Below are 57,671 nucleotides of genomic sequence, written 5' to 3'. Positions count from 1 at the left end.
AATCTCCTAATAATAAAAAATTCTAATACAAGTAGTAATTTAAGAACATAAAAACTTAAAAGATAGTGGACATCGTTGGTTATATTTTAGTCATTTCATTAATTTTTGAGGAGCTAATAAAATTATAGTGTGGATACAGTATGAAGGAACACTTAAAATAAGAAAACAGTTTAATGATACACCTTTTTTAGTGGAAAATCTTGTGCATAGTTAAATTTATATTATTAAAATAATTCTTGAATTTTGTAAGAAATCTCTTTTTACTAAAAAAGCAATAAGTTGAAACGTTACAATGTAAAATATTTCCTTGGGAAAATTATAGTAATAAAAAATATCTGTACATAGATATCATAATATAAGACCGTAAGTTTTTGAATCTTTTATTTCAAGGATTTAGTTTAAATTTTAATAAGAATAATTTTTTGTTTAAGAAGTACTTAACTTTAATTTCAAAAATATTAAATTTATTTAATCAATTCAAATATGTACAATACAAATGTTGCTATAAAAAATTTGCAAATTGGAGGTGGCAGTAATGTTAGCAAAATTAGTTCCAAATCATCCAAGAAATAATAATACTGTTATTTTTGTTGAAAATTCGCTTTTCGTTGCGGGGATTCGTACAATATTAGAATTTAATCAAATAAATGCTATTAAAATTAATTTAGAAGATAGTTTTTCTTTTCAGGAAATAAGTAATTCAATTCTTATAACTCAAGTTTCGGGAGAAGAAATGGTAAAGTATGCAAGAAATATTATGTTACATGATGATTCTACGAAAATTATTACCATTAAAAACTCTTTAGACTTTTATGAAATAGATCGTTTATTGAATGTAGGAGTAAAAGGTATTTGTTTAACAGATGTTGACGAGGCATATTTAGTGAATACTGTTAAGCTAGTACAGGGTGGACAATTCATGGTAGATAATCGCTATACAAATGAATTGATAAAAGAATACAAGTTTCTCAAGGATAATTCAATCCATTTTATGCCGCCCAATGATTCATATATAAAAGAGCTCCTTACAAATAGAGAATACGAAATACTTCACCTTTTAGTAAAGGGATTTTCGAATATCCAAATTGGTAAGGAATTATTTATTTCGAATAAAACAGTCAAAAACCACGTCGCCAATATTTTGATGAAATTAGACGTTCCAGATCGCTTAAATGCAGTCATAAAAGTAATCAAAAATAACTGGATTTCAATAAAACAATAGTTTAGATAAAGTAAAAGAGCACTCTATTTAACACATCATATTACGTGTTAAATAGGGTGCTTTAATTTTAATTATTAATAGATGAAGATTCTTCTAATTTTTTTAAGAAATACATTTCTTCTCTGTACATATGATCTGCCATTAAAGCAGAAAAGTTACTTAACATTTGGCTTGAGATATCTAATTCTTCAATTTCTTTTAGAAATATTTGAAATAGCTGAATTTCTAATTTTACGTCTTGATTCATTCTTTTTAATGCAGGAAATGTGCTTAGTTTTGTACGTAAATATCCGGTCAATTCTACTGCTTTTAGATAAAAGTGTTCAAAATGCTTTGTGAATTCATGACTTTTCTTTCTTAGCATTTTTTCTGTACCATCCAGATTCGTATAAATGGCATCTGCATGACCTGCCGCATCTAGCACCCATAATAAATGATGATGAAGTTCATTGAAGACAGGTGGGATTTGATTTTGTTTTAAGTAGGATAGTACTAATAAATATTCTTCCAATTCATTAACCATATGGTTTAAAAATGTAGGTGTTAAGTAAATCGTAAAATTAGCATCAGTAATATGTTTCGTTAGCAATGAAAGTTTAAATTCGCGTAGTGCTAAAGCACTTTTTTCTGCTTGAATTGTAATCTCGCTCATATTTTCATTGTTATTTACCCTAGTAAATAAATTATTAAAAATGACGTAAAATGATTGTGCAATCTTAATTTCTTCCTCTTGCTTAGACGGTAAAGCATCCAATATAAATTGGGAATGATCCCTTAACACATGCAACCAAAACGAATGCTCAAAATTGGCTGTTTGTAAAACATCCGGCATATAATCCCCCCTATAAACTCTACAAGGTAATTATATTAATGGATGTCCTAAAATATTGCAGGAAGTGTTGGAAAAGGTAGTGGGTAGATTGGTAGGAATGTTATTTTTAGGAAAAACGACTAATCCATTAGACCTATCGCATAGTTATTTAAAAATATATTTAAGCCAATAGATGAAAAACAAAAAAAGTGAAAACTTTGTTCAATCAATGATTCACTTTTTTGTCTATTATTTATCAAGAGTTGTATCGGTTAATAGTTTTAATACTGATCGGGCCATTAGTTTTACACCAATTTTTATTGCGTCTTCATCGACCATAAATTTAGGGTGATGCCATCCATACGTTATATCTTTTTCTTTATTTCCAGAGCCTAACCAAATATAAGAACCAGGTACTTTTTGTTGATAGAATGAAAAGTCTTCTCCGCCCATTGTCGATTCTGCAGACACAACATGTTCTACTCCGACTGTTGAGATTGCTGCTTCTCGTACGACTGATGTTACTTTCGTATCGTTAAATACTGTGGGCAGTAATACTTGATAATCTATTTCGACTTCTCCTCCAAGTGAATGTACAAGATTTTGAACTAGTGTTTGAAAGTTTTCTTGAATTTGCTTTCGAATTGTTTCATTTGAAGTTCGAACTGTGCCTTTTAAAACTGCAAACTCAGGGATGACATTATTTGTATTTCCAGCCTGAAACGATCCAACAGTTATGACAGCTGAATCTTTTGGAGAAATTGTTCTGCTAACTAGAGTTTGTAAAAGGTTAACAACAGCACTACCAATTACAATCGGATCAATTGCTTTTTCAGGAAGTGCTGCGTGACCGCCTTTCCCTTTAATCTTAATTGCAAAATCATCTACACTTGCCATTAGGAAGCCTTCTTTAATTCCGATCGTACCAACTGGAAGATCCGGCATATTGTGAAGTCCGATAATAGCTTTTACATCGTTAAGTAAGCCTTCAGCGATCATTTGCTCAGCGCCACCTTCAGACTCTTCAGCAGGTTGAAAAATCAATCGAACTGTACCAGGAATCAGGTGTTTTAATTCCTGTAAAATAAATCCAACTCCGAGTGTAATAGTAGTATGAACATCATGTCCACACATATGGGCGATTCCATCAACAACTGAACGAAATGGTAAATCGGATTCTTCCTGAATTGGAAGTGCATCAATATCAGCTCGGAGTGCAACAATCGGCCCTGAATTACCACTAATCTCGGCAGCAGTTCCTGTTTGACTATTCAACTGAATTTTTTTGATAGTAGCCTTTTCTAATTCTTGATTGATAAAATTCGTTGTTTGAAATTCTTGATTACTTAATTCAGGATACATATGCAAATGTCTCCGGATCTCTATTAGTCTCGTAAAATATTGATCTGCTAATTCATCTATTTGTGTTTCTAAATTCTTCATCTTAGATTCTCCTTATTGTTCGATCGGAATTTTGTTTGATTATGTAAAGAATTGTATAATTATTCTGTTGTTCATTCAATGCTTTTTTACTAGTTACTGATTTGTACAAGATAATTATGCCTATTTATCAAAGTGATGAATGTGTTTTTAGCAAATATTTTATTTGGTTTTTTTATCAAGTGTTTTTTGTGGGATAGGATGAAATGAGTAATAATGCATTATGGGGCTCTAGATATGAAATTAGTCATGGGGGATGTGCAGCGAATAAATCAGTCTACAAAAATCTCTTTCAATTCAATGATTTCTTAAAAACATCAACATTTACTTTTTGAAAAATTCTAAATAAACTTTCACTCTTTTCTTTTACAAATTTGAAATTCTGTTTTAAGGTATTATTAATAAAAATATGAAGGAGTGAATGAATTGGGATATGCAGTTGGATTAATGTCGGGTACATCTTTAGATGGAATCGATGCAGCTTTAGTAGAAATTACTGGATGTGGGCCTGAAACAGTGGTAAGAATGATTGATTTTATGACAGTTCCCCTTGAGGAAGGTTTATTAAAAGAAATTCAAGATGCGATTACACTTGTTTCTTCAAACGCTCAGCATTTATGTAGTTTAAACTTTAAGCTTGGCTATGCTTTTGCAAATGCAGTAAAGGAAATTTGTAGTAAAAACGAATTTTCGTTAGATCAACTTGATTTTATTGGGTCGCATGGTCAAACGATTTATCACCAGCCTGAAGTTGTTGGGAATTTCATTCAATCTACATTGCAGTTAGGAGAGCCAGCGGTTATTGCATATGAAACAAAGACGAAAGTTGTTTCCAATTTTCGAGTGATGGATATGGCAGCTGGTGGGTATGGTGCGCCTTTAGTACCACATTCTGAGTTATTACTTTATAAAAGTAAAACGAAAACGCGTTTACTACAAAATATTGGTGGGATTGGTAATGTTACGATCATTCCAAGGAGTGCTACAATCGATGATTTGGTAGCCTTTGATACAGGTCCAGGTAATATGATTATTGATGAAATTTGTAAGCGCTATTTTAATGTTCCATATGATGCTTATGGTGATTTAGCTGCTAAAGGTAATGTAAATGAAAGATTACTAGAAAGATGCATGAGTATTCCATATATTTTTGCACCTATACCTAAAACAACAGGAAGAGAGTTATTTGGTACACAGTTTGTTGATGAAATATTGGAAGAGTTTAGTGATATTTCACCGATTGATTTAGTGACTACAATGACGATGTTTACTGCAAAATCGATCGCTGAAAATTATAAAAAGTTTATTTTACCAGATCATCCAATTGATGAAGTGATTGTAGGTGGCGGAGGTAGTCATAATAAAACCTTACTACGCATGCTTCAAGAATTATTAGGTGTGGATTCTAAAGTATTAGTTCAAGAAGACATTGGTTTTTCTTCGGATGCAAAAGAAGCAATTGCCTTTGCGATTTTAGCAAATGAAACTTTAAACGGTCTACCAAGTAATGTACCTGGAGCAACAAAGGCAAATCGGTTAGTTGTTTTAGGAACTATTACACCAATACCGTACTAGGAGGATTCGTCGTGAAAAAATTAGGAATTTCAATTTATCCAGAGCACTCAACTGTTGAAAAAGATAAGGCTTATATTAAATTAGCTCATCAATATGGTTTTAAACGAATCTTTACATGTTTATTATCAGTAAATGGTGACAAAGAACAGATAATAAAAGAGTTCAAAGAAATAGTTGATTATGCAAATAGTTTTGAGATGGAAGTCATTGTTGATATTGCCCCTCGAGTATTTGGTACATTGAATATTACGTATAATGATTTATCGTTTTTTGCTGATTTAGGAGCATATGGAATTAGACTTGATATGGGATTTACTGGGAATGAAGAGTCCATTATGACTTATAATCCATATGGGTTAAAAATTGAAATTAACATGAGTAATGCTACGAAATATCTAGAAAATATTTTAGCTTATAAGCCAAATCAATCTAATTTAATCGGATCTCATAATTTTTATCCTCATCGTTATGCAGGTTTGAGCTATTCACATTTTGTTACATGCAGTGAAGAGTTTAAAAAGCATGGTATTCGTACAGCAGCATTTATTAATTCACAAGCTGCAACATATGGACCTTGGCCTGTATCAGAAGGTCTTTGTACATTAGAGATGCACCGTAATTTATCAGTCGTAACTCAAGCGAAACATTTATTTTATTCAGACTTAATTGATGATGTGATTATCGCAAATGCTTATGCATCTGAAGAAGAGTTCAAACAACTTGCGGAGCTAAATCAAAACGGTAAAGACTTATTTACACTAAATATTGATTTACATGATTCAATTACAGATTTAGAGAAAAAGATTGTTTTAGATGAGTTTCATTTTTACCGCGGGGACGTATCCGATTACTTAATTCGTTCCACTCAGTCTCGCGTTAAATATAGAGATGAAGAGTTTAAACCTACTTATACGCCCCATATTCGTAGAGGCGATATTTTAATAGAAAATGAATTATATGGACAATATAAAGGTGAATTGCAAATAGCACTACAAGATATGGAGAATTCAGGGAAAACGAATGTAGTAGGACGCATTGCAGAGGAAGAAATTTTCTTACTAGACTTCTTACATCCTTGGAGTAAGTTTCAGTTTAAGGAAAACTAAATAATCATTATTTAAGAAGATGTGAAAAATTTTTTTACATCTTCTTAAAATTTTATTTCATTTTTTATTGAAAATAATTGAAATTTTATTTTATTGAGAATATAATAGCTTCATAGAAAACGTTTTCAGTTTTTTGAATCATTTATTTTTTTAAAAATTAAATCGGGAGGCTAAGAGTATGAAGGTATTATTTGTATGTGCTGGGGGAATGTCTAGTGCGATTGTTGTGAATGCATTAAGAAAAGAAGCAGAAAAAAACGGTATTCAAATGGAAGTACAAGCAGTGGGAACTCAAGAGTTTGGTGAAGAAGTAAAAAACGGTTGGGACGTTGCGATGGTAGCACCACAAGTTCGTCACCGATTTGATAGCTTTAAAGCCGAGGCAGATGCTGCAAATGTTCCATGTGAAGTAATACCGCCTATGGCTTACACACCACTTGGTGGACCAAAACTATTAACAATAGTACAAGAGATTACTAAAAAATAATTTTAGTAGTTATCAAAAATGAAAAAGGGGGAGCATTATGAACGGTTTTATTAATTTTATGGAAAATAAACTTTCTGGTCCAATGGCAAAGATTTCAGAACAAAAACATTTACGTTCAATTCGTGATGGAGTTATTTCTGCACTACCTTTTATTATTATTGGTTCTTTATTCTTAATAATTGCTTTTCCTCCATTACCAGAAAAGTGGGCAATCTCACTTTGGGCAAAAAAACATATTTTTGAGATTTTAATTCCATATCGTTTAACTATGTATATTATGTCGCTATATATAGCCTATGGTATTGGATATAATTTGTCTAAAAACTACAAGATGGATCCTTTATCAGGTGCTCAATTATCGGCTGCTGCATTCCTTTTAACTTTAACACCTCAACTAGTTGATAAAGTTGGAATGGTATTACCGATGGGCAATATGGGTGGCCACGGATTATTCGTAGCAATGTGTACATCTATTTTTTCAGTAGAATCTTTACGATTTTTTAAAGAGAAGAAAATTACAATTAAAATGCCAGATTCGGTTCCACCATCAGTGGCACGTTCGTTTGAATCATTAATTCCGGTTGCATTTGTTGTTATCGTATTAACTTTAGTAACTGTTGTATTTAAAATTGATTTACATAGTTTAGTTGATAAAGCGATCTCTCCTTTAGTTAGTGCTGGAGACAGTCTTGGAGGAGTATTAGTACCAGTATTCTTTATTACGTTTTTCTGGATTTTTGGTATTCATGGAGACTCAATTGTTGGTACTGTGGCAAGACCACTTTGGGAAGTATATTTAGCAAAAAATGCTGAAGCTGTTGCGGCTGGACAAACTATTCCTCACGTAGCACCTGAAACTTTCTTTCAATGGTTTATTTGGATTGGCGGCTCTGGAGCAACAATTGGACTAGTATTAGCAATGTTATTTTTCTCAAAATCACAATACACAAAAGCTGTTGGTAGATCAGCAATTATCCCTGGTATCTTTAATATTAATGAACCGGTAATTTTCGGTGCACCAATCGTTTTAAATCCAATTTTAATTATTCCATTTGTATTAACACCATTTATTACAGCAACATTATCATATTTTGCTACAGTTGCAGGGTTTGTAAGGCCAACGTATATCATGGTTCCTTGGACATTACCTGCACCAATTGGAGCATATTTATCTACTGGTGGAGACTGGAGAGCGATTGTGCTAGTATTCATTAACATCGCAATTTCATTCTTTATTTATCTACCATTCTTTAAAGTTTATGATAATAAGCTTGCACAAGAAGAGAATGTAACGACCGTAACAGAAAAAACTAGTCTTACATTATAAATGAGAGAAGGTTGGACTGTTAATAAAACAGTTCGACCTTTCTTTATTCCAAATTTGAGGGTGATCAGTTTGAAAGAATCTAGTTGGTTTATAAAGTTTAATTATAAAAGTGCAATTATATTTTTTTCCTTCGTAATAATCATCAATTTAATACTTTGTCCTCTATTTCAACAAATAGGATTTGCCTATCAGACATCATTATTTATTGCAAATAGTATTGCTTGTAGTATCGGTTTACCCTTTGTCGTTTTAAAGCTTGAGGGGAAATACAAGAATAGAAGACAAGCATTAAAGTTCATTTTAATTTCTACCGCTGTTTGCACAGTAATGAGTTATTTTCTGTTATTCCCACTATAAAAATGAATAATATATTCGGTTCTAAAAACTATTTTGAGGTGAGACAATCATGAGTAAAGAAGGAATTAAAATCGTAACAATAGGTGGAGGATCTAGTTATACTCCAGAATTAGTTGAAGGTTTTATTAAAAGATACAATGAACTTCCTGTAAGTGAGTTATGGTTAGTTGATATAGAAGCAGGGAAGGAAAAGTTAGAGATCGTTGGTAATTTAGCTAAACGAATGGTAAAAGAAGCTGGAGTTCCAATGGAAATTCACTTAACGTTAGACCGAAAATTAGCGCTAAAGGATGCTGATTTTGTAACAACTCAAATGCGGGTAGGCTTACTAGAGGCACGAATTAAAGATGAACGTATACCTTTACAATTCGGTATGATTGGTCAAGAAACGAACGGTGCAGGTGGTCTATTTAAAGGTCTAAGAACAATACCTGTATTACTTGAAATTGCTGAAGAAATGCAGCAACTATGCCCAGATGCATGGTTGATTAACTTTACAAATCCTGCTGGAATGGTTACAGAAGCATTACTTCGATATAGTAAACATAAAAAGGTGATTGGTGTTTGTAATGTACCAATTAATATGACAATGACGATCGCTAAATTGTTAGAAGTGGATCTAAGTCGTGTACATATTGATTTTGCTGGATTAAATCATATGGTTTATGGACTTCATGTTTATGTTGATGGAAAAGAAGTGACTGAACAAGTATTAGAGTTATTAGCGGATCCCGAAATACAAATGACAATGAAAAATATCGCACCATTACCATGGCAAAAAGAATTTCTTATGTCATTAGGTGTACTTCCTAATCCATATCATCGTTACTATTACAAAACGAAACATATATTAGATGAAGAATTAGAATCTTTTAAAACTGGGACTACTCGAGCAGAGGTCGTTAAGAAGTTGGAAGATGATTTATTTGAATTATATAAAGATGAGAATTTAGCTATTAAACCGCCTCAGCTGGAAAAACGAGGTGGAGCTTATTACAGTGATGCAGCTTGTAGCTTAATTACATCTATTTATAACGATAAAAAGGATATCCAAGTATTAAACGTTCAAAATAATGGTTCAATACAAGGGATTCCGAATGAATCAGCTGTAGAGGTAAATTGTATCGTTACAAAGCAAGGACCAATTCCGATATCAGTCGGTGAATTACCACCTCAAATAAATGGATTAGTTCAGCAGATTAAATCATTTGAACGAGTTGGAGCTGAAGCCGCTGTTACTGGATCTTATGAAAAAGCTTTATTGGCATTAACGATTAATCCTTTAGTTCCAAGTGATGAAGTTGCAAAGGAAGTACTAGATGCGCTTTTAGATGCTCATAAAGAATACTTACCATTATTTTATAAAGAAGAATTGGTAATTCAATAAGGATAAATAAAAAACAAAAATTAAGGAGTATGAATATGATGATGACTAACGAACAGGAAATTTTTGAAATTATATCACACGGTGGGAATGCAAGATCACTAGCTTACGAGGCATTAGAAGCTGCAGAAACAAATGATTTTGAAACAGCAGATCGCTTAATCGAAGAGTCTCACCAAGAAATTGGTCATGCACATAAAACACAAACGACTTTAATTCAAGCTGAATTAAATGGTCAGCCATGTGAAAAATCTCTATTAATGATTCATGCTCAAGATCATCTAATGACTGCTATGAGTGAACAAAAGCTTATAGAGCATATCATTCGTTTACATAAAAAATTAGCCGAGAAATAATCGATTCATATAGTAATAGAATAGACGGAAGATGGTAGGGGGCAATTTTAGTGAAATATGTTATAGGTCTTGATGGTGGAGGAACGAAGTCAGAGGCTATTGCTTATAATTTGGATGGAGAAATTATTAGTCAAGGTTATTCTGGTTTTAGTAATTTACTAATCAATGAAGTAGATGGAATTCATCACATTATAGAAGCAATTGAAAATTGCTTGAGCCCTTTATCAAAAGAGAATTGCTTGTTTTTATTTTTAGGAATTGCTGGAATTGGTGGAGTGAAAGATCGAGGTCCGTTAGAAAAGGCGCTAAATGATGCTTTTCGTATCCCATTTAAAATAGTTAATGATGCACAAATTGCACATGCAGCATTACTAAATGGGCAAAGTGGTGTATTAACAATCGCTGGTACAGGTTCAATTTGTATTGGAATGCATAAAGAACGGACTGTTACGGCAGGTGGATGGGGACATCTTCTAGGAGATGAAGGAAGCGGATATTGGATTTGTATGGAAATCTTTAAAAAGATTACACAGGAATTTGATGAAGGTATTCCTTTAAGTTATTTATCTTTGAAAATGCTGGAAAAATTGCAGTTAAAAGAAGCCGAAGAACTTAAAAAGTATATTTATCACAATCCAAAAGCCGAGATTGCTTCACATGTTCCATTTATCGTTGAAATGGCCAACATGGGAGATTTAATGGCCTTATTAGTTCTAGAAAGAGCTGGTCAACATCTTGGGAAAACGACTATCCAAGCCTTAAAAAAGTTAAATCTTCGAGAAGAGCCACGAGTTGCAATAAAAGGAAGTATTCTAAGTCGAATATCAGTCGTTCAGAAAACGTTTATTCAAACAATACATGAGCACGATCCAACAGTAACATTTTACACGGACGAAATCTCTTCGACCTTCGGAGGATATCTATTAGCTATGAAAGAAGTTAATTCACGTAAGGAATAATTAAGTGCGATAAAAACAGGGAGTAGGAATAAAAATCCTGCCTTATGATTGAGGTGTAATTGTGTTAGAAAAATTAACAACTGAAATTAGAAACAATCGTACGAGTAACTTAGATCAACTAAGCGTCGATGAGTTTTTAAATATAATGAATGAAGAGGACCAAAAGGTGGCTCTAGCAGTTAGGGAACAAATTCCGATGATTTCAAATGTAGTTCAGCTAGTTGTTGAAGCATTTCAAAACGGAGGACGTTTAATTTATACAGGTGCTGGTACAAGCGGACGAATTGGTCTACTAGATGCGGTTGAATGTCCACCTACATTTGGAACGAACCCTAGTGAAGTAATTGGATTAATTGCAGGCGGAGAGAGGGCCTTTATTAAAGCTGTTGAAGGTGCAGAAGATAGCGAAGAGCTAGGTAAGGAAGACTTATTACAAATATCCCTTACAAAAAATGATATCGTGATTGGTATTGCGGCATCAGGTCGAACGCCTTATGTAATAGGTGCTTTAAAGTATGCGAACGAGATTGGAGCAAAAACTGTAGCGGTAGCGTGTAATAAAGGTTCAAAAATTGGAGAGGTTGCCCTCCAAAAAATTGAAGTAGATAATGGGCCAGAAGTGTTAACAGGCTCTACCCGATTAAAAGCTGGTACATCCCAAAAGTTAATTTGTAATATGATTTCAACGGCTTCAATGATTGGAATTGGAAAAGTATATAAAAATCTAATGGTAGACCTGCAATTAACGAATAATAAACTAGTTGATCGAGCAAAAAGAATAATAGTTGAAGCTACTGGCTGTGATTATGAAACGGCAAGTAATTACTTACAAAAAGCAAATAATCAAACGAAGGTAGCAATCGTTATGATTTTAACCAATATGAATTACGATGAAGCAATTGTCAGTTTGAATAAAGCTAGTGGTTTTATTAGCAAAGTAGTAAAAAATTAATTAGAGGGCGACAACTAGTACTACTAGACTGTCGCCTTCTATTTCATATAAAATATAATTCAGATTTTCTTCCTAATATTTTATAATTTATTTATAGTCATATTTCGAATCCGATTAAAAGAGGGGAAAATGTCGGTTGGAAATTTCCAAATTCATCATTTATACAAATAAAGAGAGAGTTGAGTAGATTAAATGAATGCATTAAATGGCGGCTTAATCATGTTAAACGAAATGCTGTATAAACTTCCACCATCTGAAAGAAGAGCAGCTAAATATATAATTGAAAACCCAGAAAAATCGATTCAATATACAGTTTTTGAACTTGCGGAAAAAAGCCAAACAAGCAATTCTGCAATCATTCGATTATGTCGTTCACTTGGTCTAAAAGGTTTTCAAGAGCTTAAGCTACGAATTGCAGGTGATATCATTACGACAACAGAAGTAGGATCAAGAGATATCAATTTAGGGGAATCAACTAGTTCCATTATTAAAAAGATGATGAATAATAATATTCAGGCCATCAAAGATACTAGCGATATTATTAATGTGAGTGATTTAGAGGAAGCAGTTCAAGCTTTAACAAAAGCGAGAAATATTTATTTCTTCGGTGTAGGTGGGTCAATGGTAGTTGCCTTAGACGCACAACAAAAATTCTTACGTATAAAAAAATACACCTCTGCATTTACTGATTTGCATTTGTTAGCTGTTCAAATAGCGAACCACGAGGAGAATGATGTCTTAGTAGGAATTTCATTTTCTGGAGAAACGCTAGAGGTTCAAAAAGCTCTTCAAATTGCTAAGGAAAACGGCGTGAACACCATTAGTATCACCGGCTTTGGCTCCAATTCTGTATCAAACTTAGCGGACATTAAATTATTCAATTCTCCACATAGGGAAGCAACATTTCGAAGTGGAGCAACGTCATCAAGGATGGCTCAATTACATGTCATCGATATCTTATTTATGGCTGTCGCGACACAAGAATACGATCAAACAATTCAGTATATCGATCAAACAAGAACGGCTATATCTTCATTAAAAAAGTAATTAGTGCAGGATTAAGGATTTAGGTAATATAAGCACAAGGAAATCAACGTTCCTTGTGCTTTTTATTTTTAGGCTCTGTTAAAGTAAATCAACTATATGGCATTTTAGAGTAACAAGAAATGATATAATTAAATGGATAAATTTAGTAAACCAATTAAATGATTGAATAGAATTAAAAGGTAATACCTTTTGTTAACCAGATTATTGAGGAGGGTATTTCATGGCAATTAAGCTCTGTCCCATGTGTGGTAATGAGAATAAGTGCTCAAGTGGGAAGACTTGTTGGTGTAATGATGAGTATTTTCCAAGAGAAATATTTGATCAGATATCACCAGATGAAGTAAGAAAATCTTGTATATGTAAGTCGTGTTTAGATCAGTACAAAGAAGATAACAGAATAGAAGACTTAAAACCTTCTAATATCGGACCAATGGTTTTTGGTCGAAAGAATGCGCCTAAACAGGACGATGAAGTATGTTACTGTTATGAGGAGTTTAAAGATCAACTTAAACCAGGAACAGTAACTAAGTGTTTCAAAGAGAAATGTGCTAATTACCTAAGCTGTACAGAAGAACGTAATAATAATATGAGGTGCTAATAATGTAATTTGAACATTTACAACAAGGCTCAATGGAAGACACCTCATCTACTTGTACCATTAACAAACTACTTAAGGTTATACAATAAAATTACAAAAAAAATTAGTATAAAGTAATTACAAAAATTAAGAACATTTTTTAATTCTAACCTATCCATTATAAGGGATAGGCTTTTTCCTGTATCTACTATAAGGGGATAATATCAGTTAAATCAGTCTTTTTTTAGTACGCAAAATCAACATTATAGTTTAACAGATTCTATTTTTAAGAGAGTTGATTTGATGATTAGTTGGGTGTTCAAAAAAATGAAAGGGTATGTTGGTAGAATATGGTTAACATCAAAAATACAAAGGAGGATTAAAAAGCTGTTTGGGATGGCAGAAAAAACGCACATGCTATTGTGATTGGTGTAATCCATTCACTAGGGGAGGGGATATCAGAAATGAAGTGGTTAATTACAATCACAACATGTTTTGATACTACTAAGAGGGTGATTAGGTAATCAAATCAAACTTAAGCATTGTTTAGCGGGCATAAAGTTTTATTAGTATAAGGCAAAATTTTTATTGCGCTTGGGTAATTATTAAAGGATACTAATAAGATGTTCACTATAACGAACGAAATACAGAGGGGAAAGAATATTATGATGAAAAAGGGAATTTTATCTTTAGCAACTTTAGGTTTATTAGCTTCACCATTATCTTTCACAACTGCTCATGCAGAAGGAAACAATTATAATTTATTTAAGAAAAGCAGTGAGAGCCATGTTGAAAAGCTGCTTCCGAAAGGTGCAAAGGAGTTTCATACATTTAATGGTTTAAATTTAAAATCACATCTTACTAGCTTTACTAATAAACCATCTATAAATCTATCAAATTATACTACTCAAGCTGATGAGATTGAAGAACTGTACGAAGAAGAAGTAAATGATGATTTTGATGTAGCAAATGATTTACCAATTGGAGCAAATATGTACGGCCAATTGCTTCCTTTGTATGATGTAGACCTTTATAAAATCGTTGTACCTACTGATGGAAAAATTACTTTAGGTGGATCTGCTTTTGGTTCTGAAAATATTATATTAGCAATGGGCATTTATCAAAAAGATCTTGTTGAAGATAATAAACTAGTTTATTTAGGTTACGATTATGATGAAGATTCTGATCTTGAACATCAATACTATCAAGCTAAGGCTGGTACATATTATGTAGTTGCATGGGATGATGATAATGATGAATACGACGATAATACCGAAGATGATTATTATGGAGTCTATACATTATTCAATGTTGCACCAAGTAAACCTACTGTAAATAAAGTTGATAATAATGATCTAGTCGTTACTGGTAAGGCCGAAGCCGGTTCTACTGTAACAGTTAATAACGGTAGTACGGTATTAGGAACTCCTATAAAAGCAACATCTAATGGAACTTATTCAGTTAAGATTCCAGTTCAAAAAGCTGGAGTAACTTTAAGTGTTTATGCTAAAGACTTTGTTGGGAATACGAGTGTTGCTGGGACAACAAAAGTTGTTGATGTTATTGCACCAAGTAAACCTACTGTAAACAAAGTTGATAACAATGATGTAGTTGTAACTGGAAAGGCTGAAGCTAATTCTACTGTAACGGTTAAAAATGGTAGTACGGTATTAGGAACTCCTACAAAAGCAACATCTACTGGAACTTTTTCGGTCAAGATTCCTGTTCAAAAAGCTGGAGCTACTTTAAGTGTTTACGCTAAAGATGCTGCTGGTAATACAAGTGTAGCTGCTACAACAAAAGTTGTAGACGTAATTGCGCCTGGAAAACCAATTGTTAACAGAGTTGATAATAACGATGTAGCTGTAACAGGTAAAGCTGAAGCTGGTTCTACTGTTGCAATTAAGAGAGGGACAACAACACTAGCGACTGTAAAGGCTACATCTACTGGAACGTTTTCAGCGAAAATCGCAGTTCAAGTGGCTGGTACAAAATTAACGGTAACTGCTAAAGATGCTGCAGGAAATACAAGCGTAGCGACTACTGTAACTGTCGTTGATGTAATTCCTCCAGGGAAACCAACAATTAATAAAGTAGATGATAATGATTTAAAAGTAACTGGAAAAGCTGAAAAAGGGTCAACAGTAACTGTTAAAAGAGGTACTACGGTATTAGGTTCTGCAACTGCTGATTCGATAGGAAACTACTCAGTTAAGATTGCAGCTCAGAAAAAAGGAACAGTCATTTCTGTAACTGCAAAAGATAAAGCAGGAAATACTAGTGCTGCTGCAACATATACAGTTGTAAGACATTAATATTTACATGGGAGCCAAGGATTTATTCCTTGGCCCTTTAAATGTATAGTAGGAAAGTAAAAAAACACAAGGGAAATTAATTTCCTTGTGTTTTTTAAGAATTAATTTACTTTATATTCAGCAGCTTTTAATAGTAAATCAACTATGTGTACGACTTCCACCTGTTCTGATTGATTCTCACGATCTACACCTAGCTTCATTTGTAATAAGCATCCAGGGTTAGCAGTTACAATTGTAGTAGCTTGTGTTTTTGTTGCTTGTTTCATCTTGTAATCTAGTATTTGCATTGACATTTCGGATTCGACGATATTATAAATACCAGCTGAGCCGCAGCAACGATCTGCATCTTTCATTTCGTGATAGTGTACATTTTGAATTGACTTCAATAATGTTCTTGGAGCAGAAGCTGTTTTCATGACATTTCTTAAATGGCATGAATCCTGATACGTAATAATTTGTTCTGGTAAACTTAATTTTACTTTATTATGAAACTCAACTTCTACTAGAATTTCTGATATATCTTTTAGTTTATTTTTAAACGCTAGAGCTCGATCTTTCCAATTTGGATCGTCTTTAAGAAGATGATCATAGTCAATTAGGAAACCACCACAGCCTCCTGCATTGGTAATGATATAATCTACTCCGAGATTTTCGAAGGCTTCAATGTTTTTCTTTGCCATATCTTTCGCAATCGACTTTTCACCACTATGACCATGTAAGGCACCACAACACGCCTGGTCTTTTGGAATGACAATCTCACAACCGGCTAATTGTAATAGCTTCATCGTTGCATTGTTTGTTTCTAAGAACATTGTATCCATTAAACAACCAGAGAAAAATGCAACCTTCTTTACTTTTTCTTTTAATGGTGGCAAATAGTCAGGGCGTGACTTCATTTGTTTCAAAGTCGGGACCTTTGGTAAAACCTTTTCCATTGCAGATAAATTATTTGGGATTAACTTCATAATTCCAGCTTTTCTTGCTACGACTTGAAGGCCTGTTCGTTGATATAAACCTAATAAACCAACTGCAAGTCTCATACGTTTTTGATGAGGGAAAAGTTCTTTAAATACAACTTTCCGAACAGCTCGTGCAGGAAGTGAATGTTTTTTGTGTTGAGCAATAATATCTCTAGCTTCTTCTAGTAGATGACCGTATTTCACACCAGATGGGCAAACAGGCTCACATGCACGACATCCAAGACAAAGCTCAAGTGTACGTTCCACATCTTCATCCGGTTCAATTAATCCATCCGTTACTGCTTTCATTAAAGCGATGCGACCACGAGGTGAGTGTGATTCTTTTTGACCTGATTCAATATAAGTTGGACAGCTCGGTAAACAAAAACCGCATCGCATACAGTTTAAAAGCTCGTCTTCGTTCATTCGCTCTTTAAATTGTTGACCAATCGCATGTTGTTCTTGAAGTGTTGTCATTTTGACACCACCATTCTTTTACGACTGTCTTTTGCAAAGACTTTGCCAGGGTTCATAATATGATTCGGATCTAAAGCTGATTTGACAGCAAGCATTGCGTTAATGCCTTCTTTACCAAGCTTTAATTCAAGGTAAGGAGCTTTTACGATTCCAACACCGTGTTCACCTGTAATCGTCCCACCTAGTTCAATTGCTTTTTCAAATATCTCTGCAAAAGCCATTTCTACCCGTTCCATTTCTTCGTGATTACGAGCATCGGTAGGACAAGTAGGGTGCAGATTTCCATCGCCTGCATGGCCGAATGTACAAATTTTTACATTATATTTTTCAGCAATCACATTAATTGCAGAGACCATTTCAGCAATTTTAGAACGAGGGACAGTTGCATCCTCTAAAATTGTTGTTGGTCTTAATTGTGCAAGAGCTGAAAGAGCAGAGCGTCTAGCCGTACGTAATGCTACTGCTTCTTCTTCGGATTTAGCTACGCTAACTGAAATACATTTTTCTTGCTGGCAAATTGATTTTATTAATTCGATATCTCTGTTTACAACTTCACTTGGACCATCTTGTTCAATTAATAAGACAGCTTTTACATCGGTCGGTAGTCCAATCTGTGCAAAGTTCTCAACAACTTCTAGGGTAGGTTGATCCATAAATTCAAGGGAAGTAGGAATAATTTTATTAGCAATAATTTTAGAGACCGTTCTGGCTGCATCTTCCAAGCTATCATACAATGCAAGCATTGTTTTTTTCGTTTCTGGCATTGGAATAAGCTTTAATGTAGCCTCGGTAATAATACCTAAAGTTCCTTCAGAACCAACAAATAAACGAGTAAAATCATATCCAGCAACATCTTTTGCTAGCTTTCCACCAGTTCGAATAATATCTCCGTTTGCTAATACGATTTCAAGTGCGATGACATAATCACGTGTTACACCATATTTTAATCCACGTAATCCACCTGAATTTTCATTAATATTTCCACCAAGTGTAGAAATTTTCATTGAGCTTGGATCTGGTGGATAAAATAGGCCTTTTTCTTCGATTGTATTGATCATATCAAGAGTCACTACACCAGGTTGAACTGTAATAGTTAAGTTTTCTTCATCTATCTCAAGAATATTGTTTAAGTGTTTAAATAAGATAACGATCCCGCCATCTGTTGGACAAGTTCCACCGCATAAATTCGTTCCTGAGCCTCTAGGAACGATTGGAATGTTGTTTTCGTTACAGATTTTAACGATTTCGGATACCTCTTTAGTAGAACGAGGACTAATGACTGCATCCGGAAGAGCTTGCAAATTTGGTGTGGCATCGTAGGAATATACGAGTCTTTCCACTTTTGAATCATCATAATTTTCTTTTCCAACAATTGCTATAAAACTTTGTGCAATGTCATTTGTAATCATAAATAAATTCCCCCCATTATCTTAATTCAAGTATAAAGAGTTAATAGATGAATTTACTATAGAGGAACATACAGAAAAAACACCATTTATCGGTGTTTTTTTGTAGAATCATCTAGTAGGTATGTTCCAATATACAATTTAACTAAATCTTGGATATCTTTCGGATTCAATTTGGTTAATTCAGTAATTTTACCTAGGCGATACAGAAGTGTGTTTATATGAATATGTAAGGATTGAGCGGTATTTTTAAGAGATTGGTTTTGATTTAAATACTCTTTAATTGTAATAAATAAATCCTCTTCATTTAATAAAGGTGCAATTGTCCGTTCTATAAAGGTTTTCTTAATCTCTTGTGAAAGTTCCTGCAGAATTAAATCAATTGTTAAATCTTCATCAAAAATAATTGAACTTGTTTTTAATGCAACTTTTAATGCTCGATCCGCTTGATGATATGATTGATGTAATTGTTTTGGAGTAATTTGTTGCCCAACGCCAGCAGCAATGGGTGAGTTTAATCGATTTTTTATGATCTCATATAAATCATGCATTCTTTGTACTTTATGAATATCTTTATGCGTATCGTCAACTTTCAACAAAATTACAAATCGATTATTGCCCCAACGAACAAATATGTCATCTTTATTTCGATTCGATAAATCAATTATTAGTTGTCTTGTATCGATTGGGACCATATTCGTATTTTCCCATTCAAAAATAATAACCTGCCTAATATAATTTAGATCAATATTTAGCATAGTAGAACGTTCATAAAAATAATCATCCCACTCAATATCTTGAATCCAGTCAAATACAAATGCTTCTAACGTTCTTTGTTGCAAATCAATTTGATCTGTATAATAGTTTTCTCTAATTAATAATTCTGTCATTCTACGAAGCATTTCTCCAAAAGGGGAAATCTGCTCGGGATTTCCTGTAATGCCAATTACTCCGACTATTTCATTTTGAAAATAAATAGGAAGATTAATACCAGCCTTCACACCACTTAAACGCTTTTCATCATCAGATGTGATCGTGAACGTTTTTCGTTCATTAATTGCAATTAATGAGCCTTCATGAAATGTACCAGTTCGTGCTGGGTCTGTACTTGCTATAATGATGCCATCCGTATTAATAATAATGATATCTTCTTGTATTAACTTTCTAACTTCATTAATGATCTTTAATGCCAACTCATCAAGTACCATGTCAAACTCCCTCAAAATTGTTACTATAAGTATAAAGTAATATGTCTAATTTCTACTATACAGTCTTTAAGTAGTTTGTGAAAAAGTTAAATAAGTTATGAACTTAGTTTAAATGGGCTAAAAATAGGATATGTAATAAAAAAGTGGTAAAGTGTTAGCAGGAAGTAGGAAAGTAGTATACATAGTGTTAAATAAAGGAGCAAGAGATGAACAATTATAAATTAGTCATTCAATATGATGGGGGCCGTTATAAAGGCTGGCAAAGGCTTGGTAATGGTGAAAATACAATTCAAGGTAAAATCGAGAATGTAATATCAGAAATGATAGGAAGAGAAGTTGAAATTATTGGAAGTAGTCGAACCGATGCAGGTGTACATGCATTTGAACAGGTTGCTAATTTTAAAATAAAAGAGAACATGCCTGAAATAGAAATTAAAAGTTATTTAAATCGTTATTTACCTAGAGATATTAGTATAAAGGAAGTTTCGATTGAATCTGACCGTTTCCATTCAAGATATAATACTAGTGCAAAAACGTATATCTATAAAATTTGGAATGAGGAATATTCGAATCCGTTTATGCGTAAATACAGTATGCATGTAGAAGAGAAATTAGATCTTAAAAAAATGAAGGCTGCAGCAGAGTACTTTTTAGGTGAGCATGATTATACAGCATTTTCAAATGCGAAATCTAAAAAGAAGTCAATGGTAAGAGAAATCTACTCGATTGATTTTGAAAAGAAAGACGGATTTATTCAAATAAGAATTAGCGGGAATGGTTTCTTATACAATATGGTAAGAAAGATTGTAGGAACATTAATTGAAGTCGGAGCAGGTAGATTACATGCTGAAAATATACCGAAAATAATTGAGTTGAAGGATCGTGCTCAAGTGAGTAATCTTGCTGATCCTGGTGGGTTATATTTGGAGAAGATAGAATTCAAGTCATAATTTTTAAAAAAAAGCATTGGAATTTATGGATTCCAATGCTTTTTTTTACTTTTATTCGTTACCATTTTTCTTGTTATCAACTACCAAACAAGCTCTTTCTTTAAATAAAAGCATAAGAATCAATCCAATTAACATTAATAACAATAAAAAATAGACCGAATGATTCCAAGATGATTGCCCACCTTTAATTAGCTGCATCGCTCCAATTACAATTACAGCACCTAAATTCCCTGCCATCAATAGTAGTCCTGTTGCTTCACCAGATACTTTTTCACCAACTAGTTCTTCTGTAGCTGACAGCAGTAAAGCAAAAGCAGGTAAAAATATGAATCCAAGGACACTACCTATTACAATTAGAAAAGCAAAATTACCTGAAGTACAAACTGGATAGATTAATAGAAGGGAGCCGATAATCGTGACTAATAAAAAGGGCTTTCTATTACCAACTTTATCTGAAAACAGCGGGATCACAATAGAACCAATAATACCGCCGACGATTAAAGTGCCACCTACAATTCCGGCTTGTTCTGATGAAATTCCGTACGGTTTTAAGATTTGTTCAAGCCAGGATGTTAATCCATTAAAGACTCCTAAACCTAAAAAGGAAACGATGTTTAATAGTAAAAGATTCTTGTTTTTCAATAATTTAAATGTAGTACTAAAACTTCCTGAAGTATTAGAATTTCGTTTGAAAGCTGAATTATAATGACCGATGAAGTAGAAAAGGAGTGATGCAAGAATTGTTAAACTTGCCATGATGACTAATGTGGGTTGGAATCCAAAAAGATCTACAAGAAGCGGTGTCCCCGCTAAGGCTACGGCCATTCCGACGAACATCCCGACTGTGCCAATGCCAGTGGCGGTAGCTTGTTTATTTTTAGGAAACCAATCAACTACTAAACTTGATATTGCATTTAAAATATAAGGTTGGCCAATCGCAATGCCTATTTGACCAATTAGCAAAAATAAGAAGTTTGAATCAAAAATTCTAATAGTAGAAAAAACGGACATGAAAATGCCACCAAGTAAAATACTAAATCGATATCCAACTCGATCAATTACTTTGCCTGAATGGATAGAAAATACGATATAAATTAATGGAAATACAATTAACAACCAATTAATATCTGATTCTGAAACGTCATAATGCGATTTTAAATATGAAATTAGAGGAGCAAAATTTAACCAAAGCATTTGACTAATTCCAGCAAGTGCAGCAAACGAAAGTAAAACATACCAGTTTGATGAATGCTTAATAGCTTTAGTGGACTTCATTCTAACACTTCCCCAATTTATATTCTAAAAAAAGCGATTTAATAGAATATATGATACTCCGCTAATTAATAACTACTTGTTTGCAAAATTGAATAAGCAATTTTCAACTATTTTCTCAAAGGAATAGCCCTCTAAAAGTAGTTTACGGATCTTCTACCTTTAGAGGGTTATTACATTAACTATTTATTACTTTCTAAGTAATCTATTGCTTTTTTTAGACGATTTAATCCTTCAATAATCTTAGATTTGGGACATCCAATATTCATACGGATAAATCCTTTTCCAGCCTCACCATATGTCTCTCCGGGCATGATGGCTATTTTCGCATGATGAACAAGTGCATGTTGTAATTGCTTACTAGAAAAAGGTAGCCCGGAAATATCAATCCATGCTAAGTATGTTGATTCTGGTAATGTAAATTTAAGTTTTGGAAGATGATTGTTAAGATAATTTTCTACTGTTTTTAAATTATCATGAGTATATTCGGCTAATTCATTAACCCAGTCCTCACATGTTTTGTAGGCTTCGATTGTCGCAAGTGTCCCAAAAATGCTTGCAGATGAAAGGCCATCTCGATTTTTTAAAGATAGAAGAAATTCTTTGTTAATCATTTGGTTTGGTAAAATCATATATGATCCACCTAGCCCAGGAGTGTTAAACGTTTTACTTGCAGAAGTACAAATACATACATTCTCCAAATTAATGCTAGTGTTTATAATCGGAATATGGAAATTGGGTTCATATACGATATCCATATGAATTTCATCAGAAATGATAAATACATTATGTTTATTACATAAGCGTACAATCCTTTCCAATTCATGCATTGTCCAAACACGCCCTGAAGGGTTATGCGGACTACATAGCAGAAGGATCTTGGCACGCTCGTGAGATAGTTTTTGTTCTAAATCATCAAAATCGATTCGATATTTCCCATTTTCGTAGATTAATTGATTGTCAGAAATGAAACGATTGTTATCTTGAATTACTTTAAAGAAGGCATCATAGGCAGGAGTTTGGATAACGACATGATCACCAACATTTGTCAAGTTTTCGATTATTTTTGATATTGAATAAATGACACTAGGACTATATACAATCCAATCTTCTATAATTTCACAGGAGAATCTCTTACGAAACCAATCTATTATTGATTCTTTAAATTCAGCATGATTCCATCGCGTATAGCCAAATATACCATGTTTCATTCGTTTTTCTAATGCATGTATTATTTCATCAGGACTTTGAAAGTCAGTATCTGAAATCGAGAAGGGTAATAAATCTGGCACTCCAAATCGATCTTCAATATAGTCCCACTGTGTACAATACGTACCGGTTCGATCAACTATCTGATCAAATTTGTATTTCATTTCGTACAACCCCAATTTATTCAAGATGATAATTTTTCTAATTGTGTTTTAAGAATACCAACTTGCGGACCAATGACGACTTGTAAATTGTGTTCGTCTAATTTTACAACGCCAAGTGCACCACAATCCTTTAGAACTTTTTCATTAACTATATTCATATTATCAACAACAAGTCTTAATCTTGTAATGCAGTTATCTAGTGATTGAATGTTCTCTTTGCCACCTAAAGCAGTAAGAATTTTTAATGCTTGGGCATTTGTTCCTTTCACTAATGGTTCCTCACTTTGTTGATCATCAATTTTTTCTTCTCTACCAGGAGTTTTTAAATTAAATTTCAATATTGCATATCTGAAAACTGAATAGTATACGGTAAACCAAATTGCTCCTACTATAGGTACAAGATACCACTTTGTTTTTACTCCTTGTAAAACGCCAAAGATAATAAAGTCTAATATTCCACCATCTGTGTTACCAATTGTTAAATGTAATAAAGCCATTACCATAAAACCTAATCCCGTTAAAATAACGTGGATGAAATATAAAGGTGGAGAAACGAACAAGAATAAGAATTCGATTGGCTCAGTGATACCGGTTACAAAAGTTGCAATAACACCAGAGATTAATAGTCCCTTAATTTTATTGCGATTTTCTGGACGGGCAGTATGATAAATCGCAAGCGCTACTGCAGGTAAACCAAACATGAATGTTGGCATTTTTCCTTGAGATAAGAAAGCTGTCGCTGATGGACTGATCGGAGCACCAGCTTTTAATTGTGCATAGAAAATATTTAAAGCTCCAGAAACCGTTTGACCGTTTACGACTTCAGTACCACCAGCTTCTGTGAATCGAATCATTGCCACTAAAATATGGTGAAGACCGAATGGTAGTAGTAAACGCTCACCAGCACCGAATAAAAATGGTCCGAAAACGCCAGATTTTTGAATTAAACTTCCGATTCCTGTAATGGCAATTGCGAAAATCGGCCAAATCATCGGAATGATGATCCCAACAACTGATAATACAAGTGTCGTTATAATTGGAACAAAGCGGGCGCCACCAAAAAATGCAAAAGCATCTGGAAGTTTAATACTATAAAAGCGGTTATGTAGCAAATAAACAACGATCCCAGCGATGATACCTCCTAATACACCCATTTCAATTGTTTGTATACCCATAACCATACCTTGACCAGCTTGACGCATTTTATCTGCTGCTACTAATTGATTTGTTTCTGTTAAATAAAAATTAATTGATAAGTGCATGATGACGTAGCCAACAAATCCAGAGAAAGCAGCGACACCTTTTTCATATCGTACAAGTCCAAACGGAATTGCCATTGCAAATAAAACTGGTAAGTATGAAAATGCAAACCCACCAATAGTGGACATAAAGCTAAAAATAACTTGGAGTACAGAGTTTCCTAAAAATGGGAATGTCTCGATAGTTGTCGGACTAGTAAATGAGCTTCCGATTCCTAATATAAGACCCATAAAGGCTAATAATGCTACAGGCACCATAAAGGTCTTACCTAGCCCTTGAAAAAACTCCCAAAGTTGTGATTTAACGGACTTCTTCTTTGCCATGTTTTTAGCTCCTTCGTTTTTTATTATGTCTTAAGAATACTCACGGCAAAATCGTTTAACAACCGTTTGAGGTGTTTATGTAAGCGTGTACATTTTTTGTATATTGCTTACTTTCAGTAGACTAATAAGTTCATAAATAAAAAGAGTCAGTAGTGGTCTGATAATAGACGACTTCTGTCTCTTTTGAATAACTAACATATTTTCATTTCGCTTAAATAGGCAATAATAATGAAATCTAGTACCATACTTAATGGAAATCTTGAAGTCATATCAAGCTCACCAAAGTATGTGCTTTTAATATAAGCTTGAAGTGATAAACTAACTTCTTTTTGTAAACGATTTGAGTGGCTTCCAGTTATGGCGATCGTTTTAACGTTCCTTTTCTTTAAAATATGGGCAAATTCTAACATATGTAATGTCTCCCCACTATATGAAACTAGTATGGCTAAATCATTATCTGTTAAACTATTTGCAGCACTACGTAGCTCGTCCCAATCAGTTCGCGCATTACATAACTTGCCTGCAAACATGAGTTTTCTAGAAGCGTCGACACAAGCGGGAAGTGAGTTACCAACTCCGAATATTTCAACATGTGTACTTTGCTTTAGATAATTAGCAGCTAGCTTAATCTTTTCTTCATCAATATATTCCAATGTTTTTTCCATTTCTTCTTTCATTCTCTCCATATGTGTATTAAGGAGATAGGAGGTAGAGGAAACTGGACTTTGAACTTTATTTGTTTCCATTGAAAGGGTATATTTTAAATCTTGAAACCCACGAAAGCCTAATTGCTGGCATGTTCTACTAATTGTTGCTGTCGATACATAAAGCTCTTTTGATAATTCATCAAGATTCAGCTTCGTAATATAATCCGTATTTTGTAAAATATAATCCAATACTTGTTTTTCAAGCTGGCTAAGTTTTTCTCTATTTTGTGATAACCGTTTTAATAGTATTTGCATAAAATTTCACCTACTTTTAGAGAACTAGAAATATACCTTATTATATAGTAAATATTCTGAATGAAAAGAAATATAGATTGAGGAGCAAGATGAGGAAGTGTAGTAGAGATCTGTAAAATAAAAGGAAATGAATCCTATTAGGATGGGCTCATTTCCTTTTTTTAACTATAATTTAAAATTCACCAGTACCGTGATTAAACATCCAATGAATGCCAAATTTATCTGTTAGGCTACCATAAGCTTTACTCCAAAATGTTTCTTGAAGTTCCATTTCTACTTTGCCGCCATCACTTAATTTAGTAAAGACAGATTTAAGTTCTTCTACGTCCTCACTTAAAAAAGATAAATAAATGTTATTGCCTTGGTTAAAAGGGGAACCAGGGAAAGTATCAGAGAACATAACGTTGCTACCGCTAATGTTCAATCTAGTATGCATAACTAAATTTTTCGCTTCTTCAGGTAGTGGGTATTCTGGATTTGGTGGTGCTTCACCGAAAGTCATAATTTTTGGTGTTTCTGTGTTAAATACAGCCGCATAGAATTCAACTGCTTCACGTGTATTACCATTAAAATTTAAATAAACATCGATTGGCATTTTTTTCACTCCTAATGTTATGTATTAAGACTTTAAAAGCCTACAAATCCATTCTATCCAAAAAAAGGTAATTTAACAAACTAAGATTTAAAAATTGTATGAAAAATTCTGATTTTTATTCGAGGTGGGATGAATTAATAGTGGAGTTGTAATTTTAGATGAAAAATCGTATTAATCCCAGGGGCATTTAAAAATGGAGAATCGCCATTAAAAATGGGGAATAGCAACTAAAATCTATGAAACGCAATTAAAAACGGGAAATGGAATTTTAATTCTTATAGTCGCAATTAAAATAGCAGAACCAATTCATTATTAAGCTAAAAAACAATTTTTACAAAAAAACGCTCCATTTTAGACTAACTCATCAACACTGCCAATGTTCAGGGGGGAATAAGGAGAAATTTGTCGCAAAGATAGTAAAGAAGGAATATTCTGACTTCTGCTAATACCATGTTTTTACCTATTTAAAAAAAGAATAGACCTCGATTGAAAAGTATAAATTGCATCTTTTATTAAATATAAACTAATATAACCCTAAAATGTCTCAACCTATTAATGTAATTTTCCCGAGTTTATGAATTTTTTTCGAACTTCCTCGACTGAATATGTCAAAAACCTCATTTTTTCTACTTAAATTCTTTAAGTTTACTCCAAACTGAATAAGCCAAAAGTCCGGTTGAATAACCCATTATGATTATAGAGTAAACGTAATTAGAATTAATTTAGTATCAAATTTATTAATAGAGCATTAGCAATTTATTGAATCAGTTTTTCTTGAATCTATTTTTATTTTAATAGATTCAGAACATTAAAGTTTACTGTAGAGGAGATTAGAGATGAAAAAGAGAAAGAGCTTTCCTTACAAAGTCCTTGCAACGACAACTTTAGCTTCAATGTTATTTACATCAACTGGATTTGCTGAAGGAACAAATGAAAATCAGGTGCCGGCTCCAAGTTTAGATGAGATTGCAAAGCAGGGTCAAAAGATTTTTGCTGAAGAACAAAAACAAACTGGCGAAAAAGCTGTAGACCCATTTGGCTATAAAGATTTAAATGATGCTCATGCTTATAAACCAAATGAAAAAGTACGTGTAATCGTTGAGGTTGAACAACCAACAACTTCTGATGATTCTACTCAAACTAAGAAAGCACGCTTTAAAGAAAAGCAAGATCAAGTCATCTCAAAGATATCAAGGGAAAGATCTGTACCTAAAATAAATCAACGCTTCTATGAAGGTTTTAATGGTTTTAGTTTGGAGACAGAATATCGTAACTTAAAAGATATTCAACAAACACCAGGCGTAACGAATGTACATATTGCAAGAAAGTTCCAACCTTCAATGGGAGCAAGTAAAGAATTAGTACAAGCTCAAAAAGTTTGGCAAAGTTACGGATATCAAGGTGAGGGATTATTAGTAGCGGTAGTCGATACTGGTATTGATTATACGCATAAAGACATGACAATCACTGAAAAAGGCAAAGCAAAAGAAAAATGGAATCAAGAAAGCATTAAAAGTAAACTAGCTGAAACAAGTGTAGGAGAAGTTTGGTATAGTGACAAAGTTCCAACTGGATATGACTGGGCGGATCATGATACAGATGTGATTCCACATGGTTCAGGAAATGAACATGGCATGCACGTATCAGGTACAATTGGTGCAAACGGTGATGATGCAAATGATGGGGTAGAAGGTATTGCTCCGGGCGTACAGTTACTAGCAGAAAAAGTATTCTCTGATACAGCAAATGGAGCGTATGAAGACGACATCATTGCCGGGATTGAGCATGCGGTAACAATGGGAGCAGATGTCATTAATATGAGTTTAGGAACTGATTCAGGATTTGTTAGTGAAGTAGATGACCCGATTCAAAAAGTGATCCGTGAAGCGACTGAGCAAGGTACGCTTGTAGTTGTAGCGGGTGGAAACTCTGCTTATAGTACACAAAATAATTTGCTGCAATCTTCTTTAAAACCATATGCCGAAAATCCGGATATTGGTACAGTTGGGGAACCAGGTGTAAGTCCTTTTGCGTTATCTGTGGCTTCATATGAAAATACAAGTATCCATATGAGTACGTTAAAAGAAGAAAATGGATTACAGCTTCCATACCAAGATCAATCACAATATAACTTTAATCTATCAAAAGTATTATCACCACTTGAATCTTATGAATTGGTTTACGTAGGAGAAGGGAAAACTGCCGATTTTAAAAATCTTCCTGATTTAACTGGTAAAATTGTAGTAGCAAAACCAAATGAAAGGTATGCTACCTACTCTTATATTCAATCAGAAGCAAAGAAGAAGAACGCAAAAGCGGTAATTCTTGTTCCTGCTGTTAATGATATTGACTATCCATTAGTTTATTGGAGTCCTTATTTTAATGTACAAGCAGCTACTACAAGTAAAGAGATAGGTAATGCATTAATTTCTAAGTTGAAAAGTGGATATGTTGTAAAAATGAAACCATCTAAAGGGGTATATGTTGATAACCCAGATAAGAATACGATGTCATATTTTTCTTCATATGGAGCACCACATACTTTAGACTTTAAACCTGAAATATCTGCACCAGGAGGAAATATTTACTCTACTGTACCAGGGAATGGTTATGAGGTTATGAGCGGTACATCAATGGCGTCTCCACATGTTGCTGGTGGTTCAGCATTAGTTTTACAATCGCTTTATGAAAAAGGATTAAAACATTCAGAGAGTACAGTTTTAAAAGCGAAAATTGCTTTAATGAACACTTCTAAACTAGTACAGGATCCTAGTACGAATAATGAAGTGCCGTATTCTCCACGTATTCAAGGATCTGGTTTAATGCAAATTCAAAATGCAATTAAAACGCCTGTACTTGTGACAAGGGAGAAAACTCCACTAGAACAAGCTGGAGCAGTTGCACTAAAAGAAGTGAACAATAATATTCACTTCAAATTAAATGCAGAAGCTCTTCAAAATCTGAATGTAAAAGATTTGGAATATCAAGTATATGTAGATGTATTTACAGATGGCAGAGAAACAAAAGCATTTGATTTAGACAGTGATGGAAAGTTAGATTCAAAAGAATATTTAACATTAAAAAGTGAGCGTATCCAAGGTGCTACGGCAACTGTAAATGGCGAAACAGTAACAAGCACAGAAGGAAAGACATTAAAAATTAAACCGGGACAAGAGAAAAATCTTGATGTTCAGATTCAACTTCCATCAAGCTTAAAAGATGGTTCTTTTGTTGAGGGATACGTACGTTTAGTTCCTTCAGGACAAAATAGCGATTCAGCAGTACCGTTAACAGTTCCTTACATGGGGTATTACGGCAAATGGGATCAACCAAAAAATATTGATCCGGCAGCATATGAGAAAAATGCATTCTTAGGTTATACAACACTTTGGAATGATGAAATAGGAGCAGAAGGGGTATTCCCATTAGGTTATGATCCAAGAACAGGAAGATTTAATATGGATCGTATTGTAATGTCTCCAAATACTCCATTGAAGGAAGTATATCCATCATTTACAGTGCTTCGTAACTTAGCTAAAACAGAAATGTACGTAGAAAATGATAAAGGTGAATTACTTCAATACTTAGGTGATTTTAGTGAATATACTGGTAAGCCATGGAAATTCCGGAAAAACATTATGTCTTTTAGAGACTATTTGAATACTGGATATGGTTGGGATTTAAAAGATCAAAATGGACAAGTAGTGAAGGATGGCGTTTATAACTATGTAATCAAAACAACGCTTGACTATAATGGAGCGAAGCCACAAATCGTAAAACTTCCATTGCATATTGACTCGGTTGCTCCAGTTGTTTCAGATATAAAAGTAACTCCTAAAGATGGCCAATACGAAATCTCGTTCAAAGCGGATGATGCTGGTAGTGGTTTTAATGGTGCGATCGTTTGGTATAACGGCAAATATAAGCCATTACCTCAAGGTGCAACATCTACTTTAGTAAAAGAAGAGCCAAAGAGTGTTGTAGTTTTAGGAGCAGACTATGCACTAAATCAAAGTTATACGGTTTGGGGAGATCCTTCTTATATTAACGAGGAAATGCTTGTTAGCTACTTCAGTGTGTCTCCAAATAAAAATATAAATGCAAAAACACCTGCAGGAATCAATGCTTTTGCAAATAACAATGTAAATTGGAAAATTTATATTAAAGATGCTAATGGTAAAGTAGTTGATTCAATGGATGTACAAGATAAAACTGAAATCCACTTAAAATGGACTCCAGAAGCAGATGTTCCAAACGGTACGTATACAATATCTGCTGATGTATCTAGTAAAGATGGATTCAAAGTATCAGTAGCACCAAAAACAGTTACAGTACAACAATAAATAATCAAAAAGTAAGAGTGTAGGGAATATTTTTTCCTACACTTTTTATTTTTAACAAGATTTTTAATGTAGAAAGAACTAAAAAATAACTTTAATTTGGATATTAATATGATTTTCTAAACATTTGGTTCATAATAGAGAATAATTGTATTTTGTATGTTTTTTAGCAGAAAGGTGTTTAGTAAATGAAACATTTAACAATCTTATCAAAAATTGAAAATTATATGGATCGATTTACGCAAGCCGAAAAGAAAATCGCAGTATATATAATGGAGCATGCTGAAATTGTTCCCAACTTAACGACTAAAGATATTTCTAACAATACTGGAGCTAGTGAAGCAAGTGTTGTTAGATTTTGTAAAACAATAGGAATCGGTAGTTTCAAAGCCTTTAAAATAGCTTTAGTTCGTGATTTGACTGTAGCTGAAATGAATATTAATGATTTTTCTGTAATGGATAAAAAAGACACACCGTATGATTTATTTAATAAAGTAACTTATGTAAATAAAGCCGCTATTGAAGCTACAGTATCAACTTTAGATAAAAGAGAATTAGAAAAAGCAACAGATGAAATTGTAAAAACTAAGAAGATTATATTTTATGGAGTTGGCGGCTCAGCTGTATCAGCTATGGACGGAGCATATAAATTTGGGAAAATTGGCTATCATGCCATTATGTCTCCTGACTTCCATATGGTAATTACTTTAGTAGGTCATATGGAAGAAGGCGATATTTTTGTTGCCGTTTCTAATTCAGGGAAAACAAAGGATGTATTAGAACTTGCTCGTTTTGCTAAGAAAAAGGGAGCAACGATCATTGCGATTACTAAGCTTGGCAAGTCTCCGTTATTTAAGGAAGCTGATATCAAACTTTGCACACCTGACATGGAACAAGATATTCGAATTGGAAGTATAGCTTCTAAGATGGCACAACAAAATATAATCGATTCATTATATGTCATATGCTTTAACCGAATCGGTAATAAAGTATCTAGTAGGCTTCAAGAGTATAGTGAAGAAGCAGGCAAATTAAGAAGGTAAACCAATTTAAATAAATAGTCGAGGAAGATAGGCAAAAGAATTTTGACTTATCTTCTTTTTTTGTTTTATTAATTAGGAAAAAAATGTCAAAATTTGAAGGGTCAATTTTTTGTATATAGTTATAATTACATGCTTTACATTTTTGATTTTGTTTTTAATGTAATTTTAATAATTCTAAAGTTCTAATTTCAAAAATTAGATTAAAAGAATAATATAAGACTAAAGAACGTAATGTCGAAAAAGCAACTTATAAAAACTGACGAATTTCGTCATTGTTTCATAAATAAATCTGAATTTTTTGTAAATTTTGCGTGAAATTTGTTAGTATTTGATGAAAAAAACCCTCTGTGATTTAAAGAATTTTTAGAATATTATTAAAATGTAGTTTGAAAATTATTAAGGGGGGCTTATTTTGAACAAGTTTGTCGTAACTAGTTTTGCATCAGTAATGGTTGCCGGAACTTTATTTTCTGGAATTCCATTAAAAACAGCATCATCTGAAAGCTTAAGTAAAGTACATAGTGCATTAGCTAAGCATTCAAAAAGTACTTTAGATTTATCTTTAGTTGATGACGATAAGTTATTAGAATCATTAGTTAAACGTGGAGTGGTTTCTGCCAATGCTTCTCAAGCACAGAAACAAGCTGCATTACAAAAATATTTAGAAGTTAAAGGTCAAGCGGATCTAGTAACAGAAAAAGATCCACTTGCTAGCAAAGTAAAAAAAGCAGAAGCTGCTAAACATGGTGAATTTAAAGACTTTAATAATGGCCTATTACACGGAAACGGTAATAAAAATGGTCAATTAAAAGGTACTCCTGATCCAGTTAAAGAATCAGCTTCACCAGGTGTTCAAAAGAAGGGTAAACTTTTAACATTAATGGTAGAGTATTCTGATTTTCCTCATAATAAATTAACGAAGGAAGATACAAACAATTACTATCCTGATTACAATACACAACACTATGAAGATCTGATTTTTGGTAAAAATGGAGTTAAAGGTCCAAACGGAGAAACTTTCCTTTCACAAAAACAATATTATGAACAACAATCTGGCGGAACTTATACAATTGATGGTAAAGCCTATGGATGGTTAAAAGTTCCTGGAACTGCAGAGTATTACGGAAAAGATTCTGCAACTGGACATGATAATGTAACGCCAGGCGGATCGAAACAACTAGTAGTTGATACTTATAAAGCTGCATTAGCTGCTGGAATTCCTTTACAAGATTATGATTTAGAAGATCCACATGATTTAGATGGAGATGGAAACTACTGGGAGCCAGATGGTTTAGTTGATCATCTTCAAATTATTCACTCAGGTATGGGACAAGATGCTGGCGGTGGAGCTCTTGGAGATAATGCAATTTGGTCACATCGTTCTGCGAAATTCTATGATCCAGATGGACGTGGAAAAGGTTTACCTGGTTTCTATGACTATACAATGATGGCTGAAGACGGTGCAACTGGAGTATTTGCACACGAATATGGTCATGATTTAGGTTTACCAGATGAGTACGATACAATCTACTCTGGTGCTGGTGAAGCTGTTGAATATTGGTCAATCATGTCAGCTGGTTCTTGGGCAGGTAAAATTCCTGGAACAGAGCCAACAGGTTTCTCTCCTTGGGCAAAATCATATTTCCAATCAACTTTAGGCGGAAAATGGACTAACCCAACTGTTGTAAATTGGGATGATGTATCTACAAAAGGTACTCAATTCTTATTAGATCAAGCAAATTCACCACTTGGTCAAAATAACCAAGCAATTCAAGTGAATTTACCGAAAAAAGTATCACCTGTTAATAAACCAGCTGCTGGCACTTATGAGTATTGGGGCGGACAAGCAGACGAAATGGATAACAGCATGGTTACTTCTGTAGATTTAACAGGAAAAGCTTCTGCAACATTAACGTTTGACGCTTGGTACGATATGGAAGAACAATGGGATTTCGCATTTGTTCAAGTTTCAACTGACAATGGAGCTACTTGGAAATCATTAGGAAACACTCATACTAGAAGTGATGTAGTGTCTGAAGGTTATCCAACTATCTTAAATTCAATGCCTGGTTTCACTGGAAAATCAAATGGATGGGAAGCTCAAAGCTTTGATTTATCAGCATATAAAGGCCAAAAAATTCAGCTTCGCTTACGTTCTGCAACTGACTGGGGTACTTCAAATGTTGGATTCTTTGCAGACAATATTAAAGTAGTAGCAGATGGCGCTACAATTGTTGATGATGGTGCTGAAAATGCAACTTCTCCATTTACTTTAAAAGGATTTAATAAGTTTGATGGTAACAAATATTCAAATCATTACTACTTATTAGAATGGCGTAACCATAAAGGTGCTGACGAAGGTTTAGCTCATATTAATCGCGGAGGCTCTCTATTAAGCTATGATGGTGGTTTAGTAGTATGGTATGTTGATGATAGCTTTACTGAAAACTGGACAGGTATTCACCCAGGTGATGGTTTCTTAGGTGTTGTTGATGCTCACGACGATACTAATTTATTATGGAACTATGGCGCTGAAGCAAGTGCTCGTTTCCATGTAGCAGATGCAGCATTCGGCCTAAATTCAACATCAGGTTATAACATTGCATATCCAACAGGAGAAAAATTAACATCTCCAAGTCAAGAAGCTGTCTCTTTATTTAATGATAGCAAAGACTACAATAATGCATTCTTACCAGATGCTGGTCGTAACATCGGACATTTTGGTTTAAAAGTTCGCGTTAATGGTCAATCTACTGATAAATCAGTTGGATCAATCGTAGTATATAAATAATAATGAATTTAAGAAAGGCAACTTAATGTTGTCTTTCTTTTTTGTTTTTAAGTGATTAATAGGAAACCACTAGACAAACTAATAATATATTACTTTTATACGAAATATAATTTCATGTATCTAACGTATTATATTGACTTTTTATTTCGGGAGTTTAAAATGATAACCAAATAGTATAAATCTAATAGTAGGAAGAAGGAAAGAGACTATGCTAGGTATATCAATCTATTTATCTGAAAAAAATAGTGAGAAGAATAAAAAATATATCGAAATAGCAAAACAAAATGGATTTCATTCAATTTTTACATCGTTACACATACCAGAAGATGACCCTTCAACTTATAAATCACTTCTTCAACTACTTGGTACATGGGCAATTGAAAATGAAATGGAGCTTATGGCAGATATTTCAGCAAAATCACTTACACATTTAGGGTTAGATTACTCAAATGTGGGTGAATTACAAAATTGGGGTGTTACTGGTTTAAGAGTAGATTACGGATTAAATGAAAAACAAATAGCAGATCTTTCTAAAAAAATGAAGATTGCACTTAATGCAAGTACACTCTCGCCTGCATTTTTAGACGAATTGCTTAAATATGGATTACAAACTAAAAATGTAGAAGCTTGGCATAATTTTTATCCCCGTCCAGAAACCGGATTAGCAACAACTTATTTAATCGAAAAAAACAAATGGTTAAAAAGCTTTGGAATTTCTACGATGGCATTTATTCCAGGAAATGAGGAAATGAGAGGACCACTATTTAAAGGACTACCAACATTAGAAAAACATCGTGGAATTAACCCTCTGCTAGCTTACTTAGATCTAACTCAAAACTGTTACATTGATAAAGTTTTAGTTGGTGATATTAGTATAAAAATAGAAACGATGGAGGCTATTTCAAAAACAAAGGATTTTATTGAATTAAGATATAGACCGTATTCACAAGATGAAGAAATCCTTTCCATTGTAGAGCAAGTTTATACTAATCGAGAAGATCCCGCACGCGATTGTCTTCGATCTATGGAGTCTAGACTATATGGAAGCTTTGGTAAGAATAGCTTAAAGCCAGTAAATACAATTACTCGCTCAGTTGGTTCCGTGACAATTGATAATGAATTATATGGCAGATATGGAGGTGAGCTACAAATTATACTTACTAATCTACCAAGCGATGAGAAAGTAAATGTAATAGGAAAGATTATTGAAGACGATCTATCATTATTACAATATATTGGTGCGGGTAAGAAGTTTAAGTTAAGACGTGTTAAATAAAAATTAGTCAATACCGAAACTAAAAATATAAGGGGAATTTATTGATAGAGTATCCTGTAGTGGAAATTAAATTAACCAAGTTATTTAACAATGATTATATTGGTAATTTACCGACAAACTCATTTATCAATAGCATGGGGCGTGTTTAAATAACACGCTTCTTTTTGTAAGGTTAGACTGAACTATTTAGAAACGGTATGATAAAGATACTTACAAAATATTAGTTCGAATGGTCGTGGGAAAATGGACGATAAGTATTATGATAACCTATTGAAAATAAAAACAGAGGGATAGCAAAAAGGATTTAACGAATCTTTTCATTATCATCGATATGAGCCAACACCTTATAGCGCTTTACAACAGCTATTTAAACAATACATACTTTCCAGCAATGACCGAATAGTTGATTTCGGGTGCGGTAAAGGAAGATTAAATTTCTATCTAAATAGCTTGTTTAATGCTACTGTTGTTGGGATTGAAATGAGTGAAAAATATTATAATGAAGCGATTGAAAATAAAAAGAATTACATAAAAAAAACAAAGACAAGCGAAGACAAGATCCTGTTTTATTGCTGCTTGGCTGAAGATTATCAAATTAATTCATTAGATAATTGTTTCTATTTTTTTAATCCATTTTCAATCCAAATTTTTATGAATATCATAAATAATATTTTAATTTCAGTTGAACAATCAAAAAGAAATATTGAAATCATTTTGTATTATAGTTCTGATGATTATATTTATTTTTTAGAAAACCAGACTGCCTTTGAATTAAAACAAGAGATCCTATTAGCAGATGCTTATACGAAAAATCAAAATGAAAGATTTTTAGTCTATCGATTAACTTACTAATTTTATAAGATTCAAGGATTTATTGGTCGTTATGGAGAATTTTTTTAATTGGGATAACAGTAAATTAAATAGTCGGAAGGAAGAGTTCAATTTGAATAACATTAATCCTTTTATAGAATCATTTAAAAATACAAACCAACAATTAGCAGGTAATGGATTTAGAAATATCCAAGTACTAAAGGATGCACTAAACGAATTCAATGGTAGTGAAGAAAGCGATCTTTATGGAGCAGGGAAATTTATTGAAGATTTTCAAGAAAAAATGGCAGAGTTTTTAGGTAAGGAATCAGCAGTATTTTTTCCAAGCGGTACGATGGCTCAGCAAATCGCATTAAGAATTTGGTGTGATCAAAAAGGAATTAATAAAGTTGCTTATCATCCTTTATCACATTTAGAAATTCATGAAGAAGATGGTTTGAAAAAACTACATAATATACAGCCTATTTTACTAGCAGATAAAAGTCGTGTTATTGAGTTAGAGGATGTTTTAGCAATGGATGAGGAAATCTCTTGTTTATTACTAGAATTACCACAACGAGAAATTGGTGGACAACTACCTTCATATGAAACACTAGAATCAATTTCTTCATACTGCCGTGAAAAGGGAATTAAATTGCATTTAGATGGTGCTAGATTAATGGAAATTCTCCCATACTATAAGAAGACAGCTTCTGAATTATGTAGCTTATTTGATAGTGTTTATATGTCATTTTATAAAGGCATTGGAGGAGTAGCAGGAGCGATTCTTGCGGGTAACCGAGATTTTATCGACGAATCAAAAGTTTGGAAAAGAAGACATGGAGGAGATTTAATTAGTCTTTATCCTTACATAATAAGTGCAAATTATTATTTTGATCAAAGAGCAAATAAGATGGGGCAATACTATGAAGATGCAGTAGAGTTAGCCAAATTTTTTAATAGTTGCCAAGCAATCAATACTGTCCCAACTATTCCCGTTTCGAATATGTTTCATGTCCATTTTAATGCTCCGATCGAAAAGGTTAAAAACATACTTCAATCGATTCATGAAGAAACAAAAATTGGTATTACCGGTAACTTAAGACCAGTTAATGAGGAAGTTTGTTATTGTGAGATTAGTATTGGAGATTTATATTCAACAATTTCTAAAGAGGATCTACACAGTATTTTTAACAATTTAAACGAAGAAATGAAATCACTATAAACCAAAATTGTTTAAGCAATGAATTTTTAATATAAATGAAAAAGGGAGTTGACTTAAATGCAAAAAATTACAACGTTTTTAATGTTTGAAGGACAAGCAGAAGAAGCAATGAATTTTTATATGTCACTATTTAACAATTCAGAGGTTGTGAATATTAAGCGTTATGGAGCAGATATGGGTGAGTTTGAAGGGAAAGTAATCCATGCTACTTTCACATTAAACGGCCAACAATTTATGTGCATTGATAGTACCGTCAAACATAAATTTACGTTTACACCGGCTGTTTCATTATATGTGACTTGTGAAACAAATGAAGAAATTGAAAATGCATACAAACAATTAAGTCAAGATGGTGAAGTATTAATGCCTTTGCAATCATATCCATTCAGTGAAAAGTTTGTATGGGTGAATGATAAATATGGTGTATCTTGGCAATTAACTCTGGCAAAAAACTAATAAAGAACTGTAAGAAAAAATCGTGTTGGAAATAGTGACACGATTTTTTTATCGTCAATAATCGTATTTTTTAACAAAACAGCCACTATTTTTATAATATCAAGTTTAAAATAAGAAGATTTATTGCAAACTTTTACTATATGAATTTTTATAAAGGTGAGATTTTAACTATATGAATGAAGTAAATATGATTACTGAAAAAGAATTTGACGAGCAATTAATTAATAAAAATGCAAGTTTAATGGCATTAGGTAATGGTTACTTAGGTTTGAGATCTTGTCATGAGGAAGACTATGAAGGACAAACTAGGGGGATGTATATAGCAGGTATCTATAATCAGTTATCTCCAAGTCAAACGACAAAGATTGTGAATCTTCCAGATCTAATTGGAATGGAAATTGAAATAAATGGTGATATTTTTTCAAATGCAACTGGTCAATTTACATTTTATGATCGAAAATTAAATATGATGACCGGCGAGTTAATAAGAGAGGTAATTTGGAAGAATAAAGATGGAAATCGATTCCATTTTTTGTTTCAGCGTTTTGTTTCAAAGGACGATTTACATTTACTTGCTTCAAAAATTACTGTCACAGCTTTAGATTGTAATGCCAAGATTAAAATAAAAACAGGTATTAATGCGGAGTGTGTCAGTCAACAAAAGAATGAACTTACTGAAGAATTAGTAAGAATAATGGATAATAGAATTATGCATGGTGTTTATCAAACGACTGAGTCCAAACATAAAATTGCGATCGCAACATGCTGTGTAACTCCAGATGAGAGTGAAGTTTCATATTTTACGTTAAATAATCAGCTTCTAGCCTCAATTACACAAGATCTCGTAGTTGATCGAACGGTTGAGTTTTCAAAAATCAGCTCAGTTTATACCTCTAATGATATGTTACGAGAAGATCCTTCTGCAGCTTGTGTTAATACTGTACAGAAATTTTTATCAGAGGGTTATGATAATTTGAGAAATAGTACGACTATCAAATGGCAGGATTTTTGGAAACAAAAAAGGGTAGTCATAACATCAAAAGATCAAGCTGATCAGTTAGCTCTTGATTTTTCTTTATACCATATAGAAGCAATGACTCCTGGACATGATGATCGATTGAGTATAGGCGCAAGGGGGTTAACTGGTGAGGGCAATAATGGTTTAATTTTTTGGGATACAGAGATGCTTATTGCACCGTTTCACTTATTTACTGAACCAGATATTGCTAAAAGATTACTAAGATATCGCTATCATCATATTAAAGAAGCAAAAGTAAATGCATACCAATCAGGTTATGAGGGTACTTTATTTCCTTGGGCAAGTGCTTTTTCAGGAAAAGAAGAAACACAAAAAGGTTCAGCGAATAATACAAAACCCGAGATTGTGCAAAGCTCAAATTTAGCAAAATCAAGTGAACATATTGTAGCTGACATTGCATTTGCTGTCGTACAATATTATGAAAATACACTAGATGAAAGCTTTATGGCCAATGATGGACTTGAACTACTCAAAGAAACTGCACACTTTTGGGTGAGTAGGACAACTGATATAAATGGCGATTTAATGATTAAAAATGTGATCGGCCCAGACGAATACACAGATCAAGTAGATAATAATGCTTATACGAATTACATGGCTTTTTATAATGTGCAGAATGCGTTAAATTATATGGGAAAATACAATGATCCTGATGCAGAATTAAAGCAAAAATGTACTGATTTTTTAAAACGATTATATTTACCAAGCCAAAATGATGAAAATGTCATCCCACAAGATGATACATTTTTAAGTAAACCCGAGATTGATTTAACTGAATATAGACAATCCATTGCAAGTAGGGAAATTCTATTAGATTATTCCCTAAAAGAACTTTATGAACTACAAGTGTTAAAACAAGCTGATGTTGTCATGTTGCTTTATCTTTTCCCGGATTTGTTCTCAACGGAAATCGCTAAAAAGAATTTAGAATACTACGAAGAGCGTACTGTTCATGATTCTCCAATAAGTAAAGCAATTCATGCAATTGTTGCTGCAAGATGTGACTATCAAGAAGAGTCATACCAATTATTTCAAGAAGGATGTTTAATCGATTTAGGACCGAATCCCAAATCATCAGATGATGGAATTCATGCTGCGCCTATGGGAGCAAATTGGCTAGTGGCAATCTTTGGCTTTGCAAATATCTCCATGGACATAAATCGTTTAAAGATTGATCCAAAATTACCTTCAAATTGGGATAAAATGATTTTTCCTTTCCTATGGCAAGGAGCAAGACTTGAAATAACAATTGCCAAAAAAACGATAACAATCACAAAGGAATACGGTCCACCAGTATCATTAGAAATTAATGGTGAAACATATAATTTAACAGATAAAATAAAGGTTTCTCTATAAGATGATAAAAAAGAAAAAACAAAACACAATCTTTCATTGAAGTGCACCCCAAATGTTAGACACAGTCTAACATTTGGAGGTGCATTTTTTATGACTAAATTTACAAGTGAAGAGAAATTAATTGCAGTAAAACGTTACTTAGAAGGGGACGAGTCTCAAAAAGAGATTTCAGATTCTATCGGAGTAGACCATTCTGTATTTCAAACATGGTTACAAAATTATCGCCATCATGGTGAAATAGCTTTTCAAAAAAGCTATACATCATATAATTTGCAGTTTAAACTAGATGTACTTAATTATATGAACGAACAAGGAACGTCTATCAGAGGAACAGCTGCAATTTTTAACATTCCTACTCCTTCTACTCTTTATCAATGGAAAAGGCAGTTAGAAACGATCGGTAAGGATGCCCTTGTATCAAAGAAAAAGGGGCGTCCATCATTGAATAAAAATAATTTAAACACAGGCAGTAATAAAGAAGTAGCTGAAGGATCAATTGAGGCTTTACGTTCAGAGAATGAACGTTTACGAATGGAGAATGCTTACTTAAAAAAGTTGAATGCCTTAGTTCAAAACAAGGAAAAATCACCAAACAAGACAAAGTCCAAGTAGTCTATGAATTAAGGCATGAATTTTCTCTAAGGCTCCTACTACAACTCGCAGACATCCCACGTAGTACGTATTATTATTGGGTGAAAAATTTAGGTCGTCCAGATCCAGATGCAGAGCTAAAAGTGTTAATAAAATCTATTTACGACGAACACGAAGGTCGATATGGCTATCGTAAAATAAGAGATGAGCTTACTAATCGAGGATATAAAGTAAATCATAAAAAAGTGCAACGTCTCATGAAAGTACTAGGAATTAAATCACTAGTGAAGGTAAAGAAATATCGCTCTTACAAAGGCAAAGTGGGTAAAATAGCTCCAAATATTTTAAATCGAAATTTTCAAGCATCTAAGCCAAATGAGAAATGGGTTACAGACATAACTGAATTTAAATTATTTGGAGAAAAGCTATATTTTTCACCTATGTTGGACTTATATAATGGTGAAATAATTACTTATACAATCGGTTCACGTCCAACCTATTCACTTGTTTCAACTATGTTAAAACAGTCTTTTGAACGTTTATCAGATTCCGATACATTACTTATTCATTCAGACCAAGGATGGCACTATCAAATGAAAAAATATCGTAATGCCCTTATTGAACGTGGCATCACACAGAGTATGTCTAGAAAAGGAAACTGTTACGATAACGCAGTAATAGAAAATTTCTTTAGTATCATGAAATCTGAACTACTCTATCTTAAAGAATTTACCAGTGTCCAACACTTTAAAAAAGAACTAGCTAAATATATAGATTACTACAATAACAAACGTATTAAGGCAAAATTAAAAGGCATGAGCCCAGTAAAATACCGAGTTCATGCCCAACAGGCTGCCTAATTGAAATTACCTGTCTAACTTTATGGGGTCACTACACATTGAGATTGTGTTTTGTTTTTAAATCTACTCTTCATACAATTCTAATGGTAAACCATCAGGATCCTGGAAAAATGTAAATCTTTTATTTGTTAACTCGTCAATTCGAATTGGTTCTACAAAGACAGCATTTTGTTTTAAGTATTGAATGCTTTCTTCTATATTAGACACAGTAAATGCTAAATGGCGTAACCCAACTGCTTCTGGATTTGTACGTCGTTTCGGTGGATTAGGAAATGAAAATAGCTCTATTTGTCCATTTTCTCCAATACTTAAGTCCAATTTATAAGAGTCTCGCTCCTCACGATAGGTTTCCTTAATTACCTTACATCCTAATAAATTTATGTAAAAATGCTTAGATAATTCATAATTTGAACAAATAATAGCGACATGATGGATATTCTTAATTTCCATATTAAAACTCCTTATTACTTTGATTTACTAAAACTTTTCTTAGTTTATCATGATTAGTCCAGTTTGAAAAAAGAATACATTCCATTTAGACAGTATAGTTCATAGTTTTAAGTGGAAAAATGTATTGTGAAACTGTAAAACTGGGAAAAATTCAAAAAAAATAATGGGAATAATCTCCCATTAAGTTTTAGAAATTTATCTTCTTCTTTTTTTATCATCTTTTGCTAAAACCTGTACTTTCTTTATAACTTCTAGTTCTACAATTACATGCACATGTTTATCATTTATTTGATTAACACTTAATACTTTACCTTTTCGTCCTTTAATGGAAATAGTATCTCCTTCAGAGGGGACATTTTTGAGTAGTTGGTTTAATAGTTCAACGTTTTTCTCGAAATAATGAACTACAATCATATAGCTTCAACTCCTCTAATCATTCTTATCTTTATACAATATTTAAGATTAAATAAAATAAGAACAAATTTAAGCTGATTATTTAACAATACAAGTTCATATATTAAGGAAGAACTCCAAATAGAAGACTGTTATATTAATATCGGAAAATTCAAACAAATACTTTCTATTTTATAAGTTATTTAATACAATTTAGGAAAATAACAGATTGTGAGGGAGCCAATGCATAAGAAAATTTTATCAATAATTGTGATAAGTATGCTTCTAGTAGGATGTAAGCATGGCGAAAAGTCTGTAAAAACAGTTAAAAATGATGATAAAAATCCTTCGAATGAACATGTAATTGATAAAGGAGAAATTGATACGATTTATGCTCCTTTAAGTGGATTACCAATAAGTCAGACTAGTGAACAGAGACCTGTTGCAGTTATGGTTAATAATTATTATTTAGCTAGACCTCAAAGTGGATTAAGTAATGCTGATGTTGTTTATGAAATTTTAGCAGAAGGAGATATTACAAGATTTTTAGCTATTTTTCAAAGCAATATTCCCGAGAAAATTGGTCCTGTAAGAAGTGCGAGAGATTATTACATCAATTTGGCAAACGGTTATCATGCATTATTTATCTGTCACGGAAATAGTCCTAAAGCGAAACAAATGATGGATTCAGGGATGATCGATGCATTAAACGGTCTGATCTACGACGGTACGTTATTTAAAAGAGACAAAACGAGAAAAGCACCTCACAATTCTTATATTTTGAAAGAAGGTATTGAAAAAGGAGTTGCTCAAAGGCATTATTCTTATTCAGAAAAAGTTACTCCATTAGATTTTACGCAGAAAGACTTAGTATTTGATAATTCTTGGAAAAATGCTGGTGAAGTATTTATAAAATACTCTCATGATGCAAGAAATAATGTGACTTACAATTATTCGAATTCAACTAAAAAATTTCAGCGAGTTCAAAATGGAATTGTAGCAAAGGATGCTTTGAACGGGAAAGAGCTTCAAATTAAAAATATTTTAGTCGTAGAAGCTACTCATAAAATTATTGATAGCTATGGTCGCCGTTCAATTGATCTCGAACATGGAGGAAAAGGATATTATATTGTTGATGGAAAGTATATGAATATACAATGGAAGAATGTAGATGGCCGAATCATTCCGTTTACACTTGATGGAACTGAAATAAAACTTTCACCAGGTCAGACTTGGATTAACTTTGTTCCATTTTTAAATGATGTAACAATTAAATAAAGTACATTAAAGCAGATAATTTTATATAATTATCTGTTTTTTATTGCTAAAGGATGAAAAGTATCACCGCCTATTGAATGTTGAAAGCTACACTTAATAAGCTGAACTACGTTTGACCAAAAAAAATTACGATGTTACGATAAAAATTATTATTCATTTATATATGGTGGGTAGGGGGCGCAGGAAGTGGCTAGTAAAATTGAAAATATAAGATTAGTAAATGAGCGTTATCAAGATCTAAAAGCGGACTGTGAGAGTTGTTTTGGTCTATGCTGTGTCGCATTACCTTTTGCTGCCTCGGCTGATTTTGCTAATGATAAAATTGCAGGCAAACCTTGCCATAATTTACAATCAGACTTTCGTTGCGGAGTTCACAAGAATTTAAGAGAGTTAGGTTTCAAAGGCTGTACTGTTTTTGATTGCTTTGGAGCGGGACAAAAAGTATCTCAAGTAACCTTTAATGGAAAAGACTGGCGACAACATCCAGAATTGGCTAATGAGATGTATGAAGTATTTCCAATTATGAAGCAACTGCATGAAATGCTTTGGTATTTAAATGAAAGTTTGACGATTAGTGCTGCAAGTGAGATTCATAATGAAACAAAAACAGTTTTAGCAGAAACTGAAAAATTAACACTTATGGACCCTAAACTAATACAAAACTTAGATATCACAGCTCACCGTGCAGAAGTTAACTCTTTACTTCTACGTGTTAGTGAGAAAACACGGACTGTGGCTTTGAAAAAATTTAAAAACAATAAAAAACGTCAAAAAGCTACCGGTAGAGCTTTAGACTTTATTGGTGCTAAGTTAAAGGATGCGAATTTTATCGGAGCTAACTTAAGAGGAGCCTATCTAATTGCCGCCGATTTAAAGGGAGCCGATTTAAGAGGTTCTGATCTAATCGGTGCAGACTTACGAGATGCTAATCTGAGTGGTGCGGACCTTACAGGAAGTATTTTTCTTACTCAAGCTCAAATTAACTCAGCAAAGGGAGATTATCACACTAGAATACCAGAAACACTTAAAAGACCATCTCATTGGTGAGAAAAATAAAAATGGACCATTTTAATGGTTCATTTTTTAAACTTGTGGAAATAAAACAGAGGAAATATAAAAAGAACTTCCTCGTGACGGGTTCATGAGGAAGTAAAACAGCAAAAACCTGAAAAGAACTTCCTCATGACAGGCTCATTAGGAATTAAAAACAGCCCAACGGCATTTTTTCAGAGTGTTGAAATATAAAATGGTCAAAAGGGAAAACGGACATTAAATTGAAGATTTATTTAATTATGAAATTATCATTTTTGGACGATCTATTATTGGTTTTAATTGTTAATATGTTTTAGTAATTTCATGATTCCAATAATCACTAGTAATGATTTTTTTCAGAAGTTAAATATATTATGAGCTAATTTTTAGAAAAATAAATTGAGTTGATTAGTTTAATTAAAGTTCGATATTAGTTGACCTAAAGCTGATTAATACTCAACAGCTTGAAAAAATGAGCCATTTTAATGGTTCATTTTTTATTATATACATACCAAGAAATAGCAATTAAGTAACCGATAAAAGGTGATGTTCCATAACCCATAATCGGTACTGGGAAGTTTCCAAAACAGCTTGAAAGAATACTAATTAAAAAATAGATACCTAAACTAAATGATAATGGTTTTACACTGTTTGGCGGAAATAAGAAAAATGGTATTAATAAAATTAAAAGTGAAATTACCGCTAAGACTAGCCATCCGAATCCCATTTCCTTTACTAAACTTAAAATGTCTTCTACATAAGAAACTGGGGCAAGTTGGTCTAAGTGAGACCAGCTAAAGATAATTAAAAGTATAAAAACAATTAATAGGAGAAATCGAACGCTTTTATTCTTTATTATATTTAGTAATAGAATAGAGATGGCGGTCGTAAAAGCTGTTAGTTGAGATGCATCTGGTTGAAAAAGTAATAATACTGTAAAGATTAATGCAAAACCAAAAGTAAGCCAAAATGGTTTTGATTTCATTAAGCTTGATAGTTGAATTAATAGTAACGGAACTAAAACTAAAGCGATATTAAATCTTAATGGACCAATTGCTATCCAGCGATGTACACCGTGTAATCCATTGTCCAAAAAGGTAAGTAAAAATAATATGAGTATGCATGTAATGACAATGATATTTGTCTTTTTCTTTGCGGTTCTCTTATCTCTAAACAGTACTAAAAAGGAGATGATTCCTCCTATGATAGCAATTAAAATATTTTGACCGTAAATGGACGGGGAAACTTGGTTATTGATCATGGCAAGTACTCCGATTATCATTGCTGGTATAGTTATGACGAGTGGTAATAAGTTTATTTTTTTGAAGTAAAGCATCTTATTCTATATGGCCTTCCTTTAAAAAGTTTTATATTTGTTTAATTATATTGCGTAGTTTCTCTAACCCCTCGGCTAAATCATTTTCGCTAACTAGTGAGTAACTAATCCGAAATGAAGAGGTATCTGTATTGTTGTTAAAACAAGCTACACCAGGTAAGAATGAGATATTTTCATGATTGGCTTTTCTTAATAAATTAAAAATATCTAGATTGGATTTATTAAATGTAAGCCACAAATTAAAGCCGCCATCAGGTATCCGAAAATTTAATTGATCATTAAGAGATGAAAGTATTTCAATACTTGTATCACGCCGAATTTGTAGAGCAATTCTTAGTTTTTCAACGTGACTTCGCATTCGATCTGTTCGTAGAAATGGTAAAATCGCTTTTTGTGTTAGCAAAGGGCTACCGACATCCATTGAAGCTTTAACCGCAAGTAGCCATTCCAGAACTGGTCCATTTGCCAGCATCGCAGCAATTCTAACTCCGGGTGCTAAAGTTTTACTAAATCCTTTAATGTAGATGACGTGGTCTGATTGATCATAATATTTAATTGGGTAATATTGAAATGCTTTTTTGAAATAAATATCACTAAATGAATCGTCTTCAAGAATAAAAAAATGATGCTGTTGTGCTAGTTCAATTAATTCTTTTCTACGACTATTACTCATTGAGATTCCAGTTGGGTTTTGAAAGGTAGGGTTAACATAAATTAATTTTGGTGTAAACTTAATGCACATATCTTCAATTAAGTCTGATCGGATTCCCTCTTCATCCATCTCCACAGGTATTATATGAATCCCCTTATTTATAAAAATATCAAGTGCACCACCATAGCATGGACTCTCGACTATAATTGAATCTCCAGGTTTTAATAGTGCTTGTGCTACTAAGTCAATTCCTTGCTGAACCCCACTTGTAATAATTAGATTTTCAGCTTTAGATCGTATTTTTTGAAATTCATATAAATGTTTAATAATTTCCGTTCTTAATTCAATATCTCCTTGAACCGGTCCGTAGGTTGTTAATATTGACGCATCATCTCTTAATAGTTTTTGCATTTCATCCGCTAAAAATTTATTAGGAAGCAGACGTGGATAGACAACTGCTTTTGAAAAATCATATTTTAACTGTTCTCTATTTATTAAATATTGGGATCGTACAATATTGATTCCTAAAGTCTGTTGCCAGTTATTACTTGGATCAACTTGTGCTGTTTTTTTTACTTTCTTACTAATAAATACTCCTTTACCTGGCATCACTGTGACATAGCCGTTTGTCTCTAACCATTTGTAAGCCTTTCTAACAGTTAAAACGCTTATTGCAAGCTCCTCAGCCAGTATTCGTAAAGATGGTAATTTTTCGTTAGATAAAAGTAGACCACTTTGAATGCTACCTGCAATTTGAGTGCCTACTTGGAGATAAATCGGAACTGTTGATTTTTTATGGATTTGAATTTTCATAGATCACCACTAGTTTTTTAGTATTAAATTAATTAAAAAAAGATCAATCGTCAATGGAAAAAGTGCTAACTGTTATATGCTCTATTATACTGTTATACTCCGACTTTAATATAATACTTTTATCAAAGGGGTGATGAAATGATCATTATTAATTATATTTTTATTTGCATGATTTTCGGTACAACTTTTCTAGCAATAAAATTCGGAATTGAGTCAGGCGTTTCGCCATTATTTTCAGCCGGCATTCGATTTACATTAGCAGGACTGATTGTCATTTTATATTTCCTTTTTAAAGGGGTAAATGTGAAGAAATTTATTTTTTCAAAACGAATTATGTATATTGGATTCTGCTTAACTTTTATGACATTTTCAACATTGTATTGGGCTGAGCAGTATATAACATCAGGGTTAGCCGCAGTTTTGTCTGCAACTGGCCCAATGATGATTTTACTTTTCCAATTAAGGAGAAATAATAAGGGAATTGAGCGCAAACAACTAATAGCGTTATTAATGGCTTTTGCAGGTGTAATTTTTGTCTGTTTACCTGGGATAAGTCAGCATGTCTCTTACTTATGGGTTGCTGCTTGCATCGCAGTATTATTAGGAGAAGCTTTTTACGGATTTGGATCAATTTCCTCAAAGGAAATATTAACAGAATACAGTACTGTATCACCATTTTTAATCAATGCTTTTCAAATGTTATATGGTGGAATATTTCTACTTTTAGTGTCGTTTTTATTAGAAAAACCAAAAATTGAAAGTTTAGGTTCTTGGGACGCTGTGTGGCCAATATTGTATCTTGTATTTATAGGTTCAATAGGGGGACATGGATTATACAGTTGGTTATTATCTAAAACGAACCCGGTCTTCCCCTCAACATGGCTTTATGTATCACCATTAATTGCAAGTGTCTTAGGTTATTTCGTAATGGACGAACCAATCAAACCAATTATGGCGATTGGTGGCATACTAATCTTATCCGGTGTTTTCATTGCAAATTGGTCAACGTTTTCTATGTATAGAAAGCAAGGTAGGCTTTTAAAAAAAGAAGTGAATATTTCAAAGTAATATCGTTAATCTAAAACTAAATAAATAAAGAAAATCCACATGGAAAATGAATTTATCCTGTGGATTTTCTTACTTTATTTAATCATGATTTTTGAACAAATGCCCATATGTAACCGTCTGGATCTCTTAAACAAAATTCCTTATAGCCCCATGGTTGAATAGTAGGTTCTGTGATGACTTTTTCTCCATTTGAGAAATCTAATGGCGTCAATTCTTTTTCCAATACACTTTCAAATAGTGGATCGACTGCATTTACGACTAATTGAAAGACTGCATCAGTATTGGATTGCGCATCAGTAGGATGGAGCATTAGCTCGCCATTCCCTGCTTTAAACCAATACATACCATCGTGTCCTCTTAAATATTCAAATCCCACTTTATCATACCAGCTCTTAGAAGAGTTTGTGTCTTTACAAAAAATAACAATATCTAAAACTCCGTTCATTTATTCAGCTCCTTTATATTTCCTGTGTTAACTATTCTTTGCAGAACACACGTTTACCTTTTTTATCTATAATATCTCTAGTATTTCAGTTATAGTGTTTTTTAATGCCTAGGTTTCTTTCAATCAACTCATAAGTATTTATAGCTTTAGTAGTTTCATATTATTTAACAAATTAATTGAGTTCTCTATTCGTCATTATGCGACTAATGGAGAGCCTTTTTTGATCGTTTGTCTAATAAAAAAAGTATGTCTACAACATTAAATTCAAATTGACAAAATTTTTCAGAAATAAAATGATATCAAGTATCGTTATAATGAAATTGTAATTTAATAGCTTTACGAGGATGGGGCATTTATAACGCTTAAGGAAAGAGCAGAAGTAAATAAGAAGAAAATTGTAGGTGAGAAGAATGAACGCTGCTCTATTTAAAGAAATTCAATGCATATGCCTAGAGAAAGGCTGGACAAAAACTGAATTGGCTAAGGGATCAGGTATTCATATTAGTGAAATAAGTCGTATTTTCAATCATAAACGCTCGCTTACACTAAAATATTTGGATGCCATTTCCGAAGCTATTGGGTTGGAGGAAGGCGCACTTTATTCATATTTTTATGAAGAATGTTTTAATGAAGAACAAATTTTGGACAAGCGTAAAAGTGTACAGTTTTTATTCAAATGCTTTACTAATGGTTACGAGGAGCATTGTCAAAATCTGTTACAAGTTATGACAACTGAAAAATCAGTTACGATTCAAATTGATTATTTAAATTATATTTTTTTCGTCGCAGAGGAGCTTTTTAAAGCTGGAAAAGAAGAAAAAGCTTTGTTTTTGTACGAGATTATTATTGAATGTGATTCAAAAGACGTTTTAGAACTGTTGGCAATTAGTTATTATAGGCGCTTTTATATTTTAAGAATGACAGAGGATGGTCATCACGCATTGACATATGTGTTGGAGTATCTGTATTGCATGCCGAAAAAAGTTAGAATGGAAGCATATTTATGGATTGCAGCTTTCTATTATAGGCGCGAGCAATGGGAAAAGGTGCTTTATTACGCCGAGAGATTAAGAAAATTGGTTAAAAGCGGAGAGTATTATGGAAGAGCACTTATGTATAAAAGCTTCGCACTTGCACGTCTTGGGGGCTCATTAGAAGAAATAATAGAGCTTATAGAACAATATGCGGGGGTAAATGATTATTTTGCTGATTTAGCTATAGGAAATCGACTAGCTTCTTATTTAGATTACGGACAGCTTGAGTATGCAGATCAATATCTTAGTTGGCTAGAAGAGCGAGAAGATGTATATGTTGGATTACCAAAGGTGCTCGAAGCTTTTATTCGCTTGAATCGATTAGATGATGCTAAAAGAATCCTAGATTTATATCAACATACAATTGAAGAATTGATATTAGATGCAGAACCATGGTTAAAACAGAAGGTACATTTGGATTTTCGTTATGCATATGCTTTTTATCAGTGTGAAAGCCTACAACTGCCAAATGGTTTAGATGAATTACTGGATGTAGCTTATACAGCAAATCAAATAGGCAATTTAGAAAGATTCAATAAATGTCTTCTAATCTATTGGAGATATAAGGACCATGCAACTTCTGACCAAATAAAAAAGTATATACAACTATTAAGTATTAATGGTATCAAGGAGAGCTCCTTGGGCAATTTTGCATAGTACTATTCTATAGGTATGAAGTAGGTAATTAAAACAAAAAAAATTTTAAAAAAACACTATTTGACATAATTTTCAGAAAATAAAATTATATCAAGTTTCTTTATAATGAACTTATTAAGAAAAGAAAGTAGGGATAGTAGTTGAAAAAGAAAATGTTTAGAAATGTTACAACATTAGCATTAACAACAGGACTTATCAGTACTACAATGACACCAGGTTCCTTTTCACAACAAGTTCATGCACAAGCAACTTCAAAGATTGAACAAGTTTTGGCAAATCTCACTCCACAACAACGTGAGGCAATTAAGCAATTGAAGGTAAGTGACAAAGAGGGACTTCAATTATCTTCTGAAGTCGATCAAACTAGTGACAAGCTTACTCCTGTCATTGTCGAGTTTAAGGACAAGCCACAGCAGACGGCTGTTTTAGAAGCAGAGTCAGATGGTACAACTCTAACAGCTGCAGATGCAAAAGCAAAAGTAGATGCTTCACACGAAACATTCCAAAAAGATTTAAAAACAATTTTTAGCAGTGAATTAAAATCAAAGAAAAATCCATATTCAATTAAACAATCATATAAAAAAGCATTTAATGGTGTTTCTATGACTCTACCAGCTAATAAAATAAAGTCATTACTGAAATCTAATGTAGTAAAAGCAGTCTATAGTGATTTGCAAGTACAAGTAGAACCACCGTCTATTAGCGAATCATCAACATCAACAGGTCAAGCTGCAAAGCATACGATGGTAACATTTCCTGGTGTTGAAAAACTTCACCAAGAAGGCTTTACAGGAAAAGGTGTAAAAGTTGGTATTATTGATACTGGGATTGATTACAATCACCCAGATTTAAAAGGTGCTTTCAAGGGTGGTTATGACTTTGTCGATAATGACAGTGACCCAATGGAAACGACATATGCAGATTGGAAGAAGTCAGGTCAGCCTGAATTGAGTTCAGGTGGTGAAGCGTACTATACTGAGCACGGTACACATGTAGCAGGAATTATTGCTGGACAAGCAAAAAACAATGCAGATTTTGCGGTAGAAGGCGTTGCACCTGAAGCTGATATTTATTCTTATCGTGTTTTAGGTCCATATGGTTCAGGTTCTACTTCAGCTATTTTGGCAGGTATTGATAAAGCAGTATCTGATGGTATGGACATTATTAATATGTCACTTGGAGCAAACTACAATGATCCATTATATCCTACGAGTATTGCCGTAAACAATGCTGTACTTGCAGGGGTAACAGCAATTGTCGCTGCAGGTAACTCTGGGGACAGAATGTATTCACTTGGCGCTCCTGGTAATGCTCCTTTAGCAATTACAGTAGGTGCAAGTGACACGTCTGTCACAATTCCAAGTTTTTCAGGTGCACTTCATCCTTCAACAGGTGATATATCTGTTGATTTAAAATTGGCTGCTCAAGGTTTAACTGATAACGTAGCGGATTTTGAAGGGCAGACTTTACAAATGGTGAATGTATCATTTGGGGGTGAGCCTAGTTATTCTAAGCGTGATGCGATTGGTAATTATGTACCAATTGATGTAAAGGGAAAGGTTGTTCTTGCGCAACGAGGTAGCTTCGGAATTACTCAGATCATTGCGATAGCTAAATCGCATGGAGCAAAGGCTGTTGTTTTATATGACGCAGATCGACCATTAGGAGATGTATACCTTGGAGATGCTTACGGCTTTCTACCAACATTTTTACTGAGTAATGCACAAGGAAAAGCTTTAGCTGCTAAATTACCTGTAGCTGGTGCATCAGCAGGGATACCTTTAGACTTTACTTTTAGTAATATGAAACAAACAGTGACTGTGGGTGATAAATTGGCACCATTCAGCTCACGTGGTCCATCCCGTGTGTTATACGATATTAAACCTGAAGTAACAGCACCAGGTGTATCTGTTTTCTCTACTGTTCCTTCTTATATGCATGGAGCAGATCAAATAGGAAACTATCAATATGCTTATGAACGTTTATCAGGAACGTCAATGGCAACTCCTAACGTTGTTGGGGTAGCAGCATTATTAAAGCAAGCTCATCCAGACATGACTCCTTCAGATATTAAAGCAACACTTATGAATACAGCGGATCCATTATCTGATAAATACAGTGTTTATGAAGTTGGGGCAGGACGTGTCAACCCTTATGACGCTGTTCATGCAGCGACGGAAATTCAAGTAAAAGACAAAACTTCAACAGTAAAAGATAATACAACAAACGATGGAGCAACTACTTTAGCAAGTAAGGGCATTAAACAAATTAAAAATATTACTGGTGCAATGAGTTTTGGTGAACAGGGAATTAGTGGTCAGGATTTGACAGATCAACGTTCAATCACGTTATTTAATAAAAGCTCAGTAGATAAAACATATGACGTAATGGTACAATTCCAAACGTTAAGTGCAAGGTATACAGGCGACTCAAGAGCAGATCAGGATGCTGCTGCTAATGGCGTTACATTAGATGTGAAATCATCTGTAAAAGTGAAAAAATATAGCAGTGCGAATATGGATGCTACGATTAACGTTCCTAAATCGGCAAAGCTTGGAACATATGAAGGTTATGTAGTGTATACAAACCAAAAAGATCCTAATGAAACATATAAAATTCCATTTGCTATTCACACAGTAAAAGAAGGTATTGATTATCTGACTGGTAATCCACATGCATTTACAGTACCTTATGAAGCGGCAAGTAATGCAACAAGATGGTCAATTGGCGTAAACTTCAAATTAAATTCTCATATGCGTTATTTTGATTTCTTCCTTGTGGATCCAAAAACGGATAAAGAATTCGGATTCTTAGGTTCAGCTGATGGAATGGGAGCAGATGAGAATATTGAGTATTATTTCCGTGGGGTTCTAAATAATGGTCAATACTATCCACTAACTGGTGATCCAGACAATCCTATTGCGTATGATCAAAAAGAGATTGACCCAGGATTATATAAAATTAGAATGGTAGGAACAAATGATAAAGGTGAAACTTTCACTGCAGATGCACCGGTTTACAACGGAGTGAAAGAAGCAAAAGTTACAATGAACAATATGAAGGCTGGGGGCATTTACGAAACGGCTAATCCAACCGACACGAAAGTTACTGTATCAGGTAATGTATTTGATAAAGAGATCGACGAGATGAAAGCGGCAGGCATTAATGCTTCACAAGCCAATAATAATTTTACTTACTATAACCCTAATAATTCTCAAGAAAAGAGTATTCCATTAGATTCACAAGGTAATTTCAATGCAGAAATACCATTAAGTACATCAGGGCCAATTGTTAATGCAATTACAGAATACGACTTCTCAGATTATAGTAAATCAACTGTTAGAAATTACGGAAGTTTCATTGATGCATATTTTGTTAGAAAAGGAACGGCTTATACTACAGCAATCGCTGATAAACAACGTATAAACATGGGTGAATCAACAACTTTAACGTTCTCTACAAAAAATGTGAAAATAAATGTGAAGAAGGCTGAATTCACTTTCCTTTACCCAAGTCAGTACCTTGATCTAATCAATGTTCAACCAAATTCTGCGTTTAAAGGCAAACTAGATGTTCAATATACAACTGCTCAGTTTAATAATTCGTTAACAAAAATGACGATTACAGCAACAGCATCTGGAGATTTAGCGAATACTGGAATTGCTGGAGATGTTTCATTAGTAGACTTAACATTAAAAGCAAAAGATCAATATTACAAAGGACCAATGAACTTCTACAGTGCAACAGGTTCAAGTAGATTCTTTAACGCTGTGTATACTAACGTGGACAATACGACTGTAACGACACAAGGTATTCAACCATATTTCTATATTACTCCAACATATTCTCTGATGAGAGCTCAAGTTCAAGCTGAAGGACTAATGTTGTTCGCTGGAGAACCTATGTCGAAACAAATTGACTTCAATAAAACAGGTTCAAAAATTAGTGTGAAAGATGTAAATGGTAATGAATATGGTGTATCTGATCCTTTAGGTTACGCTGGCAGCTTAGCGCCATCAGCATTTAGAACGAGATTACCGATTACTGATGATGATTTTACATTAAAAATTGATGTGCCAGGTCACTTTACATTCTCAAAAGATTTTACAGTTGGTGTAAAAGAAGATGGAAAAACTACAGCAGGATCTAAACCAATTAACTATGACTATATACCTGGTGGAGACGTAAATAAAGATAATGTCATTGATGTAAAAGATGCGCTATACATCCAAACGTATTGGGATACAAATAAGCGTGATGCTGACATTAACTTTGATGGCGTTGTTGATGCAAAAGATATGCAATATGTTATCAATAACTACTTAATGCAAAATCCTTGGAATGACAATTCACCAAAAGCAGCTACAAAATATAAGAGCAAAACATTGGATGATGTTTTACAAGCTCTAGGATTAGAGTAAGGCAATAACTAGTCAAACGGTAACCTATTGAGGGTTACCGTTTTTTTTCCTTGATCTTAAATTTAATATTTCATTAAACTCTTGATTATTTTACTAAGGAATTGTGAAAAATAACTTGATGCAGAAGAAATCTAATCAATTATACTTACACAATTAAATAAGAATAATTTTAAAAAGATTAATAAACGTTGTGATACAATGAATTAGTCGTATTTTGAGTAAATATATGAAACAACCATTATTATTTATAATGATAGAAAATAGAAAGTAAGGTAAAATTAATGAATAAATTTTCTAGTTTAGGTTTAAGTGAGGAATTAACTGAGTATTTAACTGAATTAGGGATAACAGAGCCTACTCCGATTCAAGAGAAGGCAATTCCCATTGTATTTGAAGGTAAAGATTTAATAGGACAGGCGCAAACAGGAACTGGTAAAACATTTGCGTTCTTATTTCCAATCCTAGAAAGAATTAATTTAGAATTACCACATACACAAGCATTAGTCGTTGCTCCAACAAGAGAGTTGGCCCTACAAATTACTGCTGAAGCTAAAAGGATTGTTAGTGAAGATTTTGGAGTACTTGCTGTGTACGGCGGACAAGACGTTGAACAACAAGCTCGTAAACTAAAAAGTGGTGCCCATTTAATCATTGCAACACCTGGTAGGCTTTTAGACCATTTAAGACGAGGAACAATAAAATTAGATAAAGTTGATTTTCTAGTGCTCGATGAAGCAGACCAAATGTTACATATTGGATTTTTACATGAGGTAGAAGATATTATCAATCAGACTCCTGCATCAAGACAAACGTTATTATTTTCTGCTACAATGCCAGACCAAATCCAATCACTTGCAAAGCGTTACATGAAAAAGCCAGAAATTATTAAAGTAAAAGCTAAAAGAATTACACTAGATGAAATTGAACAATTAATTATTGAAACAACAGATCGCGGTAAATTTAATGCATTATTGAATCAAATCAAAGAAGCAGAGCCGTTTCTAGCAATTATTTTTTGCAGAACAAAAAGAAGAGCTAATAAATTAAATGAACAGCTAAAAGGAAAAGGTCTTTTATCTGAAGAACTACACGGAGATCTAACCCAAGGCAAGCGCGAAAAAGTTATGAAAATGTTCCGCGAAACTAAAATACAATATCTTGTAGCAACAGATGTAGCAGCTAGAGGAATTGATGTCGAAGGTGTTACTCACGTATTCAACTACGATATACCATTGGATACAGAAAGCTATGTACATCGAATTGGAAGAACAGGACGTGCAGGAGATACTGGTATTGCGATAACATTTGCTACTCCAAAAGATTTTCAAGATATGAGAGTAATTGAAAAAGAGCTTAATCTTTCAATTAAGAGAATAGAAATGGAAAGAGGAGAAAGTTCAGGCAGAGCGGATCGAACAGAAAATGCAGGCAGAACAGAAAGAACGGGTAATGCAAGCAGAGCAGAAAGAACGGGTAATGCAGGCAGAGCAGAAAGAACAGGTAATGCAGGCAGAGCAGAAAGAACGGGTAATGCAGGCAGAGCAGAAAGAACAGGTAATGCAGGCAGAGCAGAAAGAACGGGTAATGCAGGCAGAGCAGAAAGAT

42 protein-coding genes and 1 pseudogene are annotated in these 57,671 nt (G+C 33.3%); 28 read left to right on the top strand and 15 right to left on the bottom strand.

Annotated elements, in window-relative coordinates; all coding sequences use genetic code 11:
• Positions 1-535 precede the first annotated feature (535 nt).
• Positions 536-1,222 carry a helix-turn-helix transcriptional regulator gene (locus ACFVRR_RS19460; protein WP_387331882.1) on the top strand — a complete coding sequence of 229 codons (687 nt, stop codon included), beginning with the start codon at positions 536-538 and terminating at the stop codon, positions 1,220-1,222.
• 67 nt (positions 1,223-1,289) lie between these two features.
• On the opposite strand, the gene ACFVRR_RS19455 is transcribed toward ACFVRR_RS19460, so the two are convergent.
• Together ACFVRR_RS19455 and ACFVRR_RS19450 are read right to left on the bottom strand one after the other, a co-directional pair.
• Positions 1,290-2,054, bottom strand: a complete 765-nt coding sequence (locus tag ACFVRR_RS19455; RefSeq protein WP_387331880.1) for a DUF2935 domain-containing protein — start codon at positions 2,052-2,054, stop codon at positions 1,290-1,292.
• A gap of 228 nt (positions 2,055-2,282) precedes the next feature.
• The gene (locus ACFVRR_RS19450; RefSeq protein ID WP_387331878.1) at positions 2,283-3,476 is read right to left on the bottom strand and encodes a M20 metallopeptidase family protein; all 1,194 of its coding nucleotides are present in this window, start codon (positions 3,474-3,476) and stop codon (positions 2,283-2,285) included.
• Positions 3,477-3,899: 423 nt separating this feature from the next.
• Between ACFVRR_RS19450 and anmK the strand changes: the two genes are divergently transcribed.
• The 11 genes from anmK (at position 3,900) to ACFVRR_RS19395 (ending at position 15,915) form a co-directional block, all read left to right on the top strand.
• On the top strand, positions 3,900-5,048 hold the full coding sequence (gene anmK / locus ACFVRR_RS19445) for an anhydro-N-acetylmuramic acid kinase AnmK (RefSeq protein WP_387331876.1): 1,149 nt from the start codon (positions 3,900-3,902) through the stop codon (positions 5,046-5,048).
• 11 nt (positions 5,049-5,059) lie between these two features.
• The gene (locus ACFVRR_RS19440) at positions 5,060-6,154 is read left to right on the top strand and encodes a DUF871 domain-containing protein (RefSeq protein ID WP_387331874.1); all 1,095 of its coding nucleotides are present in this window, start codon (positions 5,060-5,062) and stop codon (positions 6,152-6,154) included.
• Positions 6,155-6,332: 178 nt separating this feature from the next.
• Positions 6,333-6,641, top strand: coding sequence for a PTS sugar transporter subunit IIB (locus tag ACFVRR_RS19435; RefSeq protein WP_387331872.1), 309 nt, complete (start codon positions 6,333-6,335; stop codon positions 6,639-6,641).
• Between the two features lie 37 nt (positions 6,642-6,678).
• On the top strand, positions 6,679-7,968 hold the full coding sequence (locus ACFVRR_RS19430; protein WP_387331870.1) for a PTS sugar transporter subunit IIC: 1,290 nt from the start codon (positions 6,679-6,681) through the stop codon (positions 7,966-7,968).
• 406 nt (positions 7,969-8,374) lie between these two features.
• Positions 8,375-9,712 (top strand): 6-phospho-beta-glucosidase, encoded by a 1,338-nt coding sequence (locus ACFVRR_RS19425; protein ID WP_387331868.1) that lies wholly within the window; start codon positions 8,375-8,377, stop codon positions 9,710-9,712.
• A 35-nt stretch (positions 9,713-9,747) separates the two neighbouring features.
• Positions 9,748-10,065 carry a PTS lactose/cellobiose transporter subunit IIA gene (locus ACFVRR_RS19420; RefSeq protein ID WP_387331866.1) on the top strand — a complete coding sequence of 106 codons (318 nt, stop codon included), beginning with the start codon at positions 9,748-9,750 and terminating at the stop codon, positions 10,063-10,065.
• A gap of 50 nt (positions 10,066-10,115) precedes the next feature.
• The gene (locus ACFVRR_RS19415; RefSeq protein ID WP_387331864.1) at positions 10,116-11,024 is read left to right on the top strand and encodes an N-acetylglucosamine kinase; all 909 of its coding nucleotides are present in this window, start codon (positions 10,116-10,118) and stop codon (positions 11,022-11,024) included.
• A gap of 61 nt (positions 11,025-11,085) precedes the next feature.
• Positions 11,086-11,976, top strand: a complete 891-nt coding sequence (murQ, locus tag ACFVRR_RS19410) for an N-acetylmuramic acid 6-phosphate etherase (RefSeq protein ID WP_387331862.1) — start codon at positions 11,086-11,088, stop codon at positions 11,974-11,976.
• Positions 11,977-12,168: 192 nt separating this feature from the next.
• Complete coding sequence (locus ACFVRR_RS19405) at positions 12,169-13,023, top strand: MurR/RpiR family transcriptional regulator (protein WP_248267941.1); 855 nt, start codon at positions 12,169-12,171, stop codon at positions 13,021-13,023.
• A gap of 220 nt (positions 13,024-13,243) precedes the next feature.
• Positions 13,244-13,621, top strand: a complete 378-nt coding sequence (locus ACFVRR_RS19400) for a cysteine-rich CWC family protein (protein ID WP_387331860.1) — start codon at positions 13,244-13,246, stop codon at positions 13,619-13,621.
• Positions 13,622-14,265: 644 nt separating this feature from the next.
• Positions 14,266-15,915, top strand: a complete 1,650-nt coding sequence (locus ACFVRR_RS19395) for an Ig-like domain-containing protein (protein ID WP_387331858.1) — start codon at positions 14,266-14,268, stop codon at positions 15,913-15,915.
• Between the two features lie 101 nt (positions 15,916-16,016).
• Here ACFVRR_RS19395 and ACFVRR_RS19390 read toward each other — a convergent pair whose 3' ends face one another.
• The 3 genes from ACFVRR_RS19390 to ACFVRR_RS19380 all read right to left on the bottom strand — a co-directional run bounded on the left by ACFVRR_RS19390 (position 16,017) and on the right by ACFVRR_RS19380 (position 19,965).
• The gene (locus tag ACFVRR_RS19390; protein ID WP_387331856.1) at positions 16,017-17,351 is read right to left on the bottom strand and encodes a (Fe-S)-binding protein; all 1,335 of its coding nucleotides are present in this window, start codon (positions 17,349-17,351) and stop codon (positions 16,017-16,019) included.
• The gene (gene glcD / locus ACFVRR_RS19385) at positions 17,348-18,760 is read right to left on the bottom strand and encodes a glycolate oxidase subunit GlcD (protein ID WP_387331854.1); all 1,413 of its coding nucleotides are present in this window, start codon (positions 18,758-18,760) and stop codon (positions 17,348-17,350) included. Before glcD ends, ACFVRR_RS19390 begins: the two co-directional genes overlap by 4 nt.
• Positions 18,761-18,846: 86 nt before the next feature.
• A complete protein-coding gene (locus tag ACFVRR_RS19380; protein ID WP_387331852.1) occupies positions 18,847-19,965 on the bottom strand; it encodes a CdaR family transcriptional regulator in 1,119 nt (372 codons plus the stop codon).
• Between the two features lie 206 nt (positions 19,966-20,171).
• Between ACFVRR_RS19380 and truA the strand changes: the two genes are divergently transcribed.
• Complete coding sequence (truA, locus tag ACFVRR_RS19375; protein ID WP_387331850.1) at positions 20,172-20,915, top strand: tRNA pseudouridine(38-40) synthase TruA; 744 nt, start codon at positions 20,172-20,174, stop codon at positions 20,913-20,915.
• 51 nt (positions 20,916-20,966) lie between these two features.
• Here the strand turns inward: truA and ACFVRR_RS19370 are convergent, their stop codons facing one another.
• From ACFVRR_RS19370 to ACFVRR_RS19350, 5 genes are all read right to left on the bottom strand, one after another.
• On the bottom strand, positions 20,967-22,190 hold the full coding sequence (locus ACFVRR_RS19370; protein WP_387331848.1) for an MFS transporter: 1,224 nt from the start codon (positions 22,188-22,190) through the stop codon (positions 20,967-20,969).
• Positions 22,191-22,369: 179 nt separating this feature from the next.
• Positions 22,370-23,560, bottom strand: coding sequence for a MalY/PatB family protein (locus tag ACFVRR_RS19365; RefSeq protein ID WP_387331846.1), 1,191 nt, complete (start codon positions 23,558-23,560; stop codon positions 22,370-22,372).
• Positions 23,561-23,580: 20 nt separating this feature from the next.
• Complete coding sequence (gene malX, locus ACFVRR_RS19360; protein WP_387331844.1) at positions 23,581-25,143, bottom strand: maltose/glucose-specific PTS transporter subunit IIBC; 1,563 nt, start codon at positions 25,141-25,143, stop codon at positions 23,581-23,583.
• A 191-nt stretch (positions 25,144-25,334) separates the two neighbouring features.
• The gene (locus ACFVRR_RS19355) at positions 25,335-26,105 is read right to left on the bottom strand and encodes a MurR/RpiR family transcriptional regulator (RefSeq protein WP_387331842.1); all 771 of its coding nucleotides are present in this window, start codon (positions 26,103-26,105) and stop codon (positions 25,335-25,337) included.
• 172 nt (positions 26,106-26,277) lie between these two features.
• Positions 26,278-26,700 (bottom strand): VOC family protein, encoded by a 423-nt coding sequence (locus ACFVRR_RS19350; RefSeq protein WP_387331840.1) that lies wholly within the window; start codon positions 26,698-26,700, stop codon positions 26,278-26,280.
• Positions 26,701-27,536: 836 nt separating this feature from the next.
• Between ACFVRR_RS19350 and ACFVRR_RS19345 the strand changes: the two genes are divergently transcribed.
• The 9 genes and pseudogenes from ACFVRR_RS19345 to ACFVRR_RS19305 all read left to right on the top strand — a co-directional run bounded on the left by ACFVRR_RS19345 (position 27,537) and on the right by ACFVRR_RS19305 (position 42,487).
• Positions 27,537-31,043: a S8 family serine peptidase gene (locus tag ACFVRR_RS19345; RefSeq protein WP_387331838.1), complete on the top strand. Its 3,507-nt coding sequence runs from the start codon at positions 27,537-27,539 to the stop codon at positions 31,041-31,043.
• A gap of 185 nt (positions 31,044-31,228) precedes the next feature.
• Positions 31,229-32,083, top strand: coding sequence for a MurR/RpiR family transcriptional regulator (locus ACFVRR_RS19340; RefSeq protein ID WP_387331836.1), 855 nt, complete (start codon positions 31,229-31,231; stop codon positions 32,081-32,083).
• Positions 32,084-32,495: 412 nt separating this feature from the next.
• Positions 32,496-34,874 (top strand): immune inhibitor A domain-containing protein, encoded by a 2,379-nt coding sequence (locus tag ACFVRR_RS19335; protein WP_387331834.1) that lies wholly within the window; start codon positions 32,496-32,498, stop codon positions 34,872-34,874.
• 208 nt (positions 34,875-35,082) lie between these two features.
• Positions 35,083-36,150, top strand: a complete 1,068-nt coding sequence (locus ACFVRR_RS19330) for a DUF871 domain-containing protein (protein WP_387331832.1) — start codon at positions 35,083-35,085, stop codon at positions 36,148-36,150.
• Between the two features lie 243 nt (positions 36,151-36,393).
• Positions 36,394-37,002 (top strand): annotated as a pseudogene (locus ACFVRR_RS19325) (methyltransferase domain-containing protein).
• Positions 37,003-37,093: 91 nt separating this feature from the next.
• Complete coding sequence (locus tag ACFVRR_RS19320; RefSeq protein WP_387331830.1) at positions 37,094-38,185, top strand: threonine aldolase family protein; 1,092 nt, start codon at positions 37,094-37,096, stop codon at positions 38,183-38,185.
• Positions 38,186-38,242: 57 nt separating this feature from the next.
• On the top strand, positions 38,243-38,641 hold the full coding sequence (locus ACFVRR_RS19315) for a VOC family protein (RefSeq protein WP_387331828.1): 399 nt from the start codon (positions 38,243-38,245) through the stop codon (positions 38,639-38,641).
• A 172-nt stretch (positions 38,642-38,813) separates the two neighbouring features.
• On the top strand, positions 38,814-41,036 hold the full coding sequence (locus ACFVRR_RS19310; RefSeq protein WP_387331826.1) for a glycoside hydrolase family 65 protein: 2,223 nt from the start codon (positions 38,814-38,816) through the stop codon (positions 41,034-41,036).
• A gap of 90 nt (positions 41,037-41,126) precedes the next feature.
• A protein-coding gene (locus tag ACFVRR_RS19305) for an IS3 family transposase (protein ID WP_387331824.1) occupies positions 41,127-42,487 on the top strand; the annotation gives its coding sequence in 2 pieces (ribosomal slippage) (positions 41,127-41,583 and positions 41,583-42,487; 1,362 coding nt in all).
• 63 nt (positions 42,488-42,550) lie between these two features.
• On the opposite strand, the gene gloA2 is transcribed toward ACFVRR_RS19305, so the two are convergent.
• Together gloA2 and ACFVRR_RS19295 are read right to left on the bottom strand one after the other, a co-directional pair.
• Positions 42,551-42,937: an SMU1112c/YaeR family gloxylase I-like metalloprotein gene (gloA2, locus tag ACFVRR_RS19300; protein ID WP_097978278.1), complete on the bottom strand. Its 387-nt coding sequence runs from the start codon at positions 42,935-42,937 to the stop codon at positions 42,551-42,553.
• A gap of 195 nt (positions 42,938-43,132) precedes the next feature.
• Complete coding sequence (locus ACFVRR_RS19295) at positions 43,133-43,351, bottom strand: hypothetical protein (RefSeq protein WP_387331822.1); 219 nt, start codon at positions 43,349-43,351, stop codon at positions 43,133-43,135.
• 222 nt (positions 43,352-43,573) lie between these two features.
• Between ACFVRR_RS19295 and ACFVRR_RS19290 the strand changes: the two genes are divergently transcribed.
• Positions 43,574-44,608 carry a DUF3048 domain-containing protein gene (locus ACFVRR_RS19290; RefSeq protein ID WP_387331820.1) on the top strand — a complete coding sequence of 345 codons (1,035 nt, stop codon included), beginning with the start codon at positions 43,574-43,576 and terminating at the stop codon, positions 44,606-44,608.
• Positions 44,609-44,794: 186 nt separating this feature from the next.
• On the top strand, positions 44,795-45,655 hold the full coding sequence (locus tag ACFVRR_RS19285) for a pentapeptide repeat-containing protein (protein WP_387331818.1): 861 nt from the start codon (positions 44,795-44,797) through the stop codon (positions 45,653-45,655).
• Between the two features lie 475 nt (positions 45,656-46,130).
• On the opposite strand, the gene ACFVRR_RS19280 is transcribed toward ACFVRR_RS19285, so the two are convergent.
• Both ACFVRR_RS19280 and pdxR read right to left on the bottom strand, forming a co-directional pair.
• Complete coding sequence (locus tag ACFVRR_RS19280) at positions 46,131-46,976, bottom strand: FtsW/RodA/SpoVE family cell cycle protein (protein ID WP_387331816.1); 846 nt, start codon at positions 46,974-46,976, stop codon at positions 46,131-46,133.
• A gap of 31 nt (positions 46,977-47,007) precedes the next feature.
• Positions 47,008-48,441: a MocR-like pyridoxine biosynthesis transcription factor PdxR gene (pdxR, locus tag ACFVRR_RS19275; protein WP_387331814.1), complete on the bottom strand. Its 1,434-nt coding sequence runs from the start codon at positions 48,439-48,441 to the stop codon at positions 47,008-47,010.
• Positions 48,442-48,579: 138 nt separating this feature from the next.
• Between pdxR and ACFVRR_RS19270 the strand changes: the two genes are divergently transcribed.
• The gene (locus tag ACFVRR_RS19270; protein ID WP_097978283.1) at positions 48,580-49,509 is read left to right on the top strand and encodes a DMT family transporter; all 930 of its coding nucleotides are present in this window, start codon (positions 48,580-48,582) and stop codon (positions 49,507-49,509) included.
• An 82-nt stretch (positions 49,510-49,591) separates the two neighbouring features.
• On the opposite strand, the gene ACFVRR_RS19265 is transcribed toward ACFVRR_RS19270, so the two are convergent.
• A complete protein-coding gene (locus ACFVRR_RS19265) occupies positions 49,592-49,954 on the bottom strand; it encodes a VOC family protein (RefSeq protein WP_387331812.1) in 363 nt (120 codons plus the stop codon).
• A 410-nt stretch (positions 49,955-50,364) separates the two neighbouring features.
• Here ACFVRR_RS19265 and ACFVRR_RS19260 point away from each other — a divergent pair, with 410 nt between their 5' ends.
• The 3 genes from ACFVRR_RS19260 to ACFVRR_RS19250 all read left to right on the top strand — a co-directional run.
• On the top strand, positions 50,365-51,645 hold the full coding sequence (locus ACFVRR_RS19260; protein ID WP_387331810.1) for a helix-turn-helix domain-containing protein: 1,281 nt from the start codon (positions 50,365-50,367) through the stop codon (positions 51,643-51,645).
• Between the two features lie 140 nt (positions 51,646-51,785).
• Positions 51,786-56,066 (top strand): S8 family serine peptidase, encoded by a 4,281-nt coding sequence (locus ACFVRR_RS19255; RefSeq protein WP_387331808.1) that lies wholly within the window; start codon positions 51,786-51,788, stop codon positions 56,064-56,066.
• A 281-nt stretch (positions 56,067-56,347) separates the two neighbouring features.
• Positions 56,348-57,671: DEAD/DEAH box helicase (locus ACFVRR_RS19250; RefSeq protein ID WP_387331806.1), on the top strand; the 1,324-nt coding region annotated here is incomplete at its 3' end.

Source organism: Gottfriedia sp. NPDC057948 (assembly GCF_042887255.1).
Classification (GTDB): domain Bacteria; phylum Bacillota; class Bacilli; order Bacillales; family Bacillaceae_G; genus Gottfriedia.
Note: the sequence above shows the minus strand (reverse complement) of the source record. Positions and strands in the feature narration are given on the sequence as shown.

Excerpts from the sequence above, each read along its gene's own strand:
- ACFVRR_RS19460 (WP_387331882.1), top strand. The coding sequence starts at position 536 with ATGTTAGCAAAATTAGTTCCAAATCATCCAAGAAATAATAATACTGTT.
- ACFVRR_RS19455 (WP_387331880.1), bottom strand. The coding sequence starts at position 2,054 with ATGCCGGATGTTTTACAAACAGCCAATTTTGAGCATTCGTTTTGGTTG.
- ACFVRR_RS19450 (WP_387331878.1), bottom strand. The coding sequence starts at position 3,476 with ATGAAGAATTTAGAAACACAAATAGATGAATTAGCAGATCAATATTTT.
- ACFVRR_RS19435 (WP_387331872.1), top strand. The coding sequence starts at position 6,333 with ATGAAGGTATTATTTGTATGTGCTGGGGGAATGTCTAGTGCGATTGTT.
- ACFVRR_RS19430 (WP_387331870.1), top strand. The coding sequence starts at position 6,679 with ATGAACGGTTTTATTAATTTTATGGAAAATAAACTTTCTGGTCCAATG.
- ACFVRR_RS19425 (WP_387331868.1), top strand. The coding sequence starts at position 8,375 with ATGAGTAAAGAAGGAATTAAAATCGTAACAATAGGTGGAGGATCTAGT.
- ACFVRR_RS19420 (WP_387331866.1), top strand. The coding sequence starts at position 9,748 with ATGATGATGACTAACGAACAGGAAATTTTTGAAATTATATCACACGGT.
- ACFVRR_RS19405 (WP_248267941.1), top strand. The coding sequence starts at position 12,169 with ATGAATGCATTAAATGGCGGCTTAATCATGTTAAACGAAATGCTGTAT.
- ACFVRR_RS19400 (WP_387331860.1), top strand. The coding sequence starts at position 13,244 with ATGGCAATTAAGCTCTGTCCCATGTGTGGTAATGAGAATAAGTGCTCA.
- ACFVRR_RS19395 (WP_387331858.1), top strand. The coding sequence starts at position 14,266 with ATGATGAAAAAGGGAATTTTATCTTTAGCAACTTTAGGTTTATTAGCT.
- ACFVRR_RS19390 (WP_387331856.1), bottom strand. The coding sequence starts at position 17,351 with ATGACAACACTTCAAGAACAACATGCGATTGGTCAACAATTTAAAGAG.
- glcD (WP_387331854.1), bottom strand. The coding sequence starts at position 18,760 with ATGATTACAAATGACATTGCACAAAGTTTTATAGCAATTGTTGGAAAA.
- ACFVRR_RS19380 (WP_387331852.1), bottom strand. The coding sequence starts at position 19,965 with ATGGTACTTGATGAGTTGGCATTAAAGATCATTAATGAAGTTAGAAAG.
- truA (WP_387331850.1), top strand. The coding sequence starts at position 20,172 with ATGAACAATTATAAATTAGTCATTCAATATGATGGGGGCCGTTATAAA.
- ACFVRR_RS19370 (WP_387331848.1), bottom strand. The coding sequence starts at position 22,190 with ATGAAGTCCACTAAAGCTATTAAGCATTCATCAAACTGGTATGTTTTA.
- ACFVRR_RS19365 (WP_387331846.1), bottom strand. The coding sequence starts at position 23,560 with ATGAAATACAAATTTGATCAGATAGTTGATCGAACCGGTACGTATTGT.
- malX (WP_387331844.1), bottom strand. The coding sequence starts at position 25,143 with ATGGCAAAGAAGAAGTCCGTTAAATCACAACTTTGGGAGTTTTTTCAA.
- ACFVRR_RS19355 (WP_387331842.1), bottom strand. The coding sequence starts at position 26,105 with ATGCAAATACTATTAAAACGGTTATCACAAAATAGAGAAAAACTTAGC.
- ACFVRR_RS19350 (WP_387331840.1), bottom strand. The coding sequence starts at position 26,700 with ATGCCAATCGATGTTTATTTAAATTTTAATGGTAATACACGTGAAGCA.
- ACFVRR_RS19345 (WP_387331838.1), top strand. The coding sequence starts at position 27,537 with ATGAAAAAGAGAAAGAGCTTTCCTTACAAAGTCCTTGCAACGACAACT.
- ACFVRR_RS19340 (WP_387331836.1), top strand. The coding sequence starts at position 31,229 with ATGAAACATTTAACAATCTTATCAAAAATTGAAAATTATATGGATCGA.
- ACFVRR_RS19330 (WP_387331832.1), top strand. The coding sequence starts at position 35,083 with ATGCTAGGTATATCAATCTATTTATCTGAAAAAAATAGTGAGAAGAAT.
- ACFVRR_RS19315 (WP_387331828.1), top strand. The coding sequence starts at position 38,243 with ATGCAAAAAATTACAACGTTTTTAATGTTTGAAGGACAAGCAGAAGAA.
- ACFVRR_RS19310 (WP_387331826.1), top strand. The coding sequence starts at position 38,814 with ATGAATGAAGTAAATATGATTACTGAAAAAGAATTTGACGAGCAATTA.
- gloA2 (WP_097978278.1), bottom strand. The coding sequence starts at position 42,937 with ATGGAAATTAAGAATATCCATCATGTCGCTATTATTTGTTCAAATTAT.
- ACFVRR_RS19295 (WP_387331822.1), bottom strand. The coding sequence starts at position 43,351 with ATGATTGTAGTTCATTATTTCGAGAAAAACGTTGAACTATTAAACCAA.
- ACFVRR_RS19290 (WP_387331820.1), top strand. The coding sequence starts at position 43,574 with ATGCATAAGAAAATTTTATCAATAATTGTGATAAGTATGCTTCTAGTA.
- ACFVRR_RS19280 (WP_387331816.1), bottom strand. The coding sequence starts at position 46,976 with ATGCTTTACTTCAAAAAAATAAACTTATTACCACTCGTCATAACTATA.
- pdxR (WP_387331814.1), bottom strand. The coding sequence starts at position 48,441 with ATGAAAATTCAAATCCATAAAAAATCAACAGTTCCGATTTATCTCCAA.
- ACFVRR_RS19270 (WP_097978283.1), top strand. The coding sequence starts at position 48,580 with ATGATCATTATTAATTATATTTTTATTTGCATGATTTTCGGTACAACT.
- ACFVRR_RS19265 (WP_387331812.1), bottom strand. The coding sequence starts at position 49,954 with ATGAACGGAGTTTTAGATATTGTTATTTTTTGTAAAGACACAAACTCT.
- ACFVRR_RS19260 (WP_387331810.1), top strand. The coding sequence starts at position 50,365 with ATGAACGCTGCTCTATTTAAAGAAATTCAATGCATATGCCTAGAGAAA.